The organism is uncultured Algibacter sp. (assembly GCF_947495675.1).
Lineage (GTDB): Bacteria > Bacteroidota > Bacteroidia > Flavobacteriales > Flavobacteriaceae > Algibacter_B.
Window position 1 is genome coordinate 288357 of sequence record NZ_CANLZX010000001.1, and the last position, 57671, is coordinate 346027.

Genomic DNA, 57671 nt, shown 5'->3' on the forward strand with positions numbered 1-57671 from the left:
ATTAACGATGCTTTTTCACTTTGTATATGTCCTGCTTTTTTTCTTAAATCAATAACTATGGGAATATTACCAATAATGTCTATCACAGCAAATAAAACCATAAAAACTGTAAATATTTCTTTAAAATTGAATTGCATTAATTTTTGTTTTAAATTTTAATATGTCAATTTCTAGACTCTTAATTAGAGTTTCTAAATTTTCGGCAAAAGTAGATTATTATTCTTAATTAAATAAACCCAAAGTTTAACTATTTTTGTGACCTACAAGATAAAAAAATTTATGTTTCAACTAGGTAAAACCATTGTTTCTGAGGGTATTATAAAAAAAGACTTTTTGTGTAACCTTTCGGCATGCAAAGGCGCTTGTTGTATAGATGGCGACGCTGGCGCACCTCTTGAAGCAGATGAGTCTGAAATATTAAAAAATATTTATCCTAAAGTAAAACCATTTTTACGACAAGAAGGTATAGATGCAATTGAGTCTCAAGGAACATTTATTACAACAGAAGAAGGAGAGCTAGAAACTCCACTTATTAATGGAGCAGATTGTGCTTATGTTATATTTGATGATAAAAATGTTGCTCTCTGTGCAATTGAAGAGGCTTATAATCAAGGCGAGATTTCTTGGAAAAAACCTGTTTCATGTCATTTATATCCAATACGTGTACAAGATTATACAGAGTTTTCTGCAGTAAATTATCATAAATGGCAAATTTGTGACGATGCTTGTACATTAGGCAAAGAATTACAAGTGCCTATCTATAAATTTGTAAGAGAAGCTCTAGTAAGAAAATTTGGTAAAGATTGGTATGCCGAATTAGAAAAGGTTGCTAAAACTTTTTAACACACAAAAAAAATAACAAAAAAACTTGTAAAAAGCTATGTAAATAAAGGGTTTGTACCCTATATAACTTGATTTTTTTTTGTAAACAATTCTAAATTCTAAATTATATAAAAACCTAAAAAACAGTTGATTAGCTGTTTTTTTCTGTAAACTTCTAAGTTGTTAGCTGTTTTTTTGTTTGTTAAAAACTTGTTGAAAAGGTTTCTGTGCTTCACTTAAAATGTATCAATCATTTTGCAATCTTTGTTATCCTGAAAACAAAGTAAGTTTTTATCCAATTTATTCAGAAAAAGCAAGAAGCTAACATTTTGCTGCTGAAAAAATTAAGAAAACTATTAATGTTCTATTGACTATTTAATCCTTTAAATTAAAATTTTTTATGGAGATTACTCAAATTATTAAGAGAGATTATGAAACAAGCCCGTTTGTTTTAAATAAAATTTCTAATGCCATAGAGAAAGCAATGCTTTCTGTTGGAAATGGTACTAAAGAAGATGCAAATACAATCTCTGTAAATGTTTTAAAAGAATTATTAGAAAGAAAAGCAAAAGACTATAACTATTTACCTACCGTTGAAGAAGTTCAAGATTTAGTAGAAGAAAAATTAATGTTAAGCTCTTTTCCTCGAGTTGCTAAAGCGTATATTTTATACAGAGACGAACAAGCTAGAAGTAGAAAAACAAATATTTTTGAAAAACGTATTAATTTAAAACCATATGAATATCCAGCACTTTATGAATATGTTGATGCTATAAGACACTCTTATTGGATTCATTCAGAATTTAATTTTACAAGTGATATTCAGGATTTTAAAACAAGACTAACGGTTGTAGAGCAAAACGCTATTAAAAATACCATGCTTGCAATTTCTCAAATTGAAGTTGCAGTTAAATCATTTTGGGGAGAGATTTATAACAAAATGCCAAAACCAGAAATAGGATCGGTAGGAGCTACGTTTGCAGAAAGTGAAGTACGTCACCACGATGCTTATTCGCATTTATTAGAAATTTTAGGTCTTAATAATGAATTTAAGAATTTAAAGAAAAAGCCAGTAATAATGAGAAGAGTTCATTATTTAGAAACGGCTTTAAAGAATGCAAAAAGCGAGGATAATAAAGAGTATGCTGAATCTATTTTATTGTTTTCTCTTTTTATAGAGCATGTGTCTTTATTCTCCCAGTTTTTAATAATCATGGCTTTTAATAAGCATAAAAACATGCTTAAAGGTGTTTCTAATGTTGTGGAAGCAACTTCAAAAGAAGAGCAAATTCATGGTGATTTTGGAATTGATATTATTAGAATAATAAAAGCTGAAAACCCAACTTGGTTTGGTGAAGAGCATAGTGCCATAGTAAGAGAATTATGTGAAGAAGCGTTTATTTCTGAAAGTAAACTTGTTGATTGGATTTTTGAAGCTGGCGAATTAGAATTTTTACCAAAGAATGTTATTAATGAGTTTATAAAAAACAGATTTAATAATTCATTAGAAAGTATTGGCATTGAAAAAGTATTCGATGTAAACGAAGCATTATTAGAGCAAACCGAATGGTTTGACGACGAAATAATAGGAACAAAACATGGAGATTTCTTCGTGAAGCGTTCTGTAAATTACAGTAAAAGAACAAAAAGTATAACTAGCGACGACCTATTTTAAACCATGAGCGAAAACACAAATTTAAAAACTGATCAAAAAGTAAATTTAGAAACAACACAAACTTCTAACCACAACGAATTATTAAAAGCTAGAAAAGAGGCTATTAAAGAAGCAAAGACAACTGCACAACCAGAAATTAAATGGTTAACAGAACACAGTCGCCAGTTTTTGTCTTCTGGGTATCTTACAGAAGGTACTAATCCTGAGCAAAGAATTAGAGAAATTGCAGAAAATGCAGAGTCTATTTTAAAAATTGATGGATTTGCAGATAAGTTTTATGGATATATGGCAGAAGGCTATTATTCTTTAGCATCTCCAGTATGGTCTAATTTTGGTAAAAAACGTGGCTTGCCAATTAGTTGTTTTGGTTCGCATATTTCTGATGATATGGGAGATATCCTTTATACACAATCAGAAGTAGGTATGATGTCTAAATTAGGAGGTGGTACTTCTGGTTACTTTGGTAAATTAAGACACAGAGGTGCTCCTGTAAAAAATAACGGAGAATCTTCTGGAGCTGTACATATTATGCAGCTTTTTGAAAAAATGGTTGATGTTGTAAGTCAAGGTTCTGTAAGAAGAGGTCGTTTTTCTCCATATTTACCAATAGAGCATAAAGATATTCATGAATTTTTAGAAATAGGTACCGAAGGAAATCCAATACAAGAATTAACACACGGTGTTACCGTTGGTAATCAATGGATGGAAGAAATGATTGCTGGTGATACCGATAAAAGAGCAATTTGGGCAAAAGTTTTACAACGTAGAGGAGAAATAGGCTATCCATATATATTCTTTAGAGACAACGCTAATAATAATGCGCCAGATGTATATAAAGATAAGAATCATGAAATTTACGCAAGTAATTTATGTTCTGAAATCATGTTACCTACAAACGAAAAATGGTCTTTTGTATGCGTTCTTTCTTCAATAAACTTATTACATTATGATAAATGGAAAGATACCGATGCAGTTGAAACCATGGTGTATTTTTTAGATGCTGTTCTAGAAGAGTTTATTACTAAACTTGAGGTGTACAGAGATTCTATGGATCGTGACGATAAACAAACATTCTTGTTTATGGAAAAGGCCTATAATTTTGCCAAAGAAAATAGAGCATTAGGAATGGGAGCTTTAGGATGGCACTCATTATTACAATCTAAAATGCTAAGTTTTGATAGTCAAGAAGCCTTTAATTTAAATAGTAAAATATTTAAAACTATTGAAGAAAAATCACAAAAAGCATCAAAAGAATTAGCCGTTTTGTTTGGAGAGCCAGAAGTATTAAAAGGCTATGGAAGACGTAACACAACATTAAATGCAGTAGCACCAACAACATCTTCGGCTTTTATTTTAGGACAAGTATCTCAAGGTATCGAGCCAATTTGGTCTAATAGTTATGTGAAGGATATTGCGAAAATAAAAACAACGATTAAAAATCCATATTTATTAGAGCTTCTAGAAGAAAAAGGATTAAATACACCAGAAATTTGGAGAAGTATTCGTGATTATGACGGATCTGTTCAACATTTAGAAGGTCTTACAGATCATGAAAAAGATGTGTTTAAAACCTATTCTGAAATCGACCAAATGACCATTATTTATCAAGCGGCAAACAGACAAAACCATATAGATCAAGCACAATCTTTAAACATAATGGTGCATCCAGATATGCCAGTTAAAGATATTAATAAGATTTATGTTACTGCATGGAAATTAGGTGTTAAATCGTTGTATTACCAACACAGTATGAATGCAGCTCAGAAATTTAAGCAAAAAAAGGAATGTACTAGTTGTGAAGGGTAATAGAATTTAATGTGCTAATCATAACATATTTATTGGGTGTGTTCCCTCGAAAGAGGGAACCCCAAATTTTTAAAAAGCACCTCAATAGAGGTGCTTTTTTTGTATTAAAAATTCTATATTTAAAGTTTAAATCTAGAATTAATGACAGATAATAATTTTTATATTACTGAAGATCTATTAGCAAGTAAGAATATGCGTTTTGTAAATCATTTAATTGATTTAATACCTCAATATGCGGTAATGTATGCAATTTCATATTCGTTTCTTTATTTAGGAGAATTTACGGGTGATTATTCACTAAATAATTATTGGGCAGAGATGTCTAAAATCGAAGATTTGTTTTACTCATATACTTTAATGTTTATATATTTCTTTATGATGGAAAGTTTAACAAATAGGACTTTAGGGAAGTATGTTACAAAGACTATGGTAGTTATGGCAAATGGTGAAAAGCCAACCAACCAAGATATAGCTAAAAGAAGCCTTTGTAGAATGATTCCATTTGATGCATTATCTTTTTTAGGGACTTTAGGCAAGGGTTGGCACGATTCAATATCTAATACACAAGTTGTTGATGTAGCTAAATTTGAAGCAAGAAAACAATCGCAAAACGAATTAGAACAAATAGGAGTAAATCAAGAAGTGATATAGTATATTTTAGCTAATATAAACACAAAAAACATCCTATAAGGATGCTTTTTGTGTTTATATTAAATTATAGTTACTTAATCTAATATATTAGTTTCAGCAACAGTATTATCATTTTCAGACATTAAAGCAAAAAACTTATCAATATTCGGAAGAATTATAATTCTAGTACGTCTGTTTTTAGATCTATTTTCTCTAGTATTATTTTCTGCAATAGGTTGGTAACTACTTCTACCAGCTGCAATTAATTTCTCAGGTGCAACATTATATTTGTTTTGTAATTTTCTAACTACTGATGTAGACCTTAAAACACTTAAATCCCAATTGTCTGCAATATTAGCTGTATTAATGGTTCTTGAATCGGTATGACCTTCAACCATAACATCTAAACTAGGTTCAGAATTTATAACGTCAGCTAGTTTTTTCAAAACAGTATCAGCTTTAGAGCTTAACCTATAGCTACCAGAATTAAATAGCATGTTATCTGCAATAGAAATCATAACTACAGTTTCGTTAATATTTACAGCAAAATCATTGTCTTCATTCATGTTGCTTTCATTAATCGTTTTTTCAAGATTGTAGGCAACAGCTAAGTTCATTGAATCTTTAAGTGTTTTAGCTTGACTTAATTTGTTTGCATCAACATTTTTAAGTGTTTCAAGCATTTTTGCTTTAGCATTATTTGAGATTATTCCACCACTTTTTAATACTTCAAATTTAGAATTGTTCTCTTCAGTTAATGTTCCAACATCCTTTTTTAAAGACATTATTTTAGTGTTGTAATTGTCAACTCTAGTTTGAATTTTCGCAAATTTAGATTCTAAATCCTCTTTTGCGACTTGGGTTTTTTGTAATTCACTTTTAATTTGACCATTTTCATGTTCTAATGCCAAGTATTTCTTTTTTGAAACACAAGAAAAAGTGAGGGCAACTAATAATAAAATTGAAATTTTCTTCATAATAAAAAGCTTTTGGTTTATAACATTTACGATTAAAAGTCAATTTAAGACGTTAAGATGTCGTTTATTTTATTTTTAGAAATAAGGGTATAAATGCTAAGGTGCTTATTGTTAAGTGTATATAATAAAAAAGCACACTAAAAAAGTGTGCTTTTAATTACGTATTTTAAATATTAGCTTATTTATACTGGCATAAATAAGCTGTTTGTTGAGCAACTTTTACTTGAAATTTCTTATTAGCATTAATTTCATAAGCTTCTCCAGATTTAAAAACTTTCCAATTCGATGTTCCGGGTAGTTTTACTGTCATTTCTCCCTCTATAACTATCATTGTTTCATGTGTTGTAGTTCCAAATTCGTATTCACCTGCTTCCATTACACCAACTGTAGATTTTCCTGTTGCAGTTGTATAGCCTAAAGATTTTACATTACCCTCAAAATATTCGTTTGTTGAAATCATTTGCACTTTTATTTAAATGGTTATTAATAATTCATCTTATAATTGAATTATAAAGATTGCAAATGTAAACTTTTTTAGTAGTCGTAAAGTGCGTATTTATGGGTAAATAGTTAATCTTATAAGGCTTTGGTAGAATTAGTTTTCTAGTATGGCTACTTTATATTATATTAATGCCTCTTTTAAATATTAATAAAATATGAATGATTAAAAAGTCTTTTTTCTTTGTATTATTATTTGTCTTAGGTGTTTTACTTTACTTTAATCCGAATTTTAAAACAATATCGGCGGGTATAGCTATTTTACTTTTTGGAATGATTATGCTAGAAGAAGGCTTTAAGGTTTTTACTAAAGGACCATTACAGAATTTTTTAAAACAAGCAACTAATAAACTTTATAAAAGTATTACTGCGGGCGCCTTTGTTACAGCATTATTACAGTCTAGTTCTTTGGTTTCGGTTATTACCATTTCTTTTATAAGTGCAGGTTTAATTTCTTTAGGAGGTGGATTAGGATTGGTTTTTGGAGCCAATATTGGTACAACAGCAACAGCCTGGTTAGTGGCTGGTTTTGGACTTAAAATAAAGATTTCTGCCTTAGCAATGCCTATGCTTGTTTTTGGAGTTGTTTTTTCTTTTCAAAAAAGAGAGTCTCTTAAAGGTATAGGGAATGTTTTGGCAGGTTTAGGTTTTTTCTTTCTTGGTATTCATTACATGAAAGAAGGATTTGATGTGTTTAAAGAATATTTTGATTTGTCAGATTATGCTGTTTCTGGCTTTTTAGGTGTTGTTATTTATACAGGACTTGGTATTATTATAACAACAATTTTGCAATCTAGTAGTGCAACTTTAGCTTTAATTTTAACAGCTTTGGCTGCTGGACAAATTGAATATGAAAATGCTTTAGCTCTAGCTATTGGAGCTAATGTTGGTACAACAATAACAGCTGCTTTAAGTGCAATAGGCTCAAATAGTGCAGGAAAAAGGTTAGCTGCAGCTCATTTTATTTTTAATATAGTAACAGGTATTGTAGCTATGGCCTTTATATTTCCATTGGCTAGATTAGTAAACAATCTTTCCGGTTTATTTCATATTTCTTCAACTAATTATACTTTAAAATTGGCTATGTTTCATACCATATTTAATGTTATTGGTGTTGTATTAATGATTCCATTTATTAAAAGCTTAGAACGTTTTTTAATGCGATTCTTTAAGGAGAAAGTAAATAAAGATGTAGACGAGCCAAAATACCTTAACCCAGCAGTATTAAAGTTTCCAGGTTCGGCTATTAAAGCTTTGGTCGAAGAATCTAAATATTTATATAAGAATAGTGTTTTTGAAATAGTGTCTCATGCTTTAAATATTCATAGAGAAGATATTAAATCTGAAGAAAAATTAAAACTAATCATAAAGAAGTCCCATACAAGTTTTAATACAGATATTGAAGAGTTGTATTATACAAAAGTAAAAACTATTTACGGAGAAATTATTAAATATGCAACAACAGCCCAAAGCACTTTAAACTTAAATAATAAGCAAATAAAGGCAATTACTGATATTAAAATTGCTAATAGAAAAATGGTAGAAATAATTAAAGAAGCCAGAGAGTTAAACAAAAATATAAACTTAGTTTTCAAAATGGATAATGCACATTTGCAAAACGAATATGATAACTACAGAAAAAAATTAACTAAAGTATTAAGGGTTATTTACTTGTTTAGAACAGAAGAAGATGCCAATAAATATGCTGTAAAATTAAAGCAGTTAAAAAACGAAGCTAAGGCTAATATTAGGTTAAGTAATAAGTCTATAGACAAGTTAATAAGAAAAAATTTAATCAATGCAGAGATGGCATCATCATTATTTAATGATTATGCCAATGTAAATGATATGATTAAAAAATTAATTGAGGTAGCAGAATTACTTTATGGTAAAAAAGATCTTTTATTTGAGGATAGCGAATAAAAAAACACCTTTTTAAGGTGTTTTTTTATTTACTTAATTATGATAATTTATTCTTCATCAGGGTTAGAAATAGTAGCAGGTTTTACTGATGCATCATGGGCATTATAATATTCATCTAAAAGTGCCATGGTAGCTTTAAGTAAATCTTTAGTTTCTAGTAATAAACCAAAATATAATGTTGTGTTTTTAGGACTAGATTCCTCAGTACGAGTTCGTTCTACTTGTTTTTGAATTTTTTCAGATAATATATTAAAAGCATCATCTTTTTTATTTAATATATTTCCTATTTGTTCAAAAGAACGAGAATCAAAAGCTAATTTAGTATCATTAAATAATTTTTCTAATGTACCATCAACTTCTTTTAATTCTTTAATTTGATTGAACTTAAGTTTTTTATGATTATTGTTTACGTGTTTATAACTTACTTTAGTAATATACTCTAAAGATTGTGTCATGTCTTGTAAGTAACCTAAAACATTAATATAGAAATTACTTGCGCCAATACTTGAATCATCTAGATTTTTAATGAAGTAGAAAATATTGTTACGCAAATCTTCAACTTCTACTGATAATTTATCAACTTGCTTTTTATTCTTTTTTAGCGATAATAAATCTTGTTTAGCAAGACCATTAATTGCATTTGAATAAATTTTATTACCACGTTTAACAACGTTTGCAATATTTTCAGCACTTTCGTGTATTACACCTTGTACAGAACTACTCTCAGCTTTTATTAAACTATCTTCTGCTCTAACTTCTTTAGATTTTCTGTTATGTACAATAGAGCTTCTAATTATTAGTCCAAAAGCTATTACTAATAGAATTGGAAACATTACTGTAATATTCAAATTCAATAAATAAGCAACAAATGCCGCAGCTGTAAAAGCACTAAAAGCTGTAAAAAACCAGCCTCCAATTACATTTAATACACCAGCTACTCTATATACAGCACTTTCTGCTCCCCAAGCTCTATCAGCAAGCGAAGAACCCATAGCAACCATAAAGGTAACGTAAGTTGTAGAAAGTGGTAATTTATATGAGGTGGCAATAGATATTAAAACAGCAGCAACCATTAAGTTTACAGCTGCTCGAACTAAATCGAATGCAGGCAACTCTAATATTTTGTTTTTTGGTATAGCTATAACTGGTACTTCAAATTGTTTTTCAATTTTAGCTTGCCATGATTCTGGTAACATATATGATGTCATTTGAGACATTGCCATAGCAAATCTCACAAAACCACGTGATAAAAAGTTAGGTTGAAAACGTTCTTTTGTTTCTCCTTGACTAGATAAATCTAATGATGTTTTTACTACATTTTTTGCTTTAGTTGAAAACCATAGTGTTAATACCATTACCATTCCAGCACCAAATAATAACCAGTTGTTTGTTGGTACTTTTTGGGCTAGAACTTCCATTGAGAATTCTGTAGCTAAAAGACCAGAAGCAGACCATTCTTGAAATGCGTTATATGCAGCTACAGGAACCCCTATAAAGTTTACTAAATCGTTACCAGCAAAAGCTAATGCTAAGGCAAACGTTCCTACAATAATAATAAGCTTATAGATATTTGTTTTTGCAAAAGCAATTAAGCAATAAGAAAATAATGACCAAAAAACAGAACTAACTACGACTATAGATAATACTTGATTCTCTAAAAAATCTTTCATAGTTCCGCCTCCAAGAATATCATAAGATTCTTTAGCATACGATGTCCCTTTTAAACCTTTCATGAAAATGAAATAAGTTATGGCTGTTAAGGCAAAACCACCAAATAGAGCACCTACCCAAGCGGCTTTCTTTTGAAAATTATAAGATAATAATACTCTGGAAACCCATTGTACCAATGCGCCTATAGAGAATGCGACGACTACAGACAGGAGTATTCCAAAAATAATTTGTGATGCTTTTGATGTGTTAATGTAATTAATAACTTCACTAAAATCACCACCATCATGACCTATTTTAATTAATGCCATTGCGACTGCTGCACCAAGTAATTCAAATACAATTGAAACAGTAGTTGATGTTGGCATACCAACAGAATTAAAGAAATCGAGTAATAAAATGTCGGTTATCATAACCGCCATAAAAATAATCATGATTTCATTAAACATAAATTCGCTAGGATTGAAAATTCCTTTTCTAGCGACTTCCATCATACCGCTTGAAAATACAGCACCGACTGCCACACCTAAACTGGCAACAATCATAATGGTTTTAAAAGAAATAGCTTTAGATCCGATGGCTGAATTTAAAAAGTTAACAGCATCGTTACTTACTCCAACAACCAAATCAGCAATTGCTAATATGGCTAAGGCGATAATCATATATAAATAAATATTATCCATAGGGTTTTGTTGTAAAATGGTTGCAAATATCATGACTATTAATGATTAGTTTGTTATGTAATTGTTATTATTTTAAAAGTGAATATCGAATTGTAAGCGATACATTAATTGATTACTACCACCAGAAACTTCTAAATGGCTAATATCTGTTTGAACTTTTAAGCTATGACCAGCAATATATTTAGAAAGACCAAGTGTATATTGCGTCTCTGGATTTTTACCTGTTATGTTTTTATCTAATTCAATATTTGTATAACGTCCTGAAATTTCCCAGTCATTTTTAAGAAGAAAACCAGATTGTAAATTTAAACCATGACCAACCTGTACCTCGTCACCAGTAAGTGTGCCATCTGAGTTTTTAGCATAAGGATCTTTAGCATCTCTATTAGAATATTCTGCCATAAAGGAGAACCCGTTGTATTTAAACATAGCATCTATAAAGAGTGTGTTAATGTTGGTTTTGAAAAAACTGCCTTTCGCACCATCCGCCTCAGTATTATCAATATACATATAACTACCTTGGTTACTTCTATTTTTAACAGCATTATTGTTATGATCATAACTAACAGCTAATGATAGTTTTGGTGTTTTTTCTCTTTTTAAATCTGAACCTTTATAATCGCCTTTGCTTATAAACGTTCCAAAAGGGAAAAGTTCAACTCTACCAGTATATTGGTAGCCTCCAATGTTTCCTGTGGTTATATTTCTTCCTTCACCTTGAGCTAAAGAAAATATTTCTTTTACAACAAATTTATCTGTTAGGTTGAAATGGTGTCTTAATTGAAATCCGAAATCACGATCAATTGTAAATCTGCTATTTAATAATGAGCGATCTACTTGTTGAAGGTTTGCAGAAGAAATAACACGTTCTCTATTTCCTGGTAATTTAGTTTGTCCAAACCATAACACGAAATTTTGATGAAAATTCCACATTAAAACGGCATCTAATATGTAACGAGGTGAGTTACTAGTGAAAGATGATGCCCCAGATTGGTCTCTATTAGATAAACCTAATTCTATTTTGTACTTTAATTTTGGGCTATATGCAAAACCATCAAATTTTAAACGAGATCTACGAATTAAAAAACTGGTTTCTCCGCTCTCCCCTTCATTCCAAGTTGAAGTTCCTAGTAGTTGTGCTCTTAAACCAACTTTCATGGTCCAAGAACTGTCTTTCCCTACAATTTTAAATAAACCTTTTCCGAATTTACCAGATTTAGTTTCTTGAGCGTTTAATGATGTAATTACAAACAGAAGTATTACCCCAATAAGGGTTTTTTTAAAATTCATTTATTTATTAGTTTTTGTCGCTGCAAATAACTAAAATAAATGTTAATTCAATGTTTCCAAATAGTTAACTTACTTACATAAAAAAGACTGCCTTGGCCAAAGGCAGTCTCATTAGAAATCATGATAATGTAGTCGACAAAAACTAATAGTTATATGAAATACTAATTGTATTGTCTTAAGACTAAACAAATATCGAAGTTTAAGGTGATTTTAACTTAACCTCAATATTAAGTAATTATTAAACTTTCCAATGTTAAATCTTTGTATACAAATATTTTTAAAACACTAAAAATCAGTTAATTACATATTCAATGTTAACTCTATGTTAATTAAATGTTGTTTAAAAGTTATCAAATTTGTATATTTGACATATAATGTTTAAACCCCCATAATTATGAAGAAATCAATCTTATTACTTTTCACTTTTTTAATTACTGTGGTATCTTTTGCACAACAAAAGAAAGATTTAAAACTTAACAAAGAAACGAACTTAATTGATGTCGTTTATTATCATGATAATGGTGCTGTAAGTCAAACAGGATCATTTACTGCTGATGGTAAATTACATGGTAAGTGGATAAGTTTTAACACAGCAGGTGAGAAAATTGTTTCTGCAAATTATGATAATGGAAAAAAAGTCGGCAAATGGATTCATTGGATTGAAGGCAAAAAAAAGGTAGTTAATTATGAAAATAATATAGCATCCTTATAAAAAGCTAATTTAATGTAACTAATAAAAAAAGCCTTAACACATGTTTAAGGCTTTTTTTATGACTAATTCTAAATAGCTTTTTAGAATTTATAAGAGTAACCTATAGAAAACTCTGTGCCTGGTTCTCTTAATGAAAATATTTGGTCTTGAGCTTTAAATGATTGGTAAACACTTTCTCTTTCAGCGCCTAATATGTTAGATATTTTTATATCTATTGAAGATTTTTTGTTTTCTCCAAACGCTTTATTTAACGTAAAGTTTAAACTTTCAAAAGGTTTTGTAAATACATCTGGAACACCACCTAAACCTACAACTTCTAAAGTTTTACCTTGCATATTAAAGAATAAACCAGTTTGTAAACCTATTTCTTTATTTGCGTAATTTAAGCTAGTGTTTATTAAGAAAGGCGATTGCCCTTGTAGGTTACGTTTCCTATCAATAGTTTCGCCATCTCTAGCATTTGCCTCTCTTGAGAAAAATTCTTCATCAGACATTGTTAATTCAGACTCTGTAACAGATACATTTAAAGTAAACTTTAAGTTGTTTAAATTTTCTGAGATAAAACCTAAATGTTTTCTAAATTCAAATTCTGCTCCATATACTTTTGCACTACCTAAATTACCAATGGTAAGTTGAGTAGGTGCCGAGGCAAAGAATGATTTTTCAAGTGGATCTGTAAAGTCTTTGAAAAAACCACTTATGGCAAACATTTGACCTTCATCACCAAAGTTTTCATATCTTAAATCGAAGTTATTTACATAGGTTGGCTTTAAGTTAATGTTACCTATAAATAACCTGTCTGTAATAGGGTCGAAAATTTGAGATAAAGATGCCTCTTTAAAAGAAGGTCTTGCAGTAGTTTTATAGTATGATGATCTTATATTAGAATCATCACTTACAGCGTAAATTACATTTGCTGAAGGAAACAAATCGTATTCATCTAACACCTTAAACCTATCATATAAATCTGCACCATCTTGCCCTGTGTAATACGAAGTGAAAGATTCAGCTCTTAAACCTAAAATAGTTTTAAGTTTTTCGCTAATATTAAACTCATTTGAGATATAAGTAGAAGCAATGTGTTGCTCACCTTCGTATGCATCGTTAGGGTTAAATATATCAACAGAAATAAGATAGGTGCCACTTCTGTTATCTCTACTCCAAATATTTTCTGGTAATAATAGATTATCTGGGTTACCATTGGCAACTGGCGTTCCGTTATTATCAAAAGTCCAATCATCAACACTAAAATCTCTAAACTTATAAGTGTATCCACCACCAAATTTTACTTTAGCAGGTTTTCCAAATAGTTCGTATTTTTTATTAAAATCAAATTTAGTTGCCCAGTTTTCTTCTTGTAAAAAACGCCAAATTCTAATAGGGAATGTTGCAGCAGATGCGCTTATAAAAAATTCTCCTGTTTGAGATTCTTGTAAAGGTGTAACTCTGTGGTCTTTATCATGTACTTTAGAGAATGTTGGGGCTAACTTCCAGTTAAAATTCCAATCGTTTTTAGCACCAAAAGAATGTATACCGTTAATAAGTAAATTAGTAACAGAACGCTCTGTATAAGCAAGAGCATCTTTTGTTAATGGCTCAAAACCAGAACCAGAACCAGAACCACCCTGTGCTATATTTTGATTAAAAATACCTCCTGATGATTCACCATTTTGAATGTGAAGTAAATTTACTTTATACTTTGAGTTTTGAGTTTTAAAGGTAAGACCTAATAAACCATTTAAAAGTATATTGTTTGTGCCTTCTCTACCAGTTGAAAATCTATCGGCAACAAGTTCGTTATTAGAAGTATTATTAGCATCAATAGAATACGCACCATCAATACGGTTTTCATAAAATGTTGTACTGTTTTTGTATGATAATGAAGCTAAATATCCAAATTTATTGTTATCGCCTACAGTAAATTGGTCGCCTATAGTAAGTCCTAAATCGAAATTAGGATTACTTGTGCTTTCCTTGGCTCTTAATTCTTTATTATAACGACCAGTTAATGTTGTTAGTAAACCTCTATTTTCAAAAGTACCAGGAATAGGTTGGTATCTATTAATTGGTACATCTCTTGTACCGTTATCATATCCAAAAAAGTCAGTATCACTTGCTGTTCCATTTAAATAATTGTCTTTACCATGCATACTTGGATTGTAACCTGCACCAAGAGAGATAGACGCTTCAAATTTAGTTGGAAAATCTTTTGTAACAATATCAACTACACCACCTGTAAAATCGGCTGGGTATTCTGCTGCAGCAGATTTAACTACAATAATATTATCTAATATATTTGTTGGAAAAATGTCCATCTGAATAGTATTTCTATCAGGATCTAAACCAGGAATATCAACACCATTTAAAGTAGATTTAGTATATCGATCTCCAAGACCTCTTACATACACATATTTTCCTCCTTCAACAGATACACCAGGAACACTTTTTACTGCGCTTGCAAGATTTCCTGCGCCACTAGATTTAATACTTTGGGCAGATAAACCATCTAGAAGTGTTACAGATTTTTTTTGAATACTTAGTACGGCTTCTTCTGTATTTCGCTTAATACTTGTTGTAATAACAACTTCATCTAACGAGTTTGATGCTAAAACAACATCTAAATCAACTACTTGCCCCGATTTAATTATTATATCACTTATTTCTTTAGATTCGTAACCAACAAAAGAAAAGATAATGGTGTAAGTTCCTTCATCTAGTGATAACTGGTATTTTCCATCAAAATCAGAAGTTGTTCCTATGGTAGTTCCTTTTACTAAAACATTAGCAAATGCCATTGGTTCATTATTGTATTCACCATCAAGTATGTTCCCAGCAAGTGTTCCTTGTGCTGATAGGTTTAAAATTGAACCAAATATTAGGGTAAGAACTATATAAATATTTTTCATATATATAATTTGTAAACTACTGCTTACATACAAGTATGCAAGCAGTAGTTTTATAAGTACTTTGTTGTTTTTTTATGATTCATTAGAATCCTAATCCACCAGCTGTGTTTGCGTATGTCCAACTAAGGTTTGCAGTATTTGCACCAACAGTTGCAGCTCCTTTAGTAACAGCAGTTGCTTCAGAACCAAAACCTGTAACAGTAACAGATTCTGCTTTATTTACAAAAATATCTTCTACTGCAGTAACACCAGTTGGTAATACTATTTGCCAATTAGAAAAAGTTAATAAACCATTATTATAGTTAGTAGCAACACCATCATTATCTAACTCAACATCAGATTCTGCTTTAAAATTGTAAGCGTATATATTATTAGTTGCTCCCATAGCACCACTTCTGTAATCTGCGTATTCACCGTTAGATGTAACGCTATTTCCAATAATAGTAGCATTTTGTAACATGAAAGAACCAGTAGAAGTTCCTTCTGGGCCGTCAATTTCAAATGCATGATCAGAAGCTTCACCTAAAACTACAACGGCATTATCAATGGTTCCAGAGTAAGCTTGGTCAATATCTAAAGCATCATCACCTTGTGCCCAAACCAGTAAGTTAGAAGCGTTAACAGTACCTCCAAAAAACTCAATACCATCATCAACGTTTGCAATAACTTCAATGTTATCTATAATAGTTTTGTTACCAACACCACCAAGAGTTAAACCGTTAATTTCATTTCCTTCTCCAATTAATGCACCACCATGGCGGATAGAAATATATTTAAGGATTCCAGAATCATCATCTGCAACAGTTCCGCCATATAAGCCAAAAGTATCATCAGCTGGTATTCCTTCTATTTGAACTTCAACTAAATCTCCTTTAAAAGATCCAGGTGCATTACCTAATATTATTAAACCTCCCCATAACCCTCTGTTAGTTTCATCTAAATTGGTTCCTGCAGTTTGTCCAGGAGTAATATTATCACTAGAAGATGTAAATATAATAGGACTGTTAGCTGTACCAACAGCATTAATTTTACCGCCTCTTGCAACTATAAGAGCAGAAGCTAAAGATCCAGTTCCCGGTTTACCTTTAATAATAGTACCAGCCTCAATAGTTAATGTAACACCAGATTCAACTACAACTTTTTGGTTTAATTCGTATACTTTATCGTTTGTCCAATTTGTATCTGCAGCAATTGCCCCAGTTACAGCAACTGTTTCATAATCACCATCAGTTCCGTCTCCATTTTGTATTATAGTTATTTCTTCTATAATAATAGGTGTGTCATCATCTTTAAAACATCCTGTAAATACTAAAGAAGAGGCTATTAATAAAGTTAAAAATAATTTTCTCATGAGTTTAATTTTAAAATATTATTGGTTATAATTTTTTGATTTAATTCTTTCGGCAAAGAAACTACTGTTATGTGTTTTTAGTGTTACCTTAGGATTAAAGAACCGTAATAAAAGCGTTAGGATATTGTTAACTAAAACAGAAAATTTTTAAATGTTCATTACATTTAGTTAACATTAAAATTTAAAACTAGTTCACTACAAAATGCTATATATACTGAGTTAAACTTTTTGTATTTACTTATTTTAAAGCATAAAAAAAGCAGCTTACAAAATATATGTAAGCTGCTTTTTAAATAAGTATATGTTACTAACTAATTAATTATTAATTGTAGATGATGAATTATTATCTGCACTAGCTATTGTAGCAACTAAATCTTCTAAAGATATGGTGCTAGGTTCAAGCATTAATTTAATATTAGCAGTATTTGATACTAAAGTAATTTTATATTCTTTAGTTTCATAGCCAACAAAACTAGTTACCAAAGTGTATTCACCATGTTTTAAGTTCTCGAATTTAAAATAACCTTTTTCATCAGATAAAACTTTTACTCCAGTTTCTTTAATTAAAACTTCTGCAAAAATTAAAGGTTCGTTGTTAGATTCAAAATCTAATAAGTTACCACTTATAGTTCCGGTCTCTTGTGCAAAAGACAAGGTAGAAATAAAAAAGACGGCTAAGTATATAATGTGTTTCATTTATTATTCTTAATTACTTTACAAAAATACACTTAGACAACATAAAAGTGTGTTACCAAATTATTAAACAACCATGATTAAAAGGTTACCTTAATGTTAAGCGATTTAGCAAGACATTTTTTACTTAATTTATTATCTTGCCACAACTAAAATAAGATTATGAACTGGGAGCAACTACTATCCTTAAAGCGCTTTGGCGACACCCATAAACGTATACGTAAAGAACAAGACGAAACTCGTTTAGGTTTCGAGGTAGATTATGATCGTGTTATTTTCTCATCAGAGTTTAGGAGCCTTCAAGACAAAACCCAAGTTATCCCATTATCCGAAACAGATTTTGTACACACACGCTTAACCCACAGTTTAGAAGTTAGTGTTGTTGGGCGCTCATTAGGTAGGCGTGTTGGTCAAAAATTATTAGAAAAACATCCGCATTTAAAAAGTACATTAGGTTATCAAGCTAACGATTTTGGAGCCATAGTAGCTGCTTCTGCTTTGGCACACGATATTGGAAATCCACCATTTGGGCACTCAGGAGAAAAAGCTATAGGCGAGTTTTTTAAAACAGGAAATGGTAAACAATTTAAAACTCAATTAACAGAAAAAGAATATCAAGATTTATGTGATTTTGAAGGTAATGCCAATGGTTTTAAAATTTTAACCGAGAGTAGAGCAGGACGTGACGGCGGATTACGATTAAGTTACGCCACACTTGGTGCATTTATGAAATACCCAAAAGAGTCATTGCCAAAAAAACCAACAAATCATATAGCCGATAAAAAATACGGCTTTTTTCAATCAGAAAAAGATGCCTTTCAAGATGTGGCAAACGAGTTAGGATTAGCCAAAAGAAGCGATAAGCACATAAGTTACTCTAGGCACCCATTAGCATATTTGGTAGAAGCTGCCGATGATATTTGCTATACTATCATAGATTTTGAAGATGGTATAAACCTTGGGCTTATTCAAGAAGAATTCGCCTTAGAATATTTATCTAAAATTATTAGAGATAACATAAAACCAGAAAACTATTATGCACTCTCTACCAAACAAGATCGTGTAGGGTATTTACGTGCTTTAGCTATTGGCTCGTTAATTAACGAAGCTGTCGATATTTTTATGAAATATGAAGATGCCATATTAAACGGTAATTTCGATTGTGCGTTACTTGATAAAAGTAAATACGACGCACAAATAAAAGACATCATTAAAATAAGTATAGATAATATATATCAATCTGCAGAGGTAGTCGATAAAGAAATTGCAGGTTATGGTGTTATAAATACACTATTAAACACCTACACAAATGCCGTAAATAACAGCTTTAATAATACAGCTTCAAATTACGATGCCCTTATTTTAAAAGGGCTTCCAAAAACTATTAAAACAGATAATTCTAGTCTATATAGCCGTTTATCAAGCGTATGTTATTACGTGTCTTTACTTTCAGATAGTAAGGCGATATTAGATTATAAAAAGATAAAAGGCATTAGTTTTTAAAAAATAATTTGGGCGTTACCCAAGGGTCGGGCTTTCGGCAGTCGCTCCCTCCTTTGTCGGGGAGCTTCAACAAATGCCTCAATCCCTAACGCACTTATTAGCAAGCGTATTTTTTTACAATAAAGTATTTTTTTTATTTGAGAAAACTACTAAAAATAGCTATTAAACTCTTAACATCCAACCCTACCGATTCTTGAAGTTTATTCACACTACCATGTTCTATAAAACTATCAGGTATACCTATTGTTTTAATAGTGTTTTTATAATTATTTATAGTGGCAAACTCTAAAACAGCACTTCCAAAACCACCCATTAAGCTATTGTCTTCAATAGTAATAACAGTATTGTAAGTTTTAAAAATATTGTGAAGCAAGTTTTCATCCAACGGTTTTACAAAACGCATATCGTAATGCGAAACGCTTAAGTTTTCAATAGCTTCTGTAACATTTTTAGCAATAGCACCTATACTTAAAATAGCAAGTTTGTTACCTTTTTTTAAAGCCAGACCTCTGCCAATTTCAATTTTAGAGAACGGTTGTTTCCAATCTATAGTAACACCGCGTCCTCTTGGGTAGCGAATAGCCATAGGATATTCTAAACCTAATTGGGCAGTATACATAATGTTGCGTAACTCAATTTCGTTTCTTGGCGCAAATATAATTAGGTTGGGTATACAACGTAAATAACTTAAATCGAAAACACCATGGTGTGTCGCACCATCTTCACCTACCAAACCAGCTCGATCTAAACAAAAAATAACCGGTAGTTTTTGTATAGCAACATCATGAATAATCTGGTCGTAAGCCCGTTGTAAAAACGTAGAATAGATATTACAAAATGGTATTAAACCTTGTATAGCCATACCAGCAGCTAAGGTTACAGCGTGTTGTTCTGCAATACCAACATCAAAAGCGCGATCTGGAATTTCTTCCATCATGTATTTTAATGAGCTTCCTGTTGGCATGGCAGGAGTAATGCCTACAATATTTTTATTTTGTTTAGCTAATTCAACAATAGTATGTCCAAATACATCTTGATATTTTGGAGCTTGTATTGTTGAAGTTTTAATTTGTAAATCTCCAGTTTTAGCATCAAATCTCCCTGGTGCATGGTATTTTACTTGGTCAACTTCGGCTTGTTTTAACCCTTTACCTTTTGTAGTTATAACATGTAATAGTTTTGGGCCTTTTACTGTTTTTAAGCGCTCTAATTCTGAAATTAAAATACCTAAATCATGACCGTCTATAGGTCCGGAATAATCAAAATTTAAAGCTTCAAAAATATTATCTTGTTTTTGAGTGCCTTTTTTTACGTTGGTTAAATACTGTTTAAGCGCTCCTACACTTGGGTCTATACCAATAGCATTGTCGTTTAAAATAACTAGTAAATTAGCATCGGTAACACCTGCATGATTTAAACCTTCAAAAGCCATCCCGCTAGCAATTGAAGCATCTCCAATTACGGCAATATGTTGTTTGTTTTCTCCTTTTAATTGTGAGGCAATAGCCATGCCTAAGGCTGCAGATATTGATGTGGAAGAGTGCCCCACACCAAATGCATCGTATATACTTTCATTGCGTTTTGGGAATCCACTTATTCCTTCAAATTCTCGGTTGGTGTGAAAATTTTCTTGTCTACCTGTTAAAATTTTATGTCCGTATGCTTGATGTCCAACATCCCAAATAAGTTCGTCAATTGGTGTGTTAAAAACGTAATGTAAGGCTATTGTGAGTTCAACTACACCAAGACTAGCGCCTAAATGGCCTTCTTTGGTAGCAACAATATTAATAATAAATTCACGTAACTCTTGTGCAAGTTGCGGTAAGTCTTTTTGATTTAAAAGACGGAGTTCTTTAGGTGAACTAATTTGTTTTAATAGACTTTTTTGCACAAAGCAAAAGTACAAGAATGAATTTGTATTTTTGCTATTATGATAGAACCTTTTGATGATACCTATTTTATGAAGAAAGCGCTACAGGAGGCTGAAGTTGCTTTTGATCAAGGAGAAATTCCTGTTGGCGCTGTAATTACTATTGATAATAGAATTATTGCACGCGGACATAATTTAACAGAAACCTTAACCGATGTTACGGCACATGCTGAAATGCAAGCCATTACTGCGGCATCTAATTTTTTGGGTGGTAAGTATCTTCAAAAATGCACTTTGTATGTTACGCTCGAGCCTTGCCAAATGTGTGCGGGTGCGTTGTATTGGAGCCAAATATCTAAAATAGTTTATGGTGCCAGAGATGAAGCTCGTGGTTGTATTAATTTAAAAACCAAGTTGCATCCTAAAACGACTATCTCTGGTGGTGTTTTAGCTGATGAAGCTTCGGCTTTAATGAAACGTTTTTTTGTTGAAAAACGGAATTTAAATTAAAAGTGTAATTATTGCGTTAGGGATTGCAGAGGAAATCCTTTTTTAAGGCACGAAAAAAAGATTGTAACGAAAAGCCCGACCCTTGTGGTAACGCCTAAATATTAATATTTTTTACGCTTTTGGTTTTCGCGCATTTTATCTAAATTTTCTTTGGTAAGCATGTAATCTTTCATGTTTTTGTCTTTCCAATGGTGGTAAGTAAATAATGGAAAGACTATTAAAAATAACCCTGTTACCCCAAAACCAATAAGTTTTTGAGAATACTTAACTTCTAGAGTAAACCCTAAAATAATGCTTGTAAAGGCAGCAATTGCTAATATGTAAATAGCGTATTTCATGTGTTTTTACTACTGTGTAAAGTTTATTAATTGTTGTCTGTAAGCGGTTAATAATTTAGATCTGGAAATGTAGCCATAATATTTACCTCCTTTAATAACAGGTAAATTCCATGCGCCACTAGATTTAAATTTATCCATAATGTCGTTCATGTTATCTTCATCGTAATTTATAATTCCGGCATCTGCGTGCATAAGGCTAGACGCGTTTACTTTGTTGTAAAGGTCTGTATCAAACATCATATGTCTAATATCATCTAAACGTATTACGCCTAAAAATTCATCTTTATTATTTACTACAGGAAAATGGTTTCTTGAAGATTTTGCTACGGCATTTTTTAGAATATCTCCAAGTTTCATTTCGGGTTTTAAAATAATAAAATTAGTTTCTATTACCTTATCAATATCTAAAACCATTAAAACGTTTTTGTCTTTATCATGCGTCATGAGTTCCCCACGTTGTGCAAGTTTTAAGGTGTAAATAGAATGCGAAACATAATATTTAGTGATGGCAAATGATATGGCTGATACAATCATAAGTGGTACAAATAATTCGTAGCCACTTGTAATTTCGGCAATTAAGAATATTGCAGTTAGGGGCGCATGTAAAACTCCTGCCATTAAACCCGTCATGCCAATTAAGGTAAAGTTAGATTCTGATACATGAAAATCTAATCCAATATTATTTATAATTTTTGCAAATGCATTTCCTAAAACATTTCCCATAACTAAGGTTGGGATAAAAACACCACCAACACCACCGGCTCCAAAAGTAGTAGTCATGGCTATGGCTTTAAAAATTCCAATACCTAATAAAAGCCCTATGACTATCCAGATATTGGATAAGTCTAACTCAAAGGGTGTAGTTCCAATAGCAGCTAAATGGTCGCCCTTTAAAAGGTTATTCATAATACCATAACCCTCACCATAAAGGGGCGGAATAAAATAAAGCATGGTTCCAATAGCTAAGCCGCCAATTAAAAGGCGCAATGCACGACTTTCAAATTGTTTAAAAAAATTGGTTATAGTAAAAAACACTTTTGAAAAGTATACAGATGCAAGTCCTGTAAAAACCGCTAATAACACATAAAAGGCAATATCGTTTACTTCAAATTTATCTGTTAATTCAAATCGCAATAACACATCTGTTCCCAAAAACATGTAAGATGTAACTACAGCAGAAACTGATGCTAATAATAGAGGGACTAATGATGCAAAGGCGATATCAAGACTAAATATCTCAATTGCAAATATAATAGCAGCAATAGGTGCTTTAAACATGGATGCCATAGCGCCTGCAGCTGCACAGCCTATTAATAACATACGCGTTTTGCTGTTCATTCTAAATAAACGTGCAGCATTAGAGCCTAACGCTGCACCAACACTTACAGCCGGTCCTTGAAGTCCTACCGACCCACCAAATCCTGCTGTTAATGGTGCTGTTATAAGTGACGCATAAATATTGTATCTAGGTATAATACCGTTTAGTTTTGATATGGCATATAGAGTAGATGAAATACCATGCCCAATATGTTTTTTTAACCAAGTTTGCTTAATAACATATACCAAAAATAAGCCTATCATTGGGAAAATAAAATACAATGAATTTTGGTAATTATTAAAAAAATCTATTTCGAAAAGTAAGCGGATATAGTGGGTTAAGTTTTTTAGAACAACAGTACCCATACCTGCTAAAAAGCCAACTAAAATACTTAGTATATAAACAAATTGACGCTCTGAAATATGTTTGTATTTCCAGATTAGAAATTTGCGTAATAGTTTATTGGCTAATAAAGGCATATATAAAACTACTAAAAAATCCTGCAAATTGCAGGATTTAATTATTTATGATTTCAAATTAAGTTTTAAACTTAATTCTGTTAATTGTTCATCATCAATTGGTGCCGGTGCATCTATCATAACATCGCGCCCAGAATTATTTTTTGGGAATGCAATAAAATCTCGAATAGTTTCTTGACCTCCTAAAATAGCAACCAATCTATCCAATCCAAAAGCTAAGCCACCATGTGGTGGTGCTCCATATTGAAAGGCATCCATTAAGAAGCCAAATTGAGCTTTAGCTTCTTCGGGTGTAAAGCCTAAATAATCAAACATTAGCGATTGGGTTTCTTTATCGTGTATTCTAATAGAACCACCTCCAATTTCGTTACCATTTAAAACCAAATCGTAAGCATTAGCTTTAACATCACCAGGATTCGTTTTTAGTAATTCTAATTGTCCTGGTTTAGGCGATGTAAAAGGATGATGCATGGCATGGTAACGCTTAGTGTCTTCGTCCCATTCCAATAACGGAAAATCCATAACCCATAGTGGTGCAAATTCTTTAGGGTTTCTTAATTCTAAACGTTCTGCAAGTTCCATACGTAATGCACTTAATTGTGCGCGTACCTTATTTTTATCTCCAGAAAGTATACAAACTAAATCACCAGGTTTTGCTCCAGTAACCTCTGCCCATTTTGCTAAATCATCTTGATCGTAGAATTTATCAACAGACGATTTAAAGGAGCCATCATCATTACATCTAGAGTAAACCATACCTAAAGCACCTACTTGTGGGCGCTTTACCCAATCAATTAATTTGTCAATTTCCTTACGAGTATATTTATTACCTCCAGGAACCGCAATACCAACAACTAATTCGGCATTATTAAATACTCCAAAATCTTTATGTTGTGCTACAGCATTTAACTCGCCAAATTCCATCCCAAAACGAATATCTGGTTTGTCATTTCCATATAAACGCATGGCATCGTCGTACAATATTCTAGGGAATTTTTCAACCTCTACACCGTTAACTTCTTTAAGTAAATGGCGCGTTAAGCCTTCAAAAGCATTTAAAATATCTTCTTGCTCGATAAATGACATTTCACAATCTATTTGTGTGAATTCAGGTTGTCTATCAGCACGTAAATCTTCATCTCTAAAACACTTTACAATTTGAAAATATTTATCCATTCCACCAACCATTAGCAGTTGCTTAAAGGTTTGAGGAGATTGTGGAAGTGCGTAAAACTGCCCTTCGTTCATTCTTGAAGGTACAACAAAATCTCGAGCACCTTCAGGAGTAGATTTAATTAAATAAGGGGTTTCAACTTCAATAAAACCTTCTTTAGATAAATAATTTCTAACCTCTTGAGTAACTTTATGCCTAAAAATTAAGCTGTTTTTTACAGGGTTACGACGAATATCTAGATAGCGATATTTCATTCTTAAATCTTCGCCACCATCCGTTTTATCTTCTATAGTAAAAGGAGGTAATAATGCTTTGTTTAAAATGTTTAACTCAGAAACTAGAATTTCTATATCTCCCGTGGGGATATTTGGATTTTTTGAAGCACGCTCAATAACCTTCCCTTTTACTTGAATAACGAACTCACGACCTAGATTTTGAGCTTGCTCAATTAAATCTTTTGATGTGCGTTCTTCATCAAATACTAATTGGGTTATACCATAGCGGTCACGTAAATCTACCCAAACAATAAATCCTTTATCTCTAGATTTTTGAACCCAACCAGAAAGGGTAACTTCTGTATTTATATTTGTAGCGTTTAATTCGCCACAATTATGACTTCTGTACATATTGAAATTTTGATGTGCAAATTTAATGAAATACGACAGAGTATGAATTTTTTATAACTGTTTTTTTAGATTGAAAGTGTTTATTGTGATGGTGAGGGTGGATAATTCAACTTAGATACTTGTTTTAATGAATTCCTAACGTATTTAATTGTATCGTAATAAAATCTTAACATTTTAATTAAAATTTTATCAAAATAACATATGCGCGCATAATATTTTGAACATTATTAATCGATTAAATCTATAATATGCATATATTAGCGTTAACTAACTCAAAATAAATACTATTATGATTAAAATTTTACATTTTAAAAAAATAATGTTTCTGCTTCTTATAGGAATATCAGGAACATTATCAGGACAAGAAATTTCAGGTAATGTTACAGACGATTCTGGAGCACTACCAGGTGTATCTGTAGTTATAAAAGGAACAACTACAGGGACTAGTACAGATTTTGACGGAAACTATTCAATTGATGCCAATATAGGTGATACACTTGTGTTTTCATATGTAGGATATGACACACAACAAGTTGAAGTAACAGGTAATATTATAAACGTTGTATTAAAATCTGGTGTAGCGTTAGATGAAGTTGTACTTATTGGTTCTAGAAATCCTAGTAGATCAGTAGTAGATTCGCCTGTGCCTGTTGATGTAATAAATGTAGCAGAATTAACATCTGCTGGCCCACAGGTAAATTTAAATCAAATATTAAATTTTGTGGCACCTTCATTTACATCAAACACACAAACTATTTCTGATGGAACAGATCATATTGACCCAGCTTCATTAAGAGGTTTAGGGCCAGATCAAGTATTGGTTTTAATTAACGGAAAAAGAAGACATAATTCATCTCTAGTTAATGTTAACGGAACATTTGGTCGAGGTAGTGTAGGTACAGATTTAAATGCCATACCATCTGGAGCAATTAAGCGATTAGAAGTTTTGCGTGATGGTGCTGCAGCACAATACGGATCGGATGCCATTGCTGGGGTTATTAATATTGTTTTAAATGATAATGTTAATGAATTGACATTAAATATGACTACAGGAGCACATTTTTCTGAAAACTCTAATAATCAAACAGGAGGAGTTGATGGAGAAACCGTAAATATTAGTGCAAATTATGGATTGTCTTTAGGAGATAAAGGTGGTTATATTAATTTTACAGGTGATTTTGATTACAGAGAACATTATAGCAGAATGAAAGAATGGGAAGGTGATGTTTTCAATCTATATAATACAGTAGAGCGATTTGCTAGCAATGATGGGTATAGCTTAGCCAATTTATTAGATGATAATGTAGATGATGTTATTCAATATGGTAATCAAGCAGGATTGGGTTTAAGTCCAACAGCAACAAAGGCAGAATTACAAGCCATTTTAGGAGATGATAATACAGCGGCTGAATTAACAGCAAGAGGATTAGAAAGAAGTGATTTTAACATGCGTGTAGGTCAATCTGAAGTTCGTGGTGGTCGCTTTTTTGCAAACATGTCTATACCACTAGATGAAGATGGTACAGAATTATACTCTTTTGCAGGAATGAGTTCTAGAAAAGGAAATTCTGCTGGGTTTTATCGTTTACCAAACCAAAGTAGAACTTATACACCAGCCTATATAAATGGTTTTTTACCTGAAATTAATTCAACAATTTCTGATAAGTCTTTTGCTGTAGGTATTAAAGGTATCGTTAACGGTTGGAACATTGATTTAAGTAACACATACGGAAAAAATGGTTTTTTATATACCATAGGTAATACTTTTAATGCTTCACGCCAAAATGCATCTCCAACAACTTTTGATGCTGGAGGTTTTAACTTTGCACAGAATACTGTTAATTTAGATATTAATCAGTTTTATGATGATGTTTTAAGCGGGCTTAACGTAGCATTTGGTGCAGAATACCGTTTAGAAAATTATGAAATTGTTGCAGGAGAAGAAGCATCATACGGTCAGTATACTCAAGAAGGTGAGTTAATCACTCTACCTACACAAAGTCCATCTGTTGACTTTTTTGGAAACGGAAGACCAGGTGGGTCTCAAGTTTTTCCAGGTTTTAGTCCAGCTAACGAATTATCTAGAGATAGAAGTAGTATAGCAGGTTATTTTGATTTAGAAGCAGATTTTTCTGAGACTTTTTTAGCAAGTTTTGCAACTCGTTTTGAAAACTATTCAGATTTTGGATCGACTATTAATTTTAAATTAGCTACAAGATTAAAGGCTAGTGAAAATTTAAATCTTAGAGCTGCTTTAAATACTGGTTTTAGAGCGCCGTCTTTACATCAATTAAATTTCAATTCAACATCAACCATATTTCAAGATGGAATTCCTGTTGAGGTTGGAACCTTTTCAAACGATAGTAGAGCAGCAAAACTTTTAGGAATTCCACAATTAAAAGAAGAGACTTCCAGAAGTATAAGTTTAGGATTTACTGCAAATATGCCAGATGCTAATGTAACTGTTACTGTTGATGGTTATTGGGTTGGTATAGATGATAGAGTTGTGTATACAGGACAGTTTAGAGGTCCAGGAACAGGAACAGAGTTAGATAATTTATTATCTCAAGCGAATGCCTCTGCTGCTTCATTTTTTGCAAATGCGATTGATACCGAATCGAAAGGTATTGATGCTGTAGTTACTTGGGATTTTGTAGTAGCTAATAAAGCAAAATTAAAAAACACCTTTTCTGCAACTTTATCTAAAACAAAAAAAGTTGGAGATATTAAAGCTTCTAGAGTTTTAGAAGATGCAGGTTTAGTAGATACTTATTTTCCTGAAGACAGTAGAATTTACCTTGAGGAAGCGGTGCCGCGTACTAAAATGAATTTAACTAATAATTTATCTTCTGGTAATTGGAATGTGTTTTTAAGAAATGTTTGGTTTGGTGAAGTTTCTGAAGCAACTGCTAATGTAGATAATCAACAAGTTTTTGGATCAAAATTAGTAACCGATTTATCATTTGGTTATAAAGCATCTGAAAGTTTAACACTTACTGTAGGAGCAAACAATTTATTAGATGTTTATCCAGATAGAGCAATTGAAGCTAATAGAAGTGGTGGTCGTTTTGATTGGTCAAGACGTTCTCAACAATTTGGTATTGGAGGGCGTTTCCTTTTTGCTAGATTAAGCTTTAAATTAAAATAAAGAATAATAAATATTAATTAATCAAAAAGCCCCAACAATTGTTGGGGCTTTTCTTCGCTATTAACTAATCCTTCTGATCTAAGAACAAAAAGGATGCTTTTAAAATAACTTGCTAAAAGTTATTTTAAATCATATTGTCATTCTTACATTTAAAGAGTATGACAATTTCCAATTGAAACCTCAATTAAAATCGAGGTAATTATTTTCAAATTAATCTAAACGTTTTTTAAATTGTAATTTTCTTCTGCGATTAATGCTTCTTCATTTGAAACACGATCTTTGTATAACCACATTTTAAATTTCGTGACAAGATAAAATAAAATTGGGACAACTATTAATGTTAAAAAAGTTGCTACCAAAAGTCCGTAAATTACTGTCCAAGCAAGGGGTCCCCAGAAAATAACATTATCACCACCCATATAAATATTAGCATCAAAATCGCTAAAAAAGGTAAAGAAGTTAATATTTAGTCCTGTTGCTAATGGAATTAATCCTAAAATAGTAGTGATTGCTGTTAATAAAACAGGGCGTAAACGAGCTTTTCCACCTTTTACTATAGCTTCTATTAGGTCGTCTTGACCTAAGTATTGTTCTTCTTCTAAATTGTTTTTAATTTTTCTTCTGTCTATTAATAACTGAGTATAATCTAAAAGGACTACACCATTATTAACTACAATACCTGCCAGCGATATAATTCCCATCATAGTCATCATAATTACAAATGAACTACCAGTAGCAACGATACCACCAAATACGCCTATAAGGCTTAAGAAAATAGCTAGCATAATTATGCCTGGTTTTGAAACAGAATTAAATTGAAATATTAAAATAAAGAAAATTAGCCCTAAACCTGTAAAAAAGGCTCCCATTAGAAAAGCCATTTGTTTATTTTGTTCTTCAATTTGGCCAGTATAGTCTATTTTAACGCTGTCTGGTTGTTCTGTAAAACCTTGCATTTCATTTCTAATTTTTGAAACAATGGCACCTGCATCTGTAAACCCTGGCGCTAATGCAGAGTATAATGTAACTACTCGTTTTACATCTTTATGTTTTATTGCACTAAAACCAGAGCTATTTGATTGTTTTGCGACTGTTGAAACAGGAATCTCTTTTATTTGCCCTGAAGCCATATCTCTAAACGTTATTTTCTGATTGAAAAGAGCACTAGAATTATATCTATTTTCTTCATTAAAACGCACATAAATATCATAATCTTCACCATCTTCTTTAAAAATACCAGCTTTGGCTCCAAAAATCGAGTTACGAAGTTGTTGTCCTACTTGTCCAGAAGTAACACCTAGTTCACCAGCTTTTTTTCTATCAACAATTACTTGCATTGATGGTTTAGATTTATTTACATCTATTTTCAATTCATCAATACCTTGAATGTTTTTAGAGTTAATAAAATCTCGCATTTTTTCGGCAGTAGCAATTAGCTCACCATAATCTTCACCTTCTAACTCTACGTTAATTGGATAACCTGCAGGAGGACCAACAGCATCTTTTTCAACAGAAATTGCAACACCAGGATAGATGTCTTTTAAATCTTCTTGAACTTTTTTAAGTAGTTCTTGACTATCTGCTCCTTCTCTAAACTTATACTCACGCATGGTAGCTGTAATTTTACCACGATGAGGCATTTCTGCTGCAGAGCCACCATCGGTTTGTGGATTACCAGCTCCTTCACCAACTTGCGATACAGCACTTTCTGTTAAAAAATTATAATCACCGTGCATATAGGCTTCGTCTTTTATAATTTTATAAACACGTTGCTCTATATCATTAGTGATAGCATTTGTTTTTTTAATATCTGTACCTTCAGGATATTCTATATAAACTATGATTTGATTTGGTGTATTATCTGGGAAAAATTCAACCTTTGTGCGTTGGCTACCTACCGAAGCACCAAATCCCATAAAAGCAATAATAAGAAGTACAAATGTACCAATGGTTATTAATGCTGGCTTTTTACCACTTAAAGCAAAGCGTAGTGATTTTTCGTAAGTACGCTCCCATATAGGTAAAACGTAATTTTGAAAATCGTTTGCCCAATTTCTAAGAAATAAACGATAAGCCCAAAGTAAAATAATTGAAAAAATCATTACACTTCCTAAGCCTCGTATATTTCCTCCAAAAATTAAAATTAATAAACCTGTGCCTCCAATAATAACTGAAAGTTTAATGATGTTTTTATAAGGCATTTCTTTGTCTTCAATAGTCATGTATTGAGAGACTAAAACCGAATTAAAAAATATGGCAACAAATAATGACGACCCAAGTACTACAGATAAAGTAATTGGGAAATATATCATAAACTGTCCCATAACCCCTGGCCATAAACCTAAGGGAATAAAAGCAGCTACTGTGGTTGCGGTAGATATTATAATTGGAAATGCAATTTCACCAATACCTTTTTTAGCAGCTTCAACTCTGTTCATGCCTTCTTCGGCCATTAATCGGTATACGTTTTCAACAACAACAATACCATTATCTACTAGCATACCTAGCCCCATTATCAACCCAAAGAGTATCATGGTATTCATCGTATAACCTAAATAATCTAAAATCATAAGGGACATAAACATTGACATAGGAATAGCAAACCCAACAAACAAAGCGTTTTTAAATCCTAAGAAGAACATTAAAACGGTTACAACCAGAATGATACCAAATATGATGTTGTTTACTAAATCATCTACTTGACCAATAGTTTTTGAAGATTGATCATTAGCTATGGTTACTTTTAAATCTGGAGGGAATTTATTATCTAAAGCATTTTTAACTATCACTTGAATTTGCTCTGCAGCTGCTACCATGTTTTTCCCTGCTCGTTTTTTAACATCAAGCATAACTACAGGTTCTCCAAATTCTCTTGCATAAGTTGTTCTGTCTTCATCTTTAAATGTGACTATTGCAATATCTTTTAGATAAATGGGATTGTTTTTCTCTGATTTTACAACAAAATTTTCTAGCTCTTTAGGGTCTTCAATTTCGCCTAAAATCCTAATAGTTCTTCGTTGTCCGCTAGTAATCAAATTACCTGCAGACATGGTCATGTTTTCGCTATTAATGGTGTTTGTAATATCATTAAAGCTAACTTGAGCAGCCATCATTTTGTATATATCTACAGCCACTTCAACTTCTTTTTCTTGAGCACCACGAATATCAACCTGCTTTATTTCCTGAAGCCCTTCAATTTCATCTTCTAGGTATTCACCAAATTCCTTAAGTTTATCAACTGGATAGTCGCCTGATATATTAATATTTAAAATAGGGATTTCTTCAGACATGCTTAAGTCGAATACATTAGGCTCTACTTTGGCGCCATTAAATGTTGGCCAATCTTCGCCAGCAGTTTCAGAATCTACCTCGTCTTTAACCTTTTGCATTGCAGCTTCAACAGTAATATTTTCATCAAATTCTACAACTACAATCGAGTAATCTTCTTGTGATGTTGAGGTAATTTCAACAACATTACTTACAGTTTTAAGTTTGTCTTCAATAGGATCTGTAATAAGCTTTTCAATATCTTCAGCTGTATTACCTGGGTAAATAGAGCTTATGTATATTTTGGTTTCTTTAATTTCTGGAAAGCTTTCTCGAGGCATACTAAAATACGCACCTGTTCCTAAAAAGAGTATTAAAGCAATCAAAACATACATAGTTGTTTTGTTATTGATAGCCCATGATGAAAGTGCGAATTCTTTATCTACTTTCTTTATGTTTTTCTTCTTTTTATTTTTAGTCATTTGATTTGGTGTTTAAGGTTAGTTTGCGTCTTTAATAACAAGAATTTTTACTTGTTGACCATTTTTAACACTACGTGCACCTTCATCAATAATTTCTTCGCCATTATCTATTCCAGAAAGTACTTCAATAAAATCACCTTGTGTTTTACCAGTAACAATAATTTCTCTTTTTACCTTGGCTTTATTTTCTACCTTATCTGTAATAGTGTAAACATATTGTTGGCCTTCAGCATTTTCAGAAATAATACTTTGTGGAATTAAAATAGCCTTATTATTGGTGTAATCATTAATTTTAAGTTTGGCAGTAAGGTTAGGTTTTATTGCTAAATCTTTTCCAGGAATTGCAATTTCAACTTTAAATGTGCGATTTGCAGGGTTAATAAAATTACCAGCCTGGCGTACTTTTGCATCTACATCTTTTCCTAAAACAGGAAAGTTAACTTTAACATCTTTTCCAGTAGTTATATCTGAAACATAACGTTCTGGTACATCTGTTTCAATATACATGTCGTTAAGATTTACAATTCTAAATAATGGTGTTTGACCCGGACCTACAACACTTCCTTGATCGGTTATAACATCGTCAATACTACCAGAAAAAGGTGCGCGAACAAGTGTTTTTCCAACTTGTTGCTGTAATTGTTTAGTAGCTTCAAGTTGAGCTTCATATGATGCTTTTGCTTGTAAGAACTGAATTTCACTTCCTATTTTTTGATTCCATAATCGTTCTTGACGTTCGAAAGTGGTTTTTGCTAAATCTGATTGTATTTTTAATTGTGATAATTGTTGACTTAATCCACCATCATCAATTTTAGCTAAAATTTGCCCTTTGCTAACTTTTTGCCCTTCTTTAACATAAACATGAGATAAAACACCCGAAAATTCTGGATATATTACTAGGTTTTGTTTGGTGTTAACATTTCCTTGAAGTTCAACAAAATGATTAAAAACGGTTTCTTTAGCTGTAAATGTTGTTATAAGTGGAACTTTTTCTTGAGGATCTAAATTTTTGATGCTTTTTTCTAATTGTTTTAGCTGTGTAGAAATTTTTTGAGCAGAAGCATCTAGTTCAGTTTTCTTTTGTCTAATAAGTTCTAAGTCGTTTGTAGCAATTATATCTTCTACAGATTTTTTCTTGTTGGCACTACAAGAAGATAAAAAAACACTAACTAATAGGAGTGTATATATATATTTCATTTTGATTGATTTTAGTTGTTAATACTATTTAATACGGTTTCTAAAACTGCTTTTTTGTTTATTACATCTAGCATTGCTTGAAGGAACTCTTGTTGTGCAGTATATAATTGTGTTTGTGCTTGTCTTAGATCGAAACTAGAGGCGATACCCTCAAAAAATTTAGTTTGATTTTTTTTCTCGATACGTTCGGCAAGATTTAAGTTTTGCTTTTTATTATCATAATCTTCTATAGCGTACTGGTAATCACTTCTTGCAGATGCTATTTGTAATTGTATTTTTTGCTCGGTTTCAATTAAGTCGTCTTTTGCTTTTTCTAAATTAATTTTAGCACGTTGAGTAGCTGCACTTCTGCCAAGTGAACTAAAAATGGGAATGTTTAAATTAACGCCTAATAATGAAGATCCAAACCATTTTTGATCTTTATTAGTAAAATTAAAATCATTTCCAAATGCAGAATACCCACCATTTATAAATGTGTTTAATGTAGGTAACGCTTTACTTTTTTCAAGTTTTAAAAGTAATTCTTTCGAAGTTTTGTCGTTTTTGGCAATTTTAAAATCTATAGTATTTTCAATATCAACGTTAGTTTTAAGTAACCCTAAATCCATGTTCTGGCTTGTTAACTCCAATAAATTATCGGCTAAAATCGTAGGGTTGTTTATATCTAGACCAAGTGTAATATTTAGCATTTGGTATGCTAAATCTTTTAATCTATTTATGTTTTTTAGATTACTTTGTACACCAGATAAAGTAATTTTGAGTTGTTCAACACTTTCTTCTTCTTCTAAGCCGTTTTCATAAATTTTATTGATTTCAAAAAGGTTTTTCTCTAAAGTTGTAACGTTTTTCTCTAAAATAGCAGCACTTTCTTCTGCAAGTAAAACATTGCCATAAGCTTCAATAACAGCCTTTCTTATTTCTAAATCTGTTTTAACTTTAGCATTTTTTGAGATTTCTAAAAAAACTTTAGCAGATTGTAATCCTACAATATAAGAACCATCAAAAACTTTTTGAGTTAATGTTGCAGTAGCAGTCATACTTTGTTTGGTGCCAAATATAACTTCTGAAAACTCACCTGCATTTCCACCAAAAAATTCGGCAGGTATTAAAGATATTTGCTGTTTTAAATAATTTTGATAGCCTACTTCTGCAGAAATTTGAGGTAAACCTGTAGCAGTTGTTTCCCATTTTTGCTTTTTTGCAGCTTCAATATCAAGGGCGGCATTTTTAGCAGTTCTATTATGCTCTAAAGCATAGTCTATAGCCTCTTGTAAAGTGAAACTTTGATTGTTTTCTTGAGAAAACATCACAAAGGAGCTTAGTAAACTAAAAATTATTAATAGTTTATTTTTCATTTTATGATTGATTTGATGTTATAAATTTATTTAATATTTGTAGTCCATTTTCAGTAACTATGGCTCTTAAGTGATATTCTAAATAGCTTTCCATTAAATATTCCAATTGATATTCATCTGGAGGAAAAAACATACTATCTTTTATTCCTGTCATACCTGTAAAATACATTCTGGATATAAAGTCTAGGTCTATATTATTTCTAAAAACACCTGTATCTACACCATGTTGAAGACTATCTTTAACCGATTTATGCATTTTTTTGAATTGTCTAATTTTTAAAGTTTTATGTATTTGAGGGTAATATTTTTTTAATTGATATTGTGGTGAAGACTTTTCGTTTTTTAAATGATGCATAACATACATTTTTATAGAATATAATTCTTCAATTGGGTTTTTTGAAACATTGCAAATACAATCTATACCATCACAAATAGTTTCAAACAGTTCGAATGTTACAGCCTCTACAAGCTTCGTTTTATTAGCAAAATGTACATAAATAGTTTTTTTGGAAATGCCCAATTCATGCGCTATATCATCCATTGTAACACTTTTAAACCCAAGTGTAATAAACATTTCTGTTGCTTTATGTGTAATTTTCTCTCTCATAATTGGGTGCAAATATAAGCAGGGAAACTTTAAAAACCCAAAAAGTTTCCAAAGTTTTAAAGTTTTTTTAACATATCCTTTACTTTGAAGTTTTTAATTATAATGAATTACGCTATTTTTGTTCGATGCTTTCAATAGAAAAATACCAAGAAGAGTTTGTTAATTATCTAAAAGATTATTCAACAATTAATGAGCCTAAAAATCTTTATCAACCCATTGACTACATTTTAGGTTTAGGGGGCAAACGTTTACGTCCTGTTTTAACATTAATGACTGCCGATATTTTTAATAGCAACTATAAAAAGGCATTAAATGCAGCATTAAGTATTGAAGTGTTTCATAATTTTTCTCTTGTACATGATGATATTATGGACGCTGCGCCATTACGACGCGGCGAGCAAACAGTACATGAAAAGTGGGATATAAATACAGGGATTCTTTCTGGAGATGCTATGCTAATTATGGCGTATCAACTTTTTGAGAATTATGATGCAGCTATTTTTCAAGCTTTAGCCAAATTGTTTAGTAAAACGGCTTTAGAGGTTTGTGAAGGCCAGCAATATGATGTAGATTTTGAAACCAGAAATGATGTTACCATACCAGAATATTTAAAAATGATTGAATATAAAACAGCGGTTTTGGTAGGTGCTGCAATGAAAATGGGAGCTATTGTTGCCAATGCATCACAAGAAGATCAAAATAATATTTATGAGTTTGGTAGAAATTTAGGTATTGCTTTCCAGTTGCAAGATGATTATTTAGATGCTTTTGGCGACCCAAAAACCTTTGGGAAACAAGTTGGTGGAGATATAATTGAGAATAAAAAAACATATTTGTATTTAAAGGCTTTAGAATTTTTGAATGAAACAGATAGCGATAAATTAAGCCAATTATTTTCAACAAACCCAGCAGATATAGCATCAAAAATTGAAATTGCTAAACAGTTGTTTACAAGTTCTGGCTCTGCAGAAGCAACAAAAAAAGCTATTTTAGAGTACACTAATAAAGCGTTTACAGTTTTAAATTCTTTAAACATTTCAGAAGATAAAAAAGAGTTATTAAAAATATTTGGTAATAATCTAATGAATAGAACTGTTTAATGAAATTACCAAAAACATTTGAAAGCTTAATTGAAGACGCTTTTCAATTAGATTTGTACAAAAAATTAATTCTTCAACTTAATAAAGATTTTCTTTTAGCTAATATCGATTTAGATTTTCATGAGGAAGTGCAGCCAACAAGTTTAAAGCTAATACTTCATGAAACTATTTATAAATTGATACAAGAAAAATTTATGGAGTATTTAAATCTCCTTTATATTATTGATGTTCCAGAGAATAAGGTAAAAGCTCTTGATGGAGATGATCTTGTTAAGCTATCTGAAGCCGTAACGTTTCTAATCTTACAACGCGAGTGGCAAAAAGTATGGTTTCGAAACAATTATTAATTAAGATAAATTTGTCCTAATTAAAAATTTTTGTATTTTTGTATAAAGTTAAATAAATTATATGTTTTCTAAAGCTTGTGAGTATGGCATTAAGGCCTCTATTTTTATAGCCATAAAATCTTATGATGGAAAACGGGTGAGTCCTAAAGAAATTTCTAAAGAGATAGATTCTCCCCAAGCTTTTACAGCAAAAATTTTGCAAGCATTAGTTAAAAACGAGGTTGTAAATTCTATTAAAGGCGCTTATGGTGGGTTTGAAATTGAAATTAACAAAATTAAAACCATAAAATTAGCACAAATTGTAAACGCTATTGATGGAGATAATATTTATAATGGTTGTGGGTTGGGTTTGCATAAGTGCGATGAAAATCATCCTTGTCCTGTACATGATAAATTTAAAAGTGTTAGAGAAGGCCTGAAAGATATGTTAGAAAACACAAGTTTAGAAGAATTAGCACTAAATATAAAATCTGGTACTTCATATTTAAAGATTTAAAAAAAATTTCAATATAAATAGGATAAAATTATCCGAAATAAAATAATAAGTTATGATAACATTACAAAAAGAATCAGAAAAACAAATAGGGCAATTTGTAGCCGAAGATTATAGAACAGCATCAGTTTTTTCAAAATATAAAATAGATTTTTGCTGCAACGGAAACAGAACTATTAATGAGGTTTGCGAAAAAAAAGGGATGGATAGTAATGTTTTACTAGATGAACTTAATAGTGTTTTAAATTTAAAGGGAGAGCAGACTATAGATTATAAATCTTGGCCCTTAGATTTATTAATTGATTACATTGAAAAAAAGCATCATCGTTATGTAGAAGAAAAAATTCCCGTTTTACTACAATTTTTAAATAAATTATGTAAAGTGCATGGAGAACGTCATCCAGAATTATTTGAAATAAATTCTCTATTTACTGCTTCTGCGGGTGAGTTAGCAGCACATATGAAAAAAGAAGAACTAATTCTTTTTCCTTTTGTTAAAAAAATGGTAAACGCTAATATGAGTCAAGGAGAGGTAGAGGCTCCTCAATTTGGAACTGTAGGAAACCCAATTGACATGATGAAAGAAGAGCATGATAATGAAGGGGTGCGATTTAGAAAAATAGCTGAATTAACAAATAATTATAACCCACCAGCAGATGCCTGCAATACATATAAAGTAACGTATGCTATGTTGGAAGAATTTGAAAAAGATTTACACTTACATATTCATTTAGAAAACAATATTTTATTCCCTAAAGCTGTAAAACTAGAGCAACAATTTGGTTAATAGCATTCTTAATTATTACTTGTAAAGTCTAGTTTTTTTAATCTTAAAATTCCAGAAAGTTAAACTTTCTGGAATTTTTATTATTAATTTATATTGAACAACTATAATTTGTTATTTAAAATGCCCAAGAAATATGTAGTAACGTGCTTAATTAATTTTATTATTGCTGCAATAATAGGCGTAGTATTGCGCTATACTTTTATTGGTACTATTAGCTTTAATTACAGGTTTTTAACTCACGCCCATTCGCATATTGCTATGTTGGGATGGGTTTATTTAATGCTTTTTGTTTTAATTGTTAATTATTTCGTGCCCGAAAAGAAGTCTATTTACAATAAACTATTCTGGCTAACCCAATTTAGTTTAGTTGGTATGTTGCTTAGTTTTCCATTTCAAGGGTATGCTGCTTTATCAATTACGTTTTCTACACTACACATATTTTGTAGTTACTATTTTGTATATCTTATTTGGAGGCAACATAAAACAAATTCAATAGTTACTCAAAAATTATTAAAAGCAGCTTTGCTATTTATGCTTTTATCTACCGCTGGTGTATGGTGTTTAGGCCCTGCGGTATCTATGCAAGGTCAAGCTTCTGCATTTTACCAAATAGCCATTCAATTTTTTTTGCATTTTCAATTTAATGGTTGGTTTTTAATAGCGGTAATTGCTCTGTTTTTTCATGTTTTAGGTATTAAAGATTCAAAACAATTTAGGTTGTTTTATACGCTTTTAATAATTTCAACAGTATTAACTTTGGCTTTACCAATTTATTGGTTTGCTCCGCATATTGTTTTATTTTGGATTAATGGCCTAGGGGTTTGTGTTCAACTTTTAATGGTAATAGTCTTTTTAAGACTTATTAAATCACACCAATTGTTACTATTAAAAAATAATAAGAAGCTTACTATATACATGTATGTTTTCGCAATATTTTGTTTGATTTTAAAAATAGGAGCACAATTATTATCACTTATTCCAGAACTATCAGAAGTAGTTTATCAACATAGAAATCTTGTAATTGGTTTTATTCATTTACTAATGTTGGGCGTAATTACCGGTTTTTTATTTGGTTTTATATTGCATAATAAGTGGGTTGCTTTTAATGGTTTGTTAAATTTTGGAATTTATACGTTTGTTTTTGGCTTTATTTTAACTGAGGTATTTTTAATTATTCAAGGAGGAATGTTTTATTTTAAGATAGGTGCTATTCCAAATTATTATCTTTTTTTATTTGTTTCAAGTATCTTATTACCTTTAGGTATTGGTAGTGTGATTATTAATATTTTAAGAAGAAAAAATTAATAAAGCATATTCAAGATAAAGCCTGTGTTAATAAAGTTGAAAGTATTATTAGGGACAGATCCTACCTAACTTGTAGAAAATGAAATAATAAATTAAAAATCTTTCTTTTTTGATTTATATATTATTCTTAAAACAGGGAGTAATACCCAGGCTGTTAAGGTTATAAAAGATATAATTATCCCGAAGTTAGTGCCAAAAAATTGCTTAAAAACGGCGCCTGTATAACCAAGTAATGCAGAAATATCTAATTTTAATAAAATAAGTGTTCTTGATAAATCGATGGGGTTAAGCATAGTTCCTACTAATGAAAGCTTATCTAAAGGATAGTCTTCAAACATAATTAAAGTCATTAAAAATAACCCATCGTAAACAACTGCTAGTAAAAGCCAAAGTAAAATGGCATATCCAAATCCTTTAATTTTATTTTCGTTTGATAGTGCGATATTAAAAGCTAAAGCTGTAAATATTAAAGTAAGAAATGTTCCGGTAATAAGTAATAGCGAGAAATCCCAGATAGCATTACTTTTAAACAAACCATAAAATATAAATGGAATGCCTAATCCTAAAATTAAACTCATAGAAAGTGATAGGGCAACACCTAAATATTGTCCTAAAAAAATGGATGATCGTTTTAAAGGTTGTGCTAGTAATAACTCTGTAAATTCTTTGGAATTATAGTAGTACATAACCCCGAAAATAGTTCCTATTAATGGTACTAAAATAATAATAACATTCATTAAAGTAATTACTGCTTTTGAAAGGTCGTTGTTTAAAAACAAAAGCACAATGCCAAGCAATAAGTAAAAGGCTAAATAAACATAACTCCAACGGCTACGCATTAAATCGTAAAAACTATATTTTAATATTTTAAGCATGGTTTTCTGTGAGTATTGATGCTATTGCATGTTCAAAATCTGGTTGATTGGTTTTGTTTTTTAGCTCTGTAATACTGCCTTTAAAGTAGATTTCACCTTCAAGAATAAATACAATTTCATCTGATATTTCTTCAACAAAACTCATAATGTGAGAGGTTACTATTATAGTTTTTCCTTTTGCTTTTTCAGCATGTATTAAATCTTTTAATCTTATTAAAGAAATTGGGTCTAATCCTGTTGTTGGTTCGTCTAAAATTATTAAAGGGCTATCAAACATAAAGGTTAGTACAAGATTTACTTTTTGTTTAGTGCCTCCAGAAAGATTCCCTAGTTTTTTGTTTAAAAAAGGTTCTAGTTTAAAAAGTTTAATTAAGCGTTCGTCCTCATTAGTAGGCTTTCGTAAATCTTTAATCATTTTAATTAATTCCTTAACACGAAGGTTACTAGGAAAATTAGCAATCTGTGGTAGATAATCAATTTTATGTCTGTAATCAGAGTTTTTTTTAATACTATTTCCCAGAACAGTAATAGTGCCTTTATCTGGAATTACCATGCCTAATACCGATTTTATAAGGGTGGTTTTACCTGATCCATTAGGGCCAAGTACTGCAAAAATACCACCATTGGTAATACTTAAATTAACACCGCTTAACACTTGATTCTTGCCAAATTTTTTATGTAAATTTTCAATTGTTACCATGTAAGCTTTTTTATTTTTGGGTTGTTGTCTAATAAATCATCTGGTGTAAATACTGGTGATACTTTTTCAGAAAAATCTATAATATCTATAAACATACTGCGTAATAAAATGATAGTTTCTGGAGTACGGTTTACAATGTAAGAAAACAGTTTTACTGGTCTGTATGGTATATCACCAATACCGTTTTTATCTAGGTCGTAACCTGTGTAATTACTCCAATAATTTTTGTCGAATTCATTGTCGTTTACATTACTATTGTAGGCAATATCAAAAGAATTATATAAAAAATTGTTTTCTGTAAATTTATTAGTGTAACATGCGCCTTTTACTTTTATTGCCCAACCATTATTAGTAAAGGTGTTGTGTTTGTAATTAATTCTATTAGAGCCTTCTATGTTTATTCCAATAGTGTTGTCTTCAAAAGTATTGCCTGTAATTTCGGCATCATTTATTTCTTTGAGTAACATGCCGTAAGAAGCTGTTCCCCAATTTTTCTTAAAAATGTTATTGTACATTTTAATACGTTTAGAAAACATCACAGCCACACCAGCACCATTTTTTTCGAATGTGTTGTCTTGATAAGTGTCGTCGTTAGAAAACATAAAGTGTAAACCGTAACGTACATTAAGTGTACTTACATTGTTTTTAATTAAACAATCATCAGAAAATTCTAAATAAATACCATCACGAACATGCTGTACAAAATTATGCTCAATTTCTACATTTTTACTATACCATAATTGTATGCCATTTCCAGAATTGTATTCTTCAACTGCATCACCAATTATTTTATTATGAAACACTTTTCCGTCTCTTGATTTTTCAATGTAAATGCCAAAAAATAACTTTTCTAAAACTAAATTCTGAATGATAAAATTTTTGCTTTTGCGCACTCTAATTGCCGCATAATCTTCAGTATAACTTGTGCCAACATTAATAATAAATAAACCATCTACAGTAACATTGTCTGCGATAATAGTTATAATTTCACCTTTTAGTTCTCCATCAATAATTGGATAATCCTTACCAATAATAGTTAATGGTTTATCAACAACAATATCATGCTCTTTATAAGTCCCTTTTTTAATAATTATCGTATCAAAATCTTTTGCTCGCTTTATTCCATCTTTTAAGGAAGAAATTGGGCAAGTTTTACAGACCTCTTTAGTTTGGGCAATACTTAAGTTAGCCATAAATATGGCAATAAGAAAATAGCATATATGTTTCATGATTACTAGTCTTTAAATTTTGCTAGTAAAGCCTCCCAATTATATAGTTTGCCGCCTTTTTCATTTTTAAATTTTTCAGCATCTGCTATGTTTTTAAAGGCGCTAAGAAATGCACCCATAGGACTTGGTATGTTCTTACTAATTAAAAATGTGGCTTGTGTAGCATCAATTAAAGTTTCAGGTTCTGTGTAGTTGTTTGAAAGGTATAGTTCAATTTTTGAAGTTTCAAAATCTTCCATAAAATTAATCATACATTCAGTTGCATCAAACTTATAGACTTTCCCTTTTTTTGTAACTATTTCTGCAGCATGTACTTTGTCTACTATAGTCATTTTGCAAAAGTGACAACCATCACTCCCATAGTTTATGGCTTTTGGCGATACATTACAACCTAAAAATAACAATAGTAATGCAAGAATTGAATAGTGTTTTAGTGTTTGCATTGTTTTGTGTTTATGTTTTGGATTTATTTTTCTTACCTACAAAATAGGCTAAAAATGCTGAAGCAATGCCCAATCCTAAAAATAATGCACCAAATTGAGGATAAGAGTGTGCTTTAAAGTTTAAAATATCTCTAGAGCCAAAAAGAGGCGGTTGAAAACCCATGACCGTTCCGTCTTTGTTAGTAAACTTCATAATGGCTTTAGGGTCTAAATTATGCCCATAATCATGTTCCCATAAATAAAAATCATACATACCAGCAAAACTTAGAATAAGCATGAGAATAAACCAACCTAAAAACCATTTATAGTTGCCTTTCCAGCCAATTAAAAGGCCTAATATGCTAGTAATTAGTATGCCAGCTGGAAAAATTTTAAACTCAGGAATAGCCTCTGGAATATACTTCATCCCTACATAATGATTCATTAAATTAATATTTTTAATATCGTGCGGGTGTACATCTGAAAAATCATCAATATGAATGTTCATTGCTAATGGAGTAGGGTATTGAGGGGCTTCTAGAGTAATTCTCCAAAGCGGAAAAAGAAATAACCCTAAAGGTAGCAAAGCGGCTACAATCATAATTATATTTTGCTTTTTCATAGTATTTGTTTTGTATGTTTTATAACTAAAGCGTTTAAAAATAAAGGCGAGAGCGAAAAATCAACTCTCGCCTTAGTTAGAGAAATAAACACTAAAACAAAATTTCTCTAAGTTCTATAGATTAACTATTCTATATCTTCTCCCATTGACCATTTTAAAGGTGTGCTTGCATTTGCAGCCGAAACTCTTATATAACCCTGCATTTCTTGATGTAGTGCAGAACAGAAATCTGTACAGTAAAATGGCCATACACCAACTTTTGTAGGTTCCCAAACAGAAGTTTTAGTTTGTCCTGGCATAATTAATAATTCAGACGTGTTTTGTCCAAGTACTGCAAATCCGTGAGGTACATCAAAATCTTGTTCTAAATTGGTAACGTGGAAATAAACTTTATCTCCTAGTTTAATACCTTCAATGTTATCTGGTGAGAAGTGACTTCTAATCGTTGTCATATAAATATGTACTACGTTGCCATCTCTTACAACTTTAGTCTCAGCATCAGATTTAGCAGCATAAGGGTGTTTGTTGTCTTCTAAATCATAGATTTTTTGAGAACGTTCCTTAATTAAATCTGCTCGCATTGCTGCAGCATAATGAGGCTCTCCATGTGTTGGAAAATCTAAAAGTAACTCCATTTTTTCTCCAGAGATATCATATAATTGAGCAGAGTGTTCCATTTCTGGGCCTGTTGGTAAGTATCTGTCTTTTGTTATTTTATTCATTGCAAACATATATTTACCTTGAGGTTTTCCAGAGTTTCCTCCAGGAATTGTTAAGTGACCAACAGAGTAATAAGTTGGTTTTCTGTCAATTACTTCCCAAGTACCTAATTTCCATTTTACAACTTCAGAAGAAATAAAGAAGGTTGTATAAGCATTTCCTTGACCATCAAACTCGGTATGTAAAGGGCCTAATCCCGGTTGCTCCACAGAGCCTGCTAAAACATCTTCGAATTTTAAAACAGGAATTCCGTATGCTTCACCATCAAATTTTTTGCCTTCAATAGCAGCTAACATTTTTGTAAATGAATGCACAGTTAAATTAGCAGAAAGCTTACCATTACCAACTATATATTCTCCAGAAGGATCTACATCACAACCATGAGGTGATTTTGGAGTTGGTAAAAAGAATACAGCTCCAGGTACATCTACAGGGTTAACAACACGAACTTCTTTTTTCATTGTAGATGTTGCTGTATGTGTATGTTCATCATATACGTTATGGGCATAATCTGCTGGCATCATTTTTCCGCCACCATTATTTACGTATTCTTCAATTTTTTTCCAATTAACAGCTGCAATAAAATCTTTATCATTTTGAGAAGCATTCACTTCTAATAAAGTACTTGCTTCTTCTGTATTATATGTAGTAAAGAAGAACCAGCCATGAGATTTTCCACGTCCAGGATGCGATAAATCGTAATTAAAACCAGGCATAAGTACTTGGAATTTAATATCCATATTACCAGTCTCTGGTGCTACACTAATAAAAGATAAAGCTCCTTGAAAGTTTCCTTTATAATCTTTAATTGGCATATCACGTTGAGGGATTGGTACCGAAAAACGTGTTCCAGCAACAACATACTCTGTGTTTTCTGTTACAAATGACGAACTGTGATTTCCTGCACTATTTGGAACTTCAATAATCTCTGTAGTTTCAAATGTTTTTAGATCAATTTTAGCAATTCTTGGCGTATTATTTTCATTTATAAAAATAAAACGACCATCAATTTCTCCTGCAGTTTGTGAAATATCTGGATGGTGAGAATCTCCCCAAGGTACAAAACCATGAGAGGTATTTAACATTGGTTTTGTTTCTTCAGAATACCCATAGCCAGACGTTGCAAATTGAGAAAACACAGGTATTTCTTTAAACATTCTACCAGATGGTAAACCATAAACCGTTAAGTTACCGCTATAACCACCAGAGATAAAGGCATAAAACTCATCGTACTCTCCAGGTGCAACGTAAACTTTTTCGGCAACATTACTGGATAAAGCACCAGATTTCCCATTGGAATTACCTGAATTATTACAACTAGTAAATGCGGCAAAAACCGTTACCATCGCAATAGTTAATATTAAATTTTTTTTCATTTTAGTATAGTTTTAGTTAGTGTTTCTTTTATTTAGAAGGAGGTAATAGAACTTTGTCAATCACGTGAACAATTCCATTTCCAGCTTTTATGCTTGCTAGTATTTTTGCACCACCAATTATTGGTTCTCCTTCAACTACTTCTACTTTTACATAACCATTATTGGCTTGTCCAAGTTTTTTAAATTTCTTTAAAAAGTCTTTTGAGTAGTTGCCTGGTGTTACATGGTATTTTAAAATATTTGCTAAAGCATCTTTGTTTTCTGGTTTTAACAAATTTTCAACAGTTCCTTCTGGTAAAGCAGCAAAAGCTTCGTTAGTAGGAGCAAATACCATTAATGGGCCAGCGTTTACTAATGCGTTTTCTAATTGCGCAGCTTGCACAGCAGCTACTAGTGTAGTATGATCTTTAGATCCAATAGCGATGCTTAAAACTGTTGTGCTTTCATCATCTTCAATAAAAGCTTGACCTGTTCTTTCTGGCAATTCTTTTTCAGTAGATGTAACTGTAGAGGTCGTTGAGGTTTCTTTTTTACAAGAACAGATAAAAGCTGTAATTGCAAAAATTAAAAACAAGTGTTTAATTAGTTTCATGAGTTTTTATTTTAAGGTTCTAAAATATTCTAATACGGATCTAGCATCTTTTTCTGAAAGACCTTGATTTGCCATTGGAGCTCCATTAAATTCCATTAATAAATCTTTAGCTAAAGGGTCCTCTTTTGTCATTTGTTCAGGGTTTAATATCATATTCATTACCCATTCAGGTGTTCTTCTTTCTAAGATGCCTTTTGGTGCTGGCCCAATAAATTTCTTATCTGTTCTATGGCAAGCAGTACACATTTTTTTATAAACATCTGCACCATGAGTTACCATTGTTTGGTCTATCTCTGCTGCTAATGCTAAAGATTTTACAGGCCCAATACCTTTATTAGTTAAGTCAATTTTTTTTGAAGCAGGAACCTTTTCCTCTTTAACAGTTTTTTGTTCTACAGGTTCTTTTTTCTCATAAGAAAAACCTTCTTTCTTTTTTTCTTCTTTACCACCACAGCTTATAAGTAGCGTTATAAATAATGTAGTTAAAATTTTTAGTGTAGTCTTCATATTATATAGTTTATAATACAAAGCTATAGCAATGTAGTACAATATTTTATGATAAAAATCATATTTAAGACAAAAATGTCTTTTTTATAATTATTCAGAACTTGTTATATTTGAAGATGCTCTCAAATTCATCAAAATATGCTATTAAGGCTGTGCTATATTTAGCAATAAACTCTAACGAGGAAAAAAAAGTTACTGTAAAAGATATTAGTACACCCATAAATGTTCCACAAGCATACATTGCAAAGTTATTGCAAGAATTGGTTAAAGCAGATATTATATCTTCAACTCGTGGACCTAAAGGCGGGTTTTATTTAAATGAAGTTAATAAGAACCAGCCAGTTATTAATATTTTAAATGTCATTGATGGAGAAAAGAGACTTACAAGTTGTATGTTAAGTTTAGAAAAATGCAAAGAAGAAAAACCATGCCCTTTACATAATATTTTGAGTCCTTCTAGAAAAAAAATAACACATCTTTTACACCTTAAATCTATTAAAGATTTAGCTACAGAAGTACAATTAGGAAATGCATTTTTGCCTCTTTAAAAATAAAATCTTACAAATGGCGCCCATGGGTCTGCATAAATACTTTTTTCATCGTCATATAAAGCATCATATCTAATTCCAAAAGTAACATTACCGCTTCGGTAACCAATTCCTAAATATAAAGCAGGAATCCAATAATTATTATCAGGGATATTAATATTAACATCATAACGTCTATTAACATTAAGTTGCTCGAATTCTGTTGACAATTGAATAGCTGGAATTGGATTAAATAGACCAATTAAACTACCTCCTAAAATAGTCGATTTGTATGTGTTTTTTTGATTATTAAATGTTGCGTTTAAACCTACACCAAGAGAAAAGTTTTTATCAAATTCATATATGCCGCTGGGTGCAACCGTAGCACTAAAAAAACCATCACCAAAGTTTAAACCTAGCCCTCCACCAAAACGCACATGTTTCCAGAAATCACTTTTAGCTTCTTGTGCACTACCATTTTGAAAGCAAAAAGAGAGGATAATTAAAATTAATGTGATTTTTTTATTATTTAAAAGAATAAAATTCATGTTGATGCAAAATATTTAAATTATTAACAAAAATAAGGCATATTCGTTAAAGGAATATAATTTGCCATAAATATAGCTAAAGAAACATGTAATTTTGGTAAAAGTTGTATTTTTGAAAAATATTTTGACTAAATCATACTGGATTAAAAGTAGCAATGGATAAATTTTCATTTTTAAACGCAGCACATACAGCATTTTTTGCTGATTTATACGAACAATATCAACAAAGTCCTGATTCTGTAGAACCAAGTTGGAGAGCCTTTTTTCAAGGTTATGATTTTGGTAGTGAGAATTACGGATTAGATGGCGAAATAATTGAGGGGGTTTCCACCCAAATTCCAGAACATGTTCAAAAAGAATTTCAAGTTGTAAAACTTATTGATGGTTATAGAATGCGAGGCCATTTGTTCACTAAAACAAATCCAGTTCGAGATCGTAGATCTTATTCACCTACTTTAGAAATCGAAAATTTCGGTCTTAACGCAAACGATTTAGATACTGTTTTTAATGCAGGAGAAATTTTAGGTATAGGTGTAAAATCACTTCGTGAAATTATTGTTCATCTAGAAAAAATATATTGTGACTCTATAGGAATAGAGTACATGTATTTAAGAAATCCAGAGGTTATTGCATGGTGGCAAGACCAATTAAACAAAAATGATAATCAGCCAAATTTTTCTGCTGATACTAAAAAATATATTTTATCTAAATTAAACCAAGCAGTAACTTTTGAAAACTTTTTACAAACTAAATATGTAGGGCAAAAACGTTTTTCTTTAGAAGGAGGAGAATCTTTAATACCTGCAATTAGTAATGTGCTTTTTTATGCCGTTGAAAAACATGGTGTTAAAGAATGTGTATTGGGTATGGCTCACCGTGGGCGTTTAAGTACCCTTGTTAATATTTTTAGAAAACCAGTTAATGAGTTATTTAGCGAGTTTGATGGTAAAGATTTTGAAGACGAAAATATTGATGGCGATGTAAAATACCATCTAGGTTTAACACTTGATAAAACGTACCAAAACGGTAAAAATATTAAGATGAATTTGGTGCCAAATCCATCTCATCTAGAAACCGTTGCGCCCGTAGCCGAAGGTATTACTCGTGCAAAAATAGATAGTGATTATGCAGGTGATGATTCTAAAATATTACCAATAATTGTTCATGGTGATGCAGCTATTGCTGGTCAAGGTATTGCTTATGAAGTAGCCCAAATGAGCCAGTTGGCAGGATATAAAACAGGAGGAACGGTTCATATAGTTGTTAATAACCAAATTGGATTTACAACGAACTATCTAGATGCAAGGTCTAGTACTTACTGTACCGATGTTGCTAAAGTTACTTTATCGCCAGTTATGCATGTAAATGCAGATGATGCCGAAGCTGTTGTACATGCTGTAGAAATGGCAATGGAATATAGAATGCGTTATAAAAAGGATGTATATATCGATTTATTGGGTTATAGAAAATATGGCCATAATGAAGGTGATGAGCCTAGATTTACACAGCCTAAATTATATAAAGAAATTGCAAAACATCCCAACCCATTTAAAATATATGCCGATAAATTAATAGCAGAAAAAACTATTGATCAAGCATATGTTGATAAAATTATTTCTGATTTTAAAGACACTTTAGAAAGTGAATACACTAAATCTAAGGAAGCAAAATCGTCTAAAGTTCGAGAATTTATGCAAGAGCGCTGGACCGATTTTAAACGTCAAGGGGTAGATTCAATGCTAATTTCAGAAAATACATCTTATCCTAAAGAGAAATTAGAAGATATTTCTAAAATAGTTTCAACTGTTCCAGAAGGTGTTAAATTTTTACGAAAAGCAGAACGTATTCTAGGTGGTCGTGAAAAAATGGTTTTTGAAACCGATACATTAGATTGGGGTATGGCAGAAACATTGGCATACGGAAGTTTAATGGAAGAAGGATTTAATGTGCGTATTTCAGGACAAGATGTAGAACGCGGAACGTTTAGTCACCGTCATGCTATTCTTAGAGACGAAATTTCAGAAGAACGTATTAATCTTTTAAATACAAACCCACAAAATAAAGGTAAAATGGATATTTATAATTCATTTTTATCAGAATATGGCGTACTTGGGTTTGATTATGGTTATGCAATGGCAAATCCAAATACTTTAACCATATGGGAAGCTCAATTTGGAGATTTTAGTAACGGTGCACAAATTATTTTTGATCAATATTTATCGGCTGCCGAAGATAAATGGAAAGCTCAAAACGGCATAGTGGTTTTATTACCTCATGGTTATGAAGGGCAAGGATCAGAACATTCGTCTGCTAGAATAGAACGCTATTTACAATTATGTGGCGATGATAACATGATAGTTGCCGATTGTACAACACCAGCAAATATGTTTCATTTGTTACGTCGTCAAATGAAACGTAATTATAGAAAGCCACTAATTGTATTTACACCTAAAAGTTTATTACGTCATCCTAAAGCGGTTTCTTCAATAAAAGAGTTAGCCTCAGGCAAATTTGAAGAAGTTATAGATGATACTATAAGTCCTAATAATGTAAAAAAATTAGTTTTTTGTACGGGTAAATTTTATTACGATTTATTAGCTGAAAGAGAAGAACTAGGCAGAGATGATGTTGCTTTAGTAAGAATAGAACAACTTTTTCCACTTCATTATAAAAAAATTCAAAAAGTAATTGAAAGATATCCAAATGTTGAAAATTACGTTTGGGCACAAGAAGAGCCAAAGAATATGGGAGCATGGAGCCATATGTTACAACGTTTTGATTTAGTAAAGCTAGAAGTGTGTTCAAGACCATATAATTCGGTCCCTGCTCCGGGTTCAAGTACAAGAGATAAAAGAAGACAAAAGCGTGTTATTTACGCTGTTTTTAATATACAAGAGTAAAATAGAATTAAAGATACATTAAAATTATAAAGATGATTTTAGAAATGAAAGTGCCTTCTCCAGGCGAATCTATTACAGAAGTTGAAATAGCAACTTGGTTAGTTGAAGATGGTGATTATGTTGAAAAAGACCAAGCTATTGCTGAGGTAGATAGTGATAAAGCAACTTTAGAATTGCCTGCTGAAGCCAGCGGAACAATAACCCTTAAAGCTGAAGAGGGTGACGCAGTTGAAGTTGGAGCTGTTGTTTGTTTAATTGATACAAGCGCAGAAAAGCCAAAAGGTGGTGAAGCACCAAAAACGGAAGCTAAAGTAGAAGCACCAAAAGCTGAAACACCAAAAGCACCAGCTAGCGAAACTAAAACTTATGCTACAGGTAGCGCAAGCCCTGCTGCAAAAAAGATTTTAGCAGAAAAAGGTATGGATGCTAGTTCTATTTCTGGAACTGGAAAAGATGGCAGAGTTACTAAAGATGATGCTGTAAAAGCTGTACCATCTATGGGAACGCCAACAGGAGGAACTAGAGGCACTTCAAGAAGTAAAATGTCAATGCTAAGACGTAAAGTTGCAGAGCGTCTAGTAGAAGCTAAAAATACAACGGCTATGTTAACCACTTTTAATGAGGTTGATATGTCGCCAATTTTTGCGTTACGCTCAGAATATAAAGAAACATTTAAAGCAAAACATGGTGTAAGCTTAGGGTTTATGAGTTTCTTTACTTTAGCAATTGTTAGAGCATTAAAAATGTATCCGGCAGTTAATTCTATGATTGATGGTAAAGAAATGCTTTCTTATGATTTTTGTGATATTAGTATTGCAGTATCAGGACCAAAAGGACTTATGGTACCAGTAATAAGAAATGCCGAAAATTTAAGTTTTAGAGGTGTTGAGTCTGAGGTTAAGCGTTTAGCTCTTCGAGCTAGAGATGGTCAAATTACTGTTGATGAAATGACAGGTGGTACATTTACAATAACCAATGGAGGTGTTTTTGGTAGTATGTTATCTACACCAATAATTAATCCACCTCAAAGTGCCATTTTAGGTATGCATAATATTGTTGAGCGCCCAGTTGCAATAGATGGTAAAGTTGAAATTAGACCTATTATGTATGTAGCATTATCTTATGACCATAGAATTATTGATGGAAAAGAAAGTGTAGGCTTTTTAGTAGCAGTAAAAGAAGCTCTTGAAAACCCAGTAGAAATATTAATGAATAATGATGTTAAAAAATCGTTAGAGCTTTAAAATAATAGATTATATATTAAAAAAAAGGGTGTTATATCATTATATAACACCCTTTTTAAGTTTATAGGTTTGGGAAGACTAATTAAATAATACACATAACAATATTTATAGAAATAACAATAACAACTAAAACAACTAGTCCAATAATAAAATATTTATTTAGATTGTTTTTATCTTTTTCCATCTGCGCTCTAAGCATTTTTTGTTTGGTTTAAATTTTATTTTAAAACTCTGCACCATTAAAAGTGCAGAGTATCTAAAAAATTCTCTCTCAAAAGAATTAATTAATAGCAATGTAAATTTAAGGCACATACTAATAATAAAAAATACGCACTTATACGTATTTTAGTGTAGGATAAAGTGTATAAAAAGCGAAAGCTCTAAATCATTACAATTTAGAGCTTTCTATAATTCTCCCTAAGAACTAATTAATAGCACTGTAAAGATAGGTTGTTTATTCGATATAAAAAATACGCACTTCTACGTATTTTATACTCAAACTAAGAAATTCTTATTTAATGTTGCCCAAATGGAAAGCGATGTTGGTTTATTATCCAAACCTAATTTGTGTACAATATTACTCCTATGTTTGTCAACAGTTCTAATAGAAATTGACAATTCATCTGCAATATCTTGACTTGTGTTGTTTTCTGAAATTAGTCTTACAATTTTTAATTCAGATTTTGTAAGTAACTCAAGCGCTTCTGGTTTTTTATCTATAGTGCTAGCTTTTAAGTAATGTGCTATTTCTTTACTAAAATAAGGTTTACCATTAATTACTTCACTAATGCAATTCTCAATCTCTTCAACAGCAAATTCTTTTAATATATAACCAAAAACACCATATTTTAATGCTTGATCGTAAACATCTTCTTCTTTGTCAAAGGTTATAAGAATGACTTTAGTATTTAAATTGTTTTTTTGGCAAGCTTCAGCAATTTCTAAGCCTGTTTTGTAAGGCATTCTAATGTCAAGTATTGCAATTTCTGGTTTAAGTTTAACTATAAGGTTATATGCCGTTTTACCATCTTCGGCACTACCCATAATATTATAACCTTTGGAGGTTAAAAAATCTGTTAAACCACGCAACATTAAAGGGTGATCATCAGCTATGACAATAGATGTATTCATTTAATACTTAGAGAGAGAATTTGTTAGCTACTAATTTATAACTTTAAATATAGATATTTCTTTTCATAATCTATTACTGCTTTTCCTTTTTTTAAAATATCGGCCCCAATTATGCCATCAACAGGTTTAGAGTTATGATTAATAAGAGCTGTATTTACATGTGTTAGATTAAATAAAACCAATACTATTTTTTTATTAGTCCACTTTCCTATTTTAATTTTATTTTTTGTTGATGTTTTAGTATCCATATCAATAGCACCAGCGCCCGCAGCTTTTATTAAAGAATCTTTAGCTTTTAGTTTGAATGTTTCAATAGCTTCAAAACCTACACAGGAATTAGATGCTCCAGTATCTAAAATAAACAATCCCTTTGTTCCATTTATTGTCGCTTTTATTTCAAAATGATTCGTTTTTGTAAGGTGTAATTTTATTTTAGTGTACTCTTTTTGCTCTAGAAATTGTTGAAGCGTTTGCATGAATATTTTTTTAACAAATATAATCATGTAAAAACGATTATTTTTACAGAAAAGTATAACTTAAATTTTCATCTTTTGATAATAACAGATACACATACTCATTTATATAGTGAAGCTTTTGACGATGATAGAGATCTAGTAATTAATAGAGCAATTGAGGAAGGAGTAACAAGATTTTTTATTCCAGCAATTGATTCGACTTATACCAAATCAATGCTTAAGCTAGAAAAAGAATATCCAAATAATATTTTTTTAATGATGGGTTTACATCCCACTCATGTTAAAGATAATTATGAGGAAGAATTAAAACATGTCGAGGAAATGGTGTCTAAAAGACCTTTTTATGCTATTGGTGAAATAGGGATTGATTTATATTGGGATAAATCGACATTGAATATTCAAAAAAAAGCATTTAAGCGTCAAATTCAATTAGCTAAACAATATAAATTACCAATAGTTATTCACTGTAGAGAAGCATTCGATGAAATATTTGAAGTTTTAGAAAGCGAAAAGGGAGATGATTTGTATGGGATTTTTCATTGCTTTACAGGAACTTTAGATCAAGCACATCTGGCAATTTCATATAATATGAAATTAGGTATTGGAGGTGTAGCAACTTTTAAAAATGGAAAAATTGATAGATTTTTAAAACAGATAGACCTAAATCATATCGTTTTAGAAACGGATTCACCATATTTAGCACCAGTTCCATTTAGAGGTAAACGAAATGAAAGCAGTTATATAATAAATGTCTTAAAAAAGCTTTCTGAGATATATGGTGTTTCACAAGAGCATATTGCAAAAATAACAACCGAAAATTCTAAGGCTATTTTTAAAATTTAAAAGATGACTAAATCTAAAATAAAAATACTTCTTATTTACACAGGCGGAACCATAGGAATGGTTAAAGATTTTAAAACGGGTTCTTTAAAAACTTTTAATTTTAAAAATCTTCTTGATAAAATTCCAGAATTGCAATTGTTAGATTGCAATATTGAAACTGTTTCATTTAAAACGCCTATAGATTCTAGTAATATGCATCCTAAGTATTGGATTCAAATAGCTGAATTTATTGAAACTAATTATGACGATTTTGATGGTTTTGTTGTGCTTCATGGAAGTGATACTATGAGTTATTCTGCATCAGCTTTAAGTTTTATGTTAGAAAACTTAGCTAAACCAGTAGTGTTTACAGGGTCTCAATTGCCAATTGGAGATTTGCGTACAGATGCTAAAGAGAATTTAATTACATCTATTCAAGTAGCCTCAATGCAAAATAAAGGAAAGGCTATAGTCAAGGAGGTATGCTTATATTTCGAATATAAATTATATAGAGGAAATAGAACAACTAAGCTTAATGCTGAACATTTTCAGGCTTTTGCTTCTTTTAATTATCCTGATTTAGCTGAATCCGGAGTGCATTTAAAAATCAATTCTGAATATTTATTCAAACCTAACCTTAGAAAAAAACTAAAGGTTAACAAAATATTAGATGAAAACATTGCAATTATTAAAGTGTTTCCGGGTATAACAAAAACAATTTTAGAAAGTGTATTAAATGCTTCAAATTTAAAAGCTGTAATTATAGAAACTTATGGTGCTGGAAATTGTACTACAGAAAAGTGGTTTATTAACCTTCTAAAACAAGTTATTTCAAAAGGAATTTATATTGTGAATGTTACACAATGCCTAGGTGGAAGCGTAATGATGGGTCATTATGAAACAAGTAATGAGTTAAAAAAAATAGGAGTCATTTCAGGAAAAGACATGACAACCGAAGCTGCTGTGGCAAAATTGATGTATTTATTAGGTCAGAATATTTCGTCTAAGGTATTCAAAACCAATTATGAAGCCTCTTTAAGAGGAGAAATGAGTTAAAAAATAACATTAAAAGTTTTAGTCTTCAAAGTTTTTTTTGTTATTTGAACCCCGTAATTAATGTAATAAAATAAAGAGAGGTGGCCGAGTGGTCGAAGGCGCACGCCTGGAAAGTGTGTATACCTCAAAAGGGTATCGAGGGTTCGAATCCCTTCCTCTCTGCTGATTTTTTTTATTTTTAATTGCTTTTTTTTTATATCTTTAACCCTTTAACTAATAAAATTAAGATCGAGAACATGAAAAGATTATTTTCAATCCTTGCCATAACAGTAATGGTGGCATTCGGAACTGCTAATGCAACTACAATTGCAAACACTAGTACAGCTGTAACAACAGTTACAACAATGACACAAGATGACGCAGCACCTGCTGAAGAACTTGGATTTCATCAAGAATTAAAAAAGCGTTTTATTGAAGGAGGCCCAGGCTTTATGGGTATTGTATTGTTATGTTTAATTCTAGGTTTAGCAATTGCTATAGAAAGAATTATCTTTTTAAACTTATCTACAACAAATACAAAAAAATTAACACAAGAAGTAGAAGATGCTTTATCTTCTGGTGGTGTTGAAGCTGCAAAAGAAGTTTGTAGAAACACAAAAGGACCAATCGCATCTATTTACTACCAAGGTTTAGATAGAACTGATGAAGGTCTAGAAGCTGCTGAAAAAGCTGTTGTAGCTTACGGTGGTGTTCAAATGGGACAATTAGAGAAAAATGTTTCTTGGATATCTTTATTTATCGCACTTGCACCAATGCTTGGTTTCATGGGTACGGTAATTGGTATGATTCAAGCATTTGATAAAATTGAAGCTGCTGGAGATATGCAACCATCACTTGTAGCAGGTGGTATTAAAGTAGCACTTTTAACTACAGTATTTGGTTTAGTAGTAGCTATTATACTTCAAATTTTTTACAATTATATTATTGCTAAAATTGATAGTATCGTTAACAACATGGAAGATGCTTCTATAACGTTAATGGATCTATTGATTAGAAACAAAAAGTAATAATATAAAAACAAAAAATTATGAATTCACAAAAAATATTATCAATCATAATGGGGATTGTCGGAGTACTTTCGGCTGTATTTCTGTTCATGATTATAAGTGCCGGAGATGATGCCATTAAGGCAGGAGAGTCTGGAGGCACCGTAGACACTTTTATGTATATTGCTTACATAGTTTTATTTTTAACACTTGCTATCGTTTTATTATTCGTTTTAAAAGGACTTTTTACTGGTGATATTAAAAAAACTTTAATGACCGTTGGTTTATTTGTAGCAATAATTGCAATCTCTTATGCGTTATCATCAGGTACAGATTTAGATTTAAAGCCTTTTACAGATAAAGGTTTAGATATTACTGAAGCTAAATCTAAAAATGTTGGAGCTGGTTTATATGCGTTTTATATACTTGCAGCTTTAGCAATTGGATCTATGTTGTACGGAGGAGCTAAAAAAATATTTAACAGATAAAATTATGTCAAAAAGAGCAGCACCAGAAGTAAATGCAGGCTCAATGGCCGACATTGCTTTCTTATTATTAATTTTCTTTTTAGTAACAACAACAATTGAGACTGATTCGGGAATTAATAGAAAACTTCCGCCAATGGAAGAGTCTGATGAGGATGTTATTATCAAACAAAAAAATATTTTTACCGTATTGTTAAATGGTAAAGATCAATTACTTGTTGAAGATGAGATCATGGAACTTAAAAATCTGCGTAAAGCAGCTAGAGAGTTTTTAGATAACGGAGGAGATAAGTCTTGTGATTACTGTAGAGGTAAGAAAGACCCAACATCATCTGATAATCCAGATAAAGCGATTATTTCGCTTAAGAACGAACGTGAAACATCTTATAAAACTTATATAGCTGTACAGAATGAATTAGTTGCAGCATATAATGAATTAAGAGATGCTAGAGCCCAATCTCTATACGGTAAATCATTTACCGAGATGGAAGCTAATTACAAAGATGTAAATTGGCCAGGGAATAAAGAAAAGCTTAAAGAGAAGATTGATCAGATTAAAACTGATTACCCTCAAAAGCTATCAGAAGTACAATAGAGTAAAATTTAACATTTATATAAATATGTCTAAATTTAAAAAGAAAAAAGACGGAGGAATACCTGCGGTTAACACAGCAGCTTTACCTGATATTGTGTTTATGTTATTATTCTTCTTTATGGTAGCCACAGTAATGAGGCAAAATACTTTAATGATTGATAATAATTTGCCTTTCGCAGATCAAGTAGAGAAGCTTGATAAAAAGGATTTGGTAATGTATATATATGCAGGAAAACCAAGTTCAAACTACAAGCAATATGGTACTGAAGCAAAAATTCAATTAAATGATAAATTTGCAGACGTTAATGAAATTGCTTC

At 31.3% G+C, this 57671-nt stretch carries 50 protein-coding genes and 1 tRNA gene (2 of these 51 cut by a window edge); 24 read left to right on the forward strand and 27 right to left on the reverse strand.

All coding sequences use genetic code 11. The features are described from left to right. Window positions 1–137: the beginning of a MarC family protein gene (locus Q0842_RS01235; protein ID WP_298493281.1), read on the reverse strand. The gene continues 451 nt to the left of window position 1, outside the view; the window shows 137 of its 588 coding nt (coding positions 1–137); its start codon is at window positions 135–137; its stop codon lies beyond the left edge, outside the window. Between the two features lie 142 nt (window positions 138–279). Between Q0842_RS01235 and Q0842_RS01240 the strand changes: the two genes are divergently transcribed. The 4 genes from Q0842_RS01240 to Q0842_RS01255 all read left to right on the forward strand — a co-directional run bounded on the left by Q0842_RS01240 (window position 280) and on the right by Q0842_RS01255 (window position 4954). Next, a complete protein-coding gene (locus Q0842_RS01240; RefSeq protein ID WP_298493283.1) occupies window positions 280–843 on the forward strand; it encodes a DUF3109 family protein in 564 nt (187 codons plus the stop codon). Between the two features lie 379 nt (window positions 844–1222). Further along, window positions 1223–2497: a ribonucleotide-diphosphate reductase subunit beta gene (locus tag Q0842_RS01245; RefSeq protein ID WP_298493287.1), complete on the forward strand. Its 1275-nt coding sequence runs from the start codon at window positions 1223–1225 to the stop codon at window positions 2495–2497. Window positions 2498–2500: 3 nt separating this feature from the next. Further along, entirely contained in the window at window positions 2501–4303 is a 1803-nt protein-coding gene (locus Q0842_RS01250; protein WP_298493293.1) for a ribonucleoside-diphosphate reductase subunit alpha, read from the forward strand. A 141-nt stretch (window positions 4304–4444) separates the two neighbouring features. After that, a complete protein-coding gene (locus Q0842_RS01255) occupies window positions 4445–4954 on the forward strand; it encodes an RDD family protein (protein WP_298493296.1) in 510 nt (169 codons plus the stop codon). A gap of 74 nt (window positions 4955–5028) precedes the next feature. Here the strand turns inward: Q0842_RS01255 and Q0842_RS01260 are convergent, their stop codons facing one another. Together Q0842_RS01260 and Q0842_RS01265 are read right to left on the reverse strand one after the other, a co-directional pair. Beyond that, window positions 5029–5910 (reverse strand): OmpA family protein, encoded by an 882-nt coding sequence (locus Q0842_RS01260; protein ID WP_298493298.1) that lies wholly within the window; start codon window positions 5908–5910, stop codon window positions 5029–5031. Between the two features lie 178 nt (window positions 5911–6088). Then, window positions 6089–6370 carry a pyrimidine/purine nucleoside phosphorylase gene (locus tag Q0842_RS01265; protein WP_298493301.1) on the reverse strand — a complete coding sequence of 94 codons (282 nt, stop codon included), beginning with the start codon at window positions 6368–6370 and terminating at the stop codon, window positions 6089–6091. 200 nt (window positions 6371–6570) lie between these two features. Here Q0842_RS01265 and Q0842_RS01270 point away from each other — a divergent pair, with 200 nt between their 5' ends. Next, a complete protein-coding gene (locus Q0842_RS01270; RefSeq protein WP_298493304.1) occupies window positions 6571–8331 on the forward strand; it encodes a Na/Pi symporter in 1761 nt (586 codons plus the stop codon). A 47-nt stretch (window positions 8332–8378) separates the two neighbouring features. Here Q0842_RS01270 and Q0842_RS01275 read toward each other — a convergent pair whose 3' ends face one another. Further along, the gene (locus Q0842_RS01275) at window positions 8379–10682 is read right to left on the reverse strand and encodes an inorganic phosphate transporter (protein ID WP_298493548.1); all 2304 of its coding nucleotides are present in this window, start codon (window positions 10680–10682) and stop codon (window positions 8379–8381) included. A 72-nt stretch (window positions 10683–10754) separates the two neighbouring features. After that, window positions 10755–11972 (reverse strand): porin, encoded by a 1218-nt coding sequence (locus tag Q0842_RS01280; RefSeq protein WP_298493307.1) that lies wholly within the window; start codon window positions 11970–11972, stop codon window positions 10755–10757. 394 nt (window positions 11973–12366) lie between these two features. Between Q0842_RS01280 and Q0842_RS01285 the strand changes: the two genes are divergently transcribed. After that, window positions 12367–12684: a nicotinic acid mononucleotide adenyltransferase gene (locus Q0842_RS01285; RefSeq protein ID WP_298493310.1), complete on the forward strand. Its 318-nt coding sequence runs from the start codon at window positions 12367–12369 to the stop codon at window positions 12682–12684. 80 nt (window positions 12685–12764) lie between these two features. Here the strand turns inward: Q0842_RS01285 and Q0842_RS01290 are convergent, their stop codons facing one another. From Q0842_RS01290 to Q0842_RS01300, 3 genes are all read right to left on the reverse strand, one after another. Continuing rightward, window positions 12765–15590, reverse strand: coding sequence for a TonB-dependent receptor (locus Q0842_RS01290; protein ID WP_298493313.1), 2826 nt, complete (start codon window positions 15588–15590; stop codon window positions 12765–12767). A gap of 82 nt (window positions 15591–15672) precedes the next feature. Further along, window positions 15673–16941: a hypothetical protein gene (locus Q0842_RS01295; protein WP_298493317.1), complete on the reverse strand. Its 1269-nt coding sequence runs from the start codon at window positions 16939–16941 to the stop codon at window positions 15673–15675. Window positions 16942–17256: 315 nt separating this feature from the next. Further along, window positions 17257–17637: a carboxypeptidase-like regulatory domain-containing protein gene (locus Q0842_RS01300; protein ID WP_298493320.1), complete on the reverse strand. Its 381-nt coding sequence runs from the start codon at window positions 17635–17637 to the stop codon at window positions 17257–17259. A gap of 159 nt (window positions 17638–17796) precedes the next feature. Here Q0842_RS01300 and dgt point away from each other — a divergent pair, with 159 nt between their 5' ends. Further along, window positions 17797–19137 carry a dGTP triphosphohydrolase gene (gene dgt, locus Q0842_RS01305; RefSeq protein WP_298493325.1) on the forward strand — a complete coding sequence of 447 codons (1341 nt, stop codon included), beginning with the start codon at window positions 17797–17799 and terminating at the stop codon, window positions 19135–19137. A 133-nt stretch (window positions 19138–19270) separates the two neighbouring features. Here the strand turns inward: dgt and dxs are convergent, their stop codons facing one another. Beyond that, window positions 19271–21028 (reverse strand): 1-deoxy-D-xylulose-5-phosphate synthase, encoded by a 1758-nt coding sequence (dxs, locus tag Q0842_RS01310; protein WP_298493328.1) that lies wholly within the window; start codon window positions 21026–21028, stop codon window positions 19271–19273. A gap of 39 nt (window positions 21029–21067) precedes the next feature. Between dxs and Q0842_RS01315 the strand changes: the two genes are divergently transcribed. Further along, complete coding sequence (locus Q0842_RS01315; RefSeq protein ID WP_298493331.1) at window positions 21068–21517, forward strand: nucleoside deaminase; 450 nt, start codon at window positions 21068–21070, stop codon at window positions 21515–21517. Window positions 21518–21618: 101 nt separating this feature from the next. Here the strand turns inward: Q0842_RS01315 and Q0842_RS01320 are convergent, their stop codons facing one another. Genes Q0842_RS01320 through aspS form a run of 3 tightly spaced genes read right to left on the reverse strand, consistent with a single transcriptional unit; the run spans window position 21619 to window position 25452 of the window. After that, window positions 21619–21855: a hypothetical protein gene (locus Q0842_RS01320; protein WP_298493334.1), complete on the reverse strand. Its 237-nt coding sequence runs from the start codon at window positions 21853–21855 to the stop codon at window positions 21619–21621. A gap of 9 nt (window positions 21856–21864) precedes the next feature. Beyond that, entirely contained in the window at window positions 21865–23652 is a 1788-nt protein-coding gene (locus Q0842_RS01325) for a chloride channel protein (RefSeq protein WP_298493551.1), read from the reverse strand. A 45-nt stretch (window positions 23653–23697) separates the two neighbouring features. Then, window positions 23698–25452 carry an aspartate--tRNA ligase gene (gene aspS / locus Q0842_RS01330; RefSeq protein WP_298493337.1) on the reverse strand — a complete coding sequence of 585 codons (1755 nt, stop codon included), beginning with the start codon at window positions 25450–25452 and terminating at the stop codon, window positions 23698–23700. Window positions 25453–25771: 319 nt separating this feature from the next. Here aspS and Q0842_RS01335 point away from each other — a divergent pair, with 319 nt between their 5' ends. Beyond that, on the forward strand, window positions 25772–28600 hold the full coding sequence (locus Q0842_RS01335) for a TonB-dependent receptor (RefSeq protein WP_298493554.1): 2829 nt from the start codon (window positions 25772–25774) through the stop codon (window positions 28598–28600). A gap of 215 nt (window positions 28601–28815) precedes the next feature. Here the strand turns inward: Q0842_RS01335 and Q0842_RS01340 are convergent, their stop codons facing one another. From Q0842_RS01340 to Q0842_RS01355, 4 genes are read right to left on the reverse strand one after another with little or no spacing between them, the layout of a single operon-like run. Beyond that, on the reverse strand, window positions 28816–32349 hold the full coding sequence (locus Q0842_RS01340) for an efflux RND transporter permease subunit (protein WP_298493340.1): 3534 nt from the start codon (window positions 32347–32349) through the stop codon (window positions 28816–28818). An 18-nt stretch (window positions 32350–32367) separates the two neighbouring features. Next, on the reverse strand, window positions 32368–33546 hold the full coding sequence (locus tag Q0842_RS01345) for an efflux RND transporter periplasmic adaptor subunit (RefSeq protein WP_298493344.1): 1179 nt from the start codon (window positions 33544–33546) through the stop codon (window positions 32368–32370). Window positions 33547–33557: 11 nt separating this feature from the next. Further along, the gene (locus tag Q0842_RS01350; RefSeq protein WP_298493347.1) at window positions 33558–34901 is read right to left on the reverse strand and encodes a TolC family protein; all 1344 of its coding nucleotides are present in this window, start codon (window positions 34899–34901) and stop codon (window positions 33558–33560) included. Window position 34902: 1 nt separating this feature from the next. Further along, entirely contained in the window at window positions 34903–35508 is a 606-nt protein-coding gene (locus Q0842_RS01355) for a TetR/AcrR family transcriptional regulator (RefSeq protein ID WP_298493350.1), read from the reverse strand. 125 nt (window positions 35509–35633) lie between these two features. On the opposite strand from Q0842_RS01355, the gene Q0842_RS01360 reads away from it, so the two are divergent. The 5 genes from Q0842_RS01360 to Q0842_RS01380 all read left to right on the forward strand — a co-directional run bounded on the left by Q0842_RS01360 (window position 35634) and on the right by Q0842_RS01380 (window position 39540). Beyond that, window positions 35634–36608, forward strand: coding sequence for a polyprenyl synthetase family protein (locus Q0842_RS01360; protein ID WP_298493353.1), 975 nt, complete (start codon window positions 35634–35636; stop codon window positions 36606–36608). After that, the gene (locus Q0842_RS01365) at window positions 36608–36955 is read left to right on the forward strand and encodes a hypothetical protein (protein WP_298493356.1); all 348 of its coding nucleotides are present in this window, start codon (window positions 36608–36610) and stop codon (window positions 36953–36955) included. Before Q0842_RS01360 ends, Q0842_RS01365 begins: the two co-directional genes overlap by 1 nt. A gap of 61 nt (window positions 36956–37016) precedes the next feature. Beyond that, window positions 37017–37451 carry an Rrf2 family transcriptional regulator gene (locus Q0842_RS01370; RefSeq protein WP_298493359.1) on the forward strand — a complete coding sequence of 145 codons (435 nt, stop codon included), beginning with the start codon at window positions 37017–37019 and terminating at the stop codon, window positions 37449–37451. Window positions 37452–37503: 52 nt separating this feature from the next. Continuing rightward, window positions 37504–38235 (forward strand): iron-sulfur cluster repair di-iron protein, encoded by a 732-nt coding sequence (gene ric / locus Q0842_RS01375; protein WP_298493362.1) that lies wholly within the window; start codon window positions 37504–37506, stop codon window positions 38233–38235. 120 nt (window positions 38236–38355) lie between these two features. Then, complete coding sequence (locus Q0842_RS01380; protein WP_298493365.1) at window positions 38356–39540, forward strand: hypothetical protein; 1185 nt, start codon at window positions 38356–38358, stop codon at window positions 39538–39540. A 92-nt stretch (window positions 39541–39632) separates the two neighbouring features. On the opposite strand, the gene Q0842_RS01385 is transcribed toward Q0842_RS01380, so the two are convergent. The 8 genes from Q0842_RS01385 to Q0842_RS01420 all read right to left on the reverse strand — a co-directional run bounded on the left by Q0842_RS01385 (window position 39633) and on the right by Q0842_RS01420 (window position 46583). Then, on the reverse strand, window positions 39633–40415 hold the full coding sequence (locus tag Q0842_RS01385; protein WP_298493368.1) for an ABC transporter permease: 783 nt from the start codon (window positions 40413–40415) through the stop codon (window positions 39633–39635). Beyond that, the gene (locus tag Q0842_RS01390; protein WP_298493371.1) at window positions 40408–41115 is read right to left on the reverse strand and encodes an ABC transporter ATP-binding protein; all 708 of its coding nucleotides are present in this window, start codon (window positions 41113–41115) and stop codon (window positions 40408–40410) included. Before Q0842_RS01390 ends, Q0842_RS01385 begins: the two co-directional genes overlap by 8 nt. Further along, window positions 41109–42344: a nitrous oxide reductase family maturation protein NosD gene (locus tag Q0842_RS01395; RefSeq protein WP_298493374.1), complete on the reverse strand. Its 1236-nt coding sequence runs from the start codon at window positions 42342–42344 to the stop codon at window positions 41109–41111. Before Q0842_RS01395 ends, Q0842_RS01390 begins: the two co-directional genes overlap by 7 nt. 5 nt (window positions 42345–42349) lie before the next feature. Next, complete coding sequence (locus Q0842_RS01400) at window positions 42350–42787, reverse strand: nitrous oxide reductase accessory protein NosL (RefSeq protein ID WP_298493377.1); 438 nt, start codon at window positions 42785–42787, stop codon at window positions 42350–42352. Between the two features lie 10 nt (window positions 42788–42797). After that, the gene (locus tag Q0842_RS01405; protein WP_298493380.1) at window positions 42798–43388 is read right to left on the reverse strand and encodes a hypothetical protein; all 591 of its coding nucleotides are present in this window, start codon (window positions 43386–43388) and stop codon (window positions 42798–42800) included. Between the two features lie 125 nt (window positions 43389–43513). Next, window positions 43514–45484 carry a Sec-dependent nitrous-oxide reductase gene (gene nosZ, locus Q0842_RS01410; RefSeq protein WP_298493384.1) on the reverse strand — a complete coding sequence of 657 codons (1971 nt, stop codon included), beginning with the start codon at window positions 45482–45484 and terminating at the stop codon, window positions 43514–43516. A gap of 28 nt (window positions 45485–45512) precedes the next feature. Beyond that, a complete protein-coding gene (locus Q0842_RS01415) occupies window positions 45513–46076 on the reverse strand; it encodes a fasciclin domain-containing protein (protein WP_298493387.1) in 564 nt (187 codons plus the stop codon). A 6-nt stretch (window positions 46077–46082) separates the two neighbouring features. Next, entirely contained in the window at window positions 46083–46583 is a 501-nt protein-coding gene (locus tag Q0842_RS01420) for a cytochrome c (protein WP_298493390.1), read from the reverse strand. Window positions 46584–46699: 116 nt separating this feature from the next. Between Q0842_RS01420 and Q0842_RS01425 the strand changes: the two genes are divergently transcribed. Then, a complete protein-coding gene (locus Q0842_RS01425) occupies window positions 46700–47131 on the forward strand; it encodes an Rrf2 family transcriptional regulator (RefSeq protein WP_298493393.1) in 432 nt (143 codons plus the stop codon). Here the strand turns inward: Q0842_RS01425 and Q0842_RS01430 are convergent. Then, on the reverse strand, window positions 47128–47658 hold the full coding sequence (locus Q0842_RS01430; protein ID WP_298493396.1) for an alpha-ketoglutarate decarboxylase: 531 nt from the start codon (window positions 47656–47658) through the stop codon (window positions 47128–47130). The genes Q0842_RS01425 and Q0842_RS01430 overlap by 4 nt on opposite strands. A gap of 155 nt (window positions 47659–47813) precedes the next feature. Between Q0842_RS01430 and Q0842_RS01435 the strand changes: the two genes are divergently transcribed. Both Q0842_RS01435 and odhB read left to right on the forward strand, forming a co-directional pair. Beyond that, entirely contained in the window at window positions 47814–50558 is a 2745-nt protein-coding gene (locus Q0842_RS01435) for a 2-oxoglutarate dehydrogenase E1 component (RefSeq protein WP_298493399.1), read from the forward strand. Window positions 50559–50590: 32 nt separating this feature from the next. Next, entirely contained in the window at window positions 50591–51802 is a 1212-nt protein-coding gene (gene odhB / locus Q0842_RS01440; RefSeq protein WP_298493402.1) for a 2-oxoglutarate dehydrogenase complex dihydrolipoyllysine-residue succinyltransferase, read from the forward strand. A gap of 495 nt (window positions 51803–52297) precedes the next feature. On the opposite strand, the gene Q0842_RS01445 is transcribed toward odhB, so the two are convergent. Next, entirely contained in the window at window positions 52298–52933 is a 636-nt protein-coding gene (locus Q0842_RS01445) for a response regulator transcription factor (protein WP_298493406.1), read from the reverse strand. Window positions 52934–52968: 35 nt separating this feature from the next. Further along, the gene (locus Q0842_RS01450; protein WP_298493409.1) at window positions 52969–53409 is read right to left on the reverse strand and encodes a TIGR02281 family clan AA aspartic protease; all 441 of its coding nucleotides are present in this window, start codon (window positions 53407–53409) and stop codon (window positions 52969–52971) included. A 75-nt stretch (window positions 53410–53484) separates the two neighbouring features. Here Q0842_RS01450 and Q0842_RS01455 point away from each other — a divergent pair, with 75 nt between their 5' ends. The 7 genes from Q0842_RS01455 to Q0842_RS01485 form a co-directional block, all read left to right on the forward strand. Next, entirely contained in the window at window positions 53485–54252 is a 768-nt protein-coding gene (locus Q0842_RS01455; protein ID WP_298493412.1) for a TatD family hydrolase, read from the forward strand. Window positions 54253–54255: 3 nt separating this feature from the next. After that, complete coding sequence (locus Q0842_RS01460; RefSeq protein ID WP_298493415.1) at window positions 54256–55287, forward strand: asparaginase; 1032 nt, start codon at window positions 54256–54258, stop codon at window positions 55285–55287. Window positions 55288–55361: 74 nt separating this feature from the next. After that, window positions 55362–55449: transfer RNA gene (locus Q0842_RS01465), tRNA-Ser, on the forward strand. A 74-nt stretch (window positions 55450–55523) separates the two neighbouring features. Beyond that, complete coding sequence (locus tag Q0842_RS01470; RefSeq protein ID WP_298493418.1) at window positions 55524–56294, forward strand: MotA/TolQ/ExbB proton channel family protein; 771 nt, start codon at window positions 55524–55526, stop codon at window positions 56292–56294. Window positions 56295–56314: 20 nt separating this feature from the next. After that, entirely contained in the window at window positions 56315–56761 is a 447-nt protein-coding gene (locus Q0842_RS01475; RefSeq protein WP_298493421.1) for a hypothetical protein, read from the forward strand. A gap of 4 nt (window positions 56762–56765) precedes the next feature. After that, complete coding sequence (locus Q0842_RS01480; RefSeq protein WP_298493424.1) at window positions 56766–57353, forward strand: biopolymer transporter ExbD; 588 nt, start codon at window positions 56766–56768, stop codon at window positions 57351–57353. 25 nt (window positions 57354–57378) lie between these two features. Then, on the forward strand, window positions 57379–57671 hold the 5' portion of the coding sequence (locus Q0842_RS01485) for a biopolymer transporter ExbD (protein WP_298493427.1). Its footprint extends 184 nt past the window's final position; 293 of the gene's 477 nt are visible here — the first part of the coding sequence; its start codon is at window positions 57379–57381; its stop codon lies beyond the right edge, outside the window.

Bases quoted from the DNA above. Each gene is read 5' to 3' on its own strand.
- Q0842_RS01240 (WP_298493283.1), top strand. From the start codon at position 280: ATGTTTCAACTAGGTAAAACCATTGTTTCTGAGGGTATTATAAAAAAA.
- Q0842_RS01245 (WP_298493287.1), top strand. From the start codon at position 1,223: ATGGAGATTACTCAAATTATTAAGAGAGATTATGAAACAAGCCCGTTT.
- Q0842_RS01250 (WP_298493293.1), top strand. From the start codon at position 2,501: ATGAGCGAAAACACAAATTTAAAAACTGATCAAAAAGTAAATTTAGAA.
- Q0842_RS01255 (WP_298493296.1), top strand. From the start codon at position 4,445: ATGACAGATAATAATTTTTATATTACTGAAGATCTATTAGCAAGTAAG.
- Q0842_RS01260 (WP_298493298.1), bottom strand. From the start codon at position 5,910: ATGAAGAAAATTTCAATTTTATTATTAGTTGCCCTCACTTTTTCTTGT.
- Q0842_RS01265 (WP_298493301.1), bottom strand. From the start codon at position 6,370: ATGATTTCAACAAACGAATATTTTGAGGGTAATGTAAAATCTTTAGGC.
- Q0842_RS01270 (WP_298493304.1), top strand. From the start codon at position 6,571: ATGATTAAAAAGTCTTTTTTCTTTGTATTATTATTTGTCTTAGGTGTT.
- Q0842_RS01275 (WP_298493548.1), bottom strand. From the start codon at position 10,682: ATGGATAATATTTATTTATATATGATTATCGCCTTAGCCATATTAGCA.
- Q0842_RS01280 (WP_298493307.1), bottom strand. From the start codon at position 11,972: ATGAATTTTAAAAAAACCCTTATTGGGGTAATACTTCTGTTTGTAATT.
- Q0842_RS01285 (WP_298493310.1), top strand. From the start codon at position 12,367: ATGAAGAAATCAATCTTATTACTTTTCACTTTTTTAATTACTGTGGTA.
- Q0842_RS01290 (WP_298493313.1), bottom strand. From the start codon at position 15,590: ATGAAAAATATTTATATAGTTCTTACCCTAATATTTGGTTCAATTTTA.
- Q0842_RS01295 (WP_298493317.1), bottom strand. From the start codon at position 16,941: ATGAGAAAATTATTTTTAACTTTATTAATAGCCTCTTCTTTAGTATTT.
- Q0842_RS01300 (WP_298493320.1), bottom strand. From the start codon at position 17,637: ATGAAACACATTATATACTTAGCCGTCTTTTTTATTTCTACCTTGTCT.
- dgt (WP_298493325.1), top strand. From the start codon at position 17,797: ATGAACTGGGAGCAACTACTATCCTTAAAGCGCTTTGGCGACACCCAT.
- Q0842_RS01315 (WP_298493331.1), top strand. From the start codon at position 21,068: ATGATAGAACCTTTTGATGATACCTATTTTATGAAGAAAGCGCTACAG.
- Q0842_RS01320 (WP_298493334.1), bottom strand. From the start codon at position 21,855: ATGAAATACGCTATTTACATATTAGCAATTGCTGCCTTTACAAGCATT.
- Q0842_RS01325 (WP_298493551.1), bottom strand. From the start codon at position 23,652: ATGCCTTTATTAGCCAATAAACTATTACGCAAATTTCTAATCTGGAAA.
- aspS (WP_298493337.1), bottom strand. From the start codon at position 25,452: ATGTACAGAAGTCATAATTGTGGCGAATTAAACGCTACAAATATAAAT.
- Q0842_RS01335 (WP_298493554.1), top strand. From the start codon at position 25,772: ATGTTTCTGCTTCTTATAGGAATATCAGGAACATTATCAGGACAAGAA.
- Q0842_RS01340 (WP_298493340.1), bottom strand. From the start codon at position 32,349: ATGACTAAAAATAAAAAGAAGAAAAACATAAAGAAAGTAGATAAAGAA.
- Q0842_RS01345 (WP_298493344.1), bottom strand. From the start codon at position 33,546: ATGAAATATATATATACACTCCTATTAGTTAGTGTTTTTTTATCTTCT.
- Q0842_RS01350 (WP_298493347.1), bottom strand. From the start codon at position 34,901: ATGAAAAATAAACTATTAATAATTTTTAGTTTACTAAGCTCCTTTGTG.
- Q0842_RS01355 (WP_298493350.1), bottom strand. From the start codon at position 35,508: ATGAGAGAGAAAATTACACATAAAGCAACAGAAATGTTTATTACACTT.
- Q0842_RS01360 (WP_298493353.1), top strand. From the start codon at position 35,634: ATGCTTTCAATAGAAAAATACCAAGAAGAGTTTGTTAATTATCTAAAA.
- Q0842_RS01365 (WP_298493356.1), top strand. From the start codon at position 36,608: ATGAAATTACCAAAAACATTTGAAAGCTTAATTGAAGACGCTTTTCAA.
- Q0842_RS01370 (WP_298493359.1), top strand. From the start codon at position 37,017: ATGTTTTCTAAAGCTTGTGAGTATGGCATTAAGGCCTCTATTTTTATA.
- ric (WP_298493362.1), top strand. From the start codon at position 37,504: ATGATAACATTACAAAAAGAATCAGAAAAACAAATAGGGCAATTTGTA.
- Q0842_RS01380 (WP_298493365.1), top strand. From the start codon at position 38,356: ATGCCCAAGAAATATGTAGTAACGTGCTTAATTAATTTTATTATTGCT.
- Q0842_RS01385 (WP_298493368.1), bottom strand. From the start codon at position 40,415: ATGCTTAAAATATTAAAATATAGTTTTTACGATTTAATGCGTAGCCGT.
- Q0842_RS01390 (WP_298493371.1), bottom strand. From the start codon at position 41,115: ATGGTAACAATTGAAAATTTACATAAAAAATTTGGCAAGAATCAAGTG.
- Q0842_RS01395 (WP_298493374.1), bottom strand. From the start codon at position 42,344: ATGAAACATATATGCTATTTTCTTATTGCCATATTTATGGCTAACTTA.
- Q0842_RS01400 (WP_298493377.1), bottom strand. From the start codon at position 42,787: ATGCAAACACTAAAACACTATTCAATTCTTGCATTACTATTGTTATTT.
- Q0842_RS01405 (WP_298493380.1), bottom strand. From the start codon at position 43,388: ATGAAAAAGCAAAATATAATTATGATTGTAGCCGCTTTGCTACCTTTA.
- nosZ (WP_298493384.1), bottom strand. From the start codon at position 45,484: ATGAAAAAAAATTTAATATTAACTATTGCGATGGTAACGGTTTTTGCC.
- Q0842_RS01415 (WP_298493387.1), bottom strand. From the start codon at position 46,076: ATGAAACTAATTAAACACTTGTTTTTAATTTTTGCAATTACAGCTTTT.
- Q0842_RS01420 (WP_298493390.1), bottom strand. From the start codon at position 46,583: ATGAAGACTACACTAAAAATTTTAACTACATTATTTATAACGCTACTT.
- Q0842_RS01425 (WP_298493393.1), top strand. From the start codon at position 46,700: ATGCTCTCAAATTCATCAAAATATGCTATTAAGGCTGTGCTATATTTA.
- Q0842_RS01430 (WP_298493396.1), bottom strand. From the start codon at position 47,658: ATGAATTTTATTCTTTTAAATAATAAAAAAATCACATTAATTTTAATT.
- Q0842_RS01435 (WP_298493399.1), top strand. From the start codon at position 47,814: ATGGATAAATTTTCATTTTTAAACGCAGCACATACAGCATTTTTTGCT.
- odhB (WP_298493402.1), top strand. From the start codon at position 50,591: ATGATTTTAGAAATGAAAGTGCCTTCTCCAGGCGAATCTATTACAGAA.
- Q0842_RS01445 (WP_298493406.1), bottom strand. From the start codon at position 52,933: ATGAATACATCTATTGTCATAGCTGATGATCACCCTTTAATGTTGCGT.
- Q0842_RS01450 (WP_298493409.1), bottom strand. From the start codon at position 53,409: ATGCAAACGCTTCAACAATTTCTAGAGCAAAAAGAGTACACTAAAATA.
- Q0842_RS01460 (WP_298493415.1), top strand. From the start codon at position 54,256: ATGACTAAATCTAAAATAAAAATACTTCTTATTTACACAGGCGGAACC.
- Q0842_RS01470 (WP_298493418.1), top strand. From the start codon at position 55,524: ATGAAAAGATTATTTTCAATCCTTGCCATAACAGTAATGGTGGCATTC.
- Q0842_RS01475 (WP_298493421.1), top strand. From the start codon at position 56,315: ATGAATTCACAAAAAATATTATCAATCATAATGGGGATTGTCGGAGTA.
- Q0842_RS01480 (WP_298493424.1), top strand. From the start codon at position 56,766: ATGTCAAAAAGAGCAGCACCAGAAGTAAATGCAGGCTCAATGGCCGAC.